General features: G+C 40.9%; 59 protein-coding genes and 1 other RNA gene (2 of these 60 only partly in view). 50 read left to right on the top strand and 10 right to left on the bottom strand.

The annotated features are described in order from the left end of the window. The 7 genes in view from ACIQCE_RS07530 to ACIQCE_RS07560 are tightly spaced (at most 35 nt apart) and all read left to right on the top strand, a layout consistent with a single transcriptional unit that may run on beyond the window. Nucleotides 1-1090, top strand: partial view of an EpsG family protein gene (locus ACIQCE_RS07530; RefSeq protein ID WP_400494249.1) — the 3' portion only. It extends 14 nt beyond the left edge of the window; 1090 of the gene's 1104 nt are visible here — the last part of the coding sequence; its start codon lies beyond the left edge, outside the window; its stop codon occupies nt 1088-1090. A 26-nt stretch (nt 1091-1116) separates the two neighbouring features. Continuing rightward, entirely contained in the window at nt 1117-2139 is a 1023-nt protein-coding gene (locus ACIQCE_RS07535) for a glycosyltransferase family 2 protein (RefSeq protein WP_400494250.1), read from the top strand. 15 nt (nt 2140-2154) lie between these two features. After that, nucleotides 2155-3186: a polysaccharide pyruvyl transferase family protein gene (locus ACIQCE_RS07540; RefSeq protein WP_400494251.1), complete on the top strand. Its 1032-nt coding sequence runs from the start codon at nt 2155-2157 to the stop codon at nt 3184-3186. 28 nt (nt 3187-3214) lie between these two features. Continuing rightward, nucleotides 3215-4744, top strand: coding sequence for an MATE family efflux transporter (locus tag ACIQCE_RS07545; RefSeq protein ID WP_400494252.1), 1530 nt, complete (start codon nt 3215-3217; stop codon nt 4742-4744). A gap of 20 nt (nt 4745-4764) precedes the next feature. Beyond that, nucleotides 4765-5358 carry a sugar transferase gene (locus ACIQCE_RS07550; RefSeq protein ID WP_400494253.1) on the top strand — a complete coding sequence of 198 codons (594 nt, stop codon included), beginning with the start codon at nt 4765-4767 and terminating at the stop codon, nt 5356-5358. Further along, the gene (locus ACIQCE_RS07555; protein WP_400494254.1) at nt 5321-6010 is read left to right on the top strand and encodes an acetyltransferase; all 690 of its coding nucleotides are present in this window, start codon (nt 5321-5323) and stop codon (nt 6008-6010) included. Before ACIQCE_RS07550 ends, ACIQCE_RS07555 begins: the two co-directional genes overlap by 38 nt. 35 nt (nt 6011-6045) lie before the next feature. Beyond that, nucleotides 6046-7191: a DegT/DnrJ/EryC1/StrS family aminotransferase gene (locus tag ACIQCE_RS07560; RefSeq protein WP_400494487.1), complete on the top strand. Its 1146-nt coding sequence runs from the start codon at nt 6046-6048 to the stop codon at nt 7189-7191. Between the two features lie 165 nt (nt 7192-7356). On the opposite strand, the gene yvfG is transcribed toward ACIQCE_RS07560, so the two are convergent. Beyond that, entirely contained in the window at nt 7357-7578 is a 222-nt protein-coding gene (gene yvfG, locus ACIQCE_RS07565) for a protein YvfG (protein WP_353854531.1), read from the bottom strand. Between the two features lie 70 nt (nt 7579-7648). Here yvfG and rpoN point away from each other — a divergent pair, with 70 nt between their 5' ends. Both rpoN and ACIQCE_RS07575 read left to right on the top strand, forming a co-directional pair. Further along, the gene (gene rpoN, locus ACIQCE_RS07570; protein WP_400494255.1) at nt 7649-8947 is read left to right on the top strand and encodes an RNA polymerase factor sigma-54; all 1299 of its coding nucleotides are present in this window, start codon (nt 7649-7651) and stop codon (nt 8945-8947) included. Between the two features lie 156 nt (nt 8948-9103). Next, complete coding sequence (locus tag ACIQCE_RS07575) at nt 9104-9826, top strand: FadR/GntR family transcriptional regulator (protein WP_400494256.1); 723 nt, start codon at nt 9104-9106, stop codon at nt 9824-9826. A gap of 40 nt (nt 9827-9866) precedes the next feature. Here the strand turns inward: ACIQCE_RS07575 and ACIQCE_RS07580 are convergent, their stop codons facing one another. After that, nucleotides 9867-11312 carry a sigma-54 interaction domain-containing protein gene (locus ACIQCE_RS07580; protein ID WP_400494257.1) on the bottom strand — a complete coding sequence of 482 codons (1446 nt, stop codon included), beginning with the start codon at nt 11310-11312 and terminating at the stop codon, nt 9867-9869. Nucleotides 11313-11499: 187 nt separating this feature from the next. Here ACIQCE_RS07580 and ACIQCE_RS07585 point away from each other — a divergent pair, with 187 nt between their 5' ends. From ACIQCE_RS07585 to ACIQCE_RS07645, 13 genes are all read left to right on the top strand, one after another. Next, complete coding sequence (locus tag ACIQCE_RS07585; RefSeq protein ID WP_400494258.1) at nt 11500-12702, top strand: ornithine--oxo-acid transaminase; 1203 nt, start codon at nt 11500-11502, stop codon at nt 12700-12702. A 69-nt stretch (nt 12703-12771) separates the two neighbouring features. Further along, nucleotides 12772-14214, top strand: a complete 1443-nt coding sequence (locus ACIQCE_RS07590; RefSeq protein ID WP_400494259.1) for an amino acid permease — start codon at nt 12772-12774, stop codon at nt 14212-14214. A 291-nt stretch (nt 14215-14505) separates the two neighbouring features. Beyond that, nucleotides 14506-15543, top strand: a complete 1038-nt coding sequence (locus ACIQCE_RS07595; protein ID WP_400494260.1) for a sugar-binding transcriptional regulator — start codon at nt 14506-14508, stop codon at nt 15541-15543. A gap of 33 nt (nt 15544-15576) precedes the next feature. Continuing rightward, nucleotides 15577-16584 carry a type I glyceraldehyde-3-phosphate dehydrogenase gene (gene gap / locus ACIQCE_RS07600; RefSeq protein ID WP_353854537.1) on the top strand — a complete coding sequence of 336 codons (1008 nt, stop codon included), beginning with the start codon at nt 15577-15579 and terminating at the stop codon, nt 16582-16584. Nucleotides 16585-16797: 213 nt separating this feature from the next. Further along, entirely contained in the window at nt 16798-17982 is a 1185-nt protein-coding gene (locus tag ACIQCE_RS07605; RefSeq protein ID WP_353854538.1) for a phosphoglycerate kinase, read from the top strand. Nucleotides 17983-18012: 30 nt separating this feature from the next. Next, entirely contained in the window at nt 18013-18774 is a 762-nt protein-coding gene (tpiA, locus tag ACIQCE_RS07610; protein WP_353854539.1) for a triose-phosphate isomerase, read from the top strand. Then, nucleotides 18767-20302 carry a 2,3-bisphosphoglycerate-independent phosphoglycerate mutase gene (gene gpmI / locus ACIQCE_RS07615; protein ID WP_400494261.1) on the top strand — a complete coding sequence of 512 codons (1536 nt, stop codon included), beginning with the start codon at nt 18767-18769 and terminating at the stop codon, nt 20300-20302. The genes tpiA and gpmI overlap by 8 nt, the downstream gene beginning before the upstream one ends. 29 nt (nt 20303-20331) lie before the next feature. After that, nucleotides 20332-21624, top strand: a complete 1293-nt coding sequence (gene eno, locus ACIQCE_RS07620) for a phosphopyruvate hydratase (protein WP_353854541.1) — start codon at nt 20332-20334, stop codon at nt 21622-21624. Between the two features lie 276 nt (nt 21625-21900). Continuing rightward, nucleotides 21901-22170 (top strand): hypothetical protein, encoded by a 270-nt coding sequence (locus ACIQCE_RS07625; RefSeq protein WP_400494263.1) that lies wholly within the window; start codon nt 21901-21903, stop codon nt 22168-22170. 72 nt (nt 22171-22242) lie between these two features. Next, nucleotides 22243-23010, top strand: a complete 768-nt coding sequence (locus ACIQCE_RS07630) for an ATP-binding cassette domain-containing protein (RefSeq protein WP_400494264.1) — start codon at nt 22243-22245, stop codon at nt 23008-23010. Continuing rightward, nucleotides 22982-24379, top strand: coding sequence for a hypothetical protein (locus ACIQCE_RS07635; RefSeq protein WP_400494265.1), 1398 nt, complete (start codon nt 22982-22984; stop codon nt 24377-24379). Before ACIQCE_RS07630 ends, ACIQCE_RS07635 begins: the two co-directional genes overlap by 29 nt. Further along, on the top strand, nt 24376-24741 hold the full coding sequence (locus tag ACIQCE_RS07640; protein ID WP_400494266.1) for a hypothetical protein: 366 nt from the start codon (nt 24376-24378) through the stop codon (nt 24739-24741). The genes ACIQCE_RS07635 and ACIQCE_RS07640 overlap by 4 nt, the downstream gene beginning before the upstream one ends. Then, on the top strand, nt 24742-25017 hold the full coding sequence (locus ACIQCE_RS07645) for a hypothetical protein (RefSeq protein ID WP_353854546.1): 276 nt from the start codon (nt 24742-24744) through the stop codon (nt 25015-25017). Between the two features lie 32 nt (nt 25018-25049). Here the strand turns inward: ACIQCE_RS07645 and ACIQCE_RS07650 are convergent, their stop codons facing one another. Then, the gene (locus tag ACIQCE_RS07650) at nt 25050-25505 is read right to left on the bottom strand and encodes a GNAT family N-acetyltransferase (RefSeq protein WP_400494267.1); all 456 of its coding nucleotides are present in this window, start codon (nt 25503-25505) and stop codon (nt 25050-25052) included. A gap of 221 nt (nt 25506-25726) precedes the next feature. On the opposite strand from ACIQCE_RS07650, the gene ACIQCE_RS07655 reads away from it, so the two are divergent. Further along, on the top strand, nt 25727-26359 hold the full coding sequence (locus tag ACIQCE_RS07655; RefSeq protein ID WP_400494268.1) for a MarC family protein: 633 nt from the start codon (nt 25727-25729) through the stop codon (nt 26357-26359). A 50-nt stretch (nt 26360-26409) separates the two neighbouring features. On the opposite strand, the gene ACIQCE_RS07660 is transcribed toward ACIQCE_RS07655, so the two are convergent. After that, nucleotides 26410-26946, bottom strand: coding sequence for a GbsR/MarR family transcriptional regulator (locus ACIQCE_RS07660; RefSeq protein WP_353856684.1), 537 nt, complete (start codon nt 26944-26946; stop codon nt 26410-26412). A gap of 269 nt (nt 26947-27215) precedes the next feature. Here ACIQCE_RS07660 and ACIQCE_RS07665 point away from each other — a divergent pair, with 269 nt between their 5' ends. From ACIQCE_RS07665 to ACIQCE_RS07680, 4 genes are read left to right on the top strand one after another with little or no spacing between them, the layout of a single operon-like run. Next, a complete protein-coding gene (locus ACIQCE_RS07665; protein ID WP_400494269.1) occupies nt 27216-28361 on the top strand; it encodes a betaine/proline/choline family ABC transporter ATP-binding protein in 1146 nt (381 codons plus the stop codon). A gap of 14 nt (nt 28362-28375) precedes the next feature. Beyond that, the gene (locus tag ACIQCE_RS07670) at nt 28376-29029 is read left to right on the top strand and encodes an ABC transporter permease (RefSeq protein ID WP_400494270.1); all 654 of its coding nucleotides are present in this window, start codon (nt 28376-28378) and stop codon (nt 29027-29029) included. A gap of 13 nt (nt 29030-29042) precedes the next feature. Next, nucleotides 29043-29960, top strand: coding sequence for an osmoprotectant ABC transporter substrate-binding protein (locus tag ACIQCE_RS07675; protein WP_400494271.1), 918 nt, complete (start codon nt 29043-29045; stop codon nt 29958-29960). A gap of 21 nt (nt 29961-29981) precedes the next feature. Continuing rightward, nucleotides 29982-30671 carry an ABC transporter permease gene (locus tag ACIQCE_RS07680; RefSeq protein ID WP_400494272.1) on the top strand — a complete coding sequence of 230 codons (690 nt, stop codon included), beginning with the start codon at nt 29982-29984 and terminating at the stop codon, nt 30669-30671. An 86-nt stretch (nt 30672-30757) separates the two neighbouring features. Here ACIQCE_RS07680 and catR read toward each other — a convergent pair whose 3' ends face one another. The 3 genes from catR to ACIQCE_RS07695 all read right to left on the bottom strand — a co-directional run bounded on the left by catR (nt 30758) and on the right by ACIQCE_RS07695 (nt 32084). Further along, entirely contained in the window at nt 30758-31078 is a 321-nt protein-coding gene (catR, locus tag ACIQCE_RS07685) for a catDE operon transcriptional regulator CatR (RefSeq protein WP_400494273.1), read from the bottom strand. An 80-nt stretch (nt 31079-31158) separates the two neighbouring features. Then, nucleotides 31159-31551 carry a helix-turn-helix domain-containing protein gene (locus tag ACIQCE_RS07690; protein WP_400494274.1) on the bottom strand — a complete coding sequence of 131 codons (393 nt, stop codon included), beginning with the start codon at nt 31549-31551 and terminating at the stop codon, nt 31159-31161. 128 nt (nt 31552-31679) lie between these two features. Continuing rightward, the gene (locus ACIQCE_RS07695; protein WP_353854553.1) at nt 31680-32084 is read right to left on the bottom strand and encodes a helix-turn-helix domain-containing protein; all 405 of its coding nucleotides are present in this window, start codon (nt 32082-32084) and stop codon (nt 31680-31682) included. A 155-nt stretch (nt 32085-32239) separates the two neighbouring features. Here ACIQCE_RS07695 and ACIQCE_RS07700 point away from each other — a divergent pair, with 155 nt between their 5' ends. From ACIQCE_RS07700 to ACIQCE_RS07785, 18 genes are all read left to right on the top strand, one after another. Continuing rightward, nucleotides 32240-32482 (top strand): helix-turn-helix domain-containing protein, encoded by a 243-nt coding sequence (locus ACIQCE_RS07700; protein WP_400494275.1) that lies wholly within the window; start codon nt 32240-32242, stop codon nt 32480-32482. Between the two features lie 29 nt (nt 32483-32511). Further along, nucleotides 32512-32802 (top strand): AbrB/MazE/SpoVT family DNA-binding domain-containing protein, encoded by a 291-nt coding sequence (locus ACIQCE_RS07705; protein ID WP_353854554.1) that lies wholly within the window; start codon nt 32512-32514, stop codon nt 32800-32802. Nucleotides 32803-32989: 187 nt separating this feature from the next. Continuing rightward, entirely contained in the window at nt 32990-33223 is a 234-nt protein-coding gene (gene secG / locus ACIQCE_RS07710; protein ID WP_353854555.1) for a preprotein translocase subunit SecG, read from the top strand. 123 nt (nt 33224-33346) lie between these two features. Continuing rightward, a complete protein-coding gene (locus tag ACIQCE_RS07715) occupies nt 33347-34093 on the top strand; it encodes an alpha/beta hydrolase (RefSeq protein ID WP_353854556.1) in 747 nt (248 codons plus the stop codon). Nucleotides 34094-34112: 19 nt separating this feature from the next. Further along, nucleotides 34113-36431: a ribonuclease R gene (gene rnr, locus ACIQCE_RS07720; protein ID WP_400494276.1), complete on the top strand. Its 2319-nt coding sequence runs from the start codon at nt 34113-34115 to the stop codon at nt 36429-36431. Between the two features lie 142 nt (nt 36432-36573). Further along, the gene (smpB, locus tag ACIQCE_RS07725; RefSeq protein WP_353854558.1) at nt 36574-37044 is read left to right on the top strand and encodes an SsrA-binding protein SmpB; all 471 of its coding nucleotides are present in this window, start codon (nt 36574-36576) and stop codon (nt 37042-37044) included. A 179-nt stretch (nt 37045-37223) separates the two neighbouring features. Then, nucleotides 37224-37587, top strand: a transfer-messenger RNA (tmRNA) gene (gene ssrA, locus ACIQCE_RS07730). A 388-nt stretch (nt 37588-37975) separates the two neighbouring features. Beyond that, complete coding sequence (locus ACIQCE_RS07735; RefSeq protein ID WP_400494277.1) at nt 37976-39577, top strand: histidine kinase N-terminal 7TM domain-containing diguanylate cyclase; 1602 nt, start codon at nt 37976-37978, stop codon at nt 39575-39577. Between the two features lie 253 nt (nt 39578-39830). After that, nucleotides 39831-40295 (top strand): DUF6376 family protein, encoded by a 465-nt coding sequence (locus tag ACIQCE_RS07740; protein WP_400494279.1) that lies wholly within the window; start codon nt 39831-39833, stop codon nt 40293-40295. A gap of 166 nt (nt 40296-40461) precedes the next feature. Next, a complete protein-coding gene (locus ACIQCE_RS07745) occupies nt 40462-40767 on the top strand; it encodes a metal-sensing transcriptional repressor (protein WP_400494280.1) in 306 nt (101 codons plus the stop codon). Between the two features lie 83 nt (nt 40768-40850). Continuing rightward, the gene (gene copZ, locus ACIQCE_RS07750) at nt 40851-41057 is read left to right on the top strand and encodes a copper chaperone CopZ (protein ID WP_400494281.1); all 207 of its coding nucleotides are present in this window, start codon (nt 40851-40853) and stop codon (nt 41055-41057) included. An 84-nt stretch (nt 41058-41141) separates the two neighbouring features. Beyond that, nucleotides 41142-43571 (top strand): heavy metal translocating P-type ATPase, encoded by a 2430-nt coding sequence (locus tag ACIQCE_RS07755; RefSeq protein ID WP_400494282.1) that lies wholly within the window; start codon nt 41142-41144, stop codon nt 43569-43571. Continuing rightward, nucleotides 43568-43702: a hypothetical protein gene (locus ACIQCE_RS07760; protein WP_400494283.1), complete on the top strand. Its 135-nt coding sequence runs from the start codon at nt 43568-43570 to the stop codon at nt 43700-43702. Before ACIQCE_RS07755 ends, ACIQCE_RS07760 begins: the two co-directional genes overlap by 4 nt. Before the next feature lie 183 nt (nt 43703-43885). Beyond that, nucleotides 43886-45163 carry a cation:dicarboxylate symporter family transporter gene (locus ACIQCE_RS07765; protein WP_400494284.1) on the top strand — a complete coding sequence of 426 codons (1278 nt, stop codon included), beginning with the start codon at nt 43886-43888 and terminating at the stop codon, nt 45161-45163. A 17-nt stretch (nt 45164-45180) separates the two neighbouring features. Then, nucleotides 45181-46626 (top strand): aspartate ammonia-lyase, encoded by a 1446-nt coding sequence (gene aspA / locus ACIQCE_RS07770; protein ID WP_400494285.1) that lies wholly within the window; start codon nt 45181-45183, stop codon nt 46624-46626. Nucleotides 46627-46744: 118 nt separating this feature from the next. Beyond that, nucleotides 46745-48061, top strand: coding sequence for a sensor histidine kinase (locus tag ACIQCE_RS07775; RefSeq protein ID WP_400494286.1), 1317 nt, complete (start codon nt 46745-46747; stop codon nt 48059-48061). Then, nucleotides 48058-48990 carry a response regulator gene (locus ACIQCE_RS07780; RefSeq protein WP_400494287.1) on the top strand — a complete coding sequence of 311 codons (933 nt, stop codon included), beginning with the start codon at nt 48058-48060 and terminating at the stop codon, nt 48988-48990. Before ACIQCE_RS07775 ends, ACIQCE_RS07780 begins: the two co-directional genes overlap by 4 nt. After that, complete coding sequence (locus ACIQCE_RS07785) at nt 48941-49219, top strand: hypothetical protein (protein WP_400494288.1); 279 nt, start codon at nt 48941-48943, stop codon at nt 49217-49219. The genes ACIQCE_RS07780 and ACIQCE_RS07785 overlap by 50 nt, the downstream gene beginning before the upstream one ends. An 86-nt stretch (nt 49220-49305) precedes the next feature. Here the strand turns inward: ACIQCE_RS07785 and ACIQCE_RS07790 are convergent, their stop codons facing one another. From ACIQCE_RS07790 to ACIQCE_RS07800, 3 genes are read right to left on the bottom strand one after another with little or no spacing between them, the layout of a single operon-like run. Next, nucleotides 49306-50244 carry a metal ABC transporter solute-binding protein, Zn/Mn family gene (locus ACIQCE_RS07790; RefSeq protein WP_400494289.1) on the bottom strand — a complete coding sequence of 313 codons (939 nt, stop codon included), beginning with the start codon at nt 50242-50244 and terminating at the stop codon, nt 49306-49308. A 13-nt stretch (nt 50245-50257) separates the two neighbouring features. Continuing rightward, the gene (locus ACIQCE_RS07795; protein WP_400494290.1) at nt 50258-51130 is read right to left on the bottom strand and encodes a metal ABC transporter permease; all 873 of its coding nucleotides are present in this window, start codon (nt 51128-51130) and stop codon (nt 50258-50260) included. Next, complete coding sequence (locus ACIQCE_RS07800) at nt 51130-51873, bottom strand: metal ABC transporter ATP-binding protein (RefSeq protein ID WP_400494291.1); 744 nt, start codon at nt 51871-51873, stop codon at nt 51130-51132. The genes ACIQCE_RS07795 and ACIQCE_RS07800 overlap by 1 nt, the downstream gene beginning before the upstream one ends. Nucleotides 51874-52262: 389 nt before the next feature. Between ACIQCE_RS07800 and ACIQCE_RS07805 the strand changes: the two genes are divergently transcribed. The 5 genes from ACIQCE_RS07805 to ACIQCE_RS07825 all read left to right on the top strand — a co-directional run. Continuing rightward, the gene (locus ACIQCE_RS07805; RefSeq protein ID WP_400494292.1) at nt 52263-54353 is read left to right on the top strand and encodes a heavy metal translocating P-type ATPase; all 2091 of its coding nucleotides are present in this window, start codon (nt 52263-52265) and stop codon (nt 54351-54353) included. Nucleotides 54354-54495: 142 nt separating this feature from the next. After that, nucleotides 54496-55179 (top strand): DsbA family protein, encoded by a 684-nt coding sequence (locus ACIQCE_RS07810; RefSeq protein ID WP_400494488.1) that lies wholly within the window; start codon nt 54496-54498, stop codon nt 55177-55179. Beyond that, nucleotides 55176-55589, top strand: coding sequence for a disulfide oxidoreductase (locus tag ACIQCE_RS07815; protein ID WP_400494293.1), 414 nt, complete (start codon nt 55176-55178; stop codon nt 55587-55589). Before ACIQCE_RS07810 ends, ACIQCE_RS07815 begins: the two co-directional genes overlap by 4 nt. Nucleotides 55590-55741: 152 nt before the next feature. Next, the gene (locus tag ACIQCE_RS07820; RefSeq protein ID WP_400494294.1) at nt 55742-56353 is read left to right on the top strand and encodes a trimeric intracellular cation channel family protein; all 612 of its coding nucleotides are present in this window, start codon (nt 55742-55744) and stop codon (nt 56351-56353) included. 712 nt (nt 56354-57065) lie between these two features. Next, nucleotides 57066-57671: the start of a Na+/H+ antiporter gene (locus ACIQCE_RS07825; RefSeq protein WP_400494295.1), read on the top strand. It continues 1410 nt past the right edge of the window; 606 of the gene's 2016 nt are visible here — the first part of the coding sequence; it begins with the start codon at nt 57066-57068; its stop codon lies beyond the right edge, outside the window.

A 57671-nucleotide genomic window follows, 5' to 3' on the forward strand; every position in this document is an offset into this window, starting at 1 on the left:
GGTCAATATGATCATGGTGTATGTATGGTCGAGTTTTGCCGCATATTATGGCAGGCGTGATGATACGATTCAAAGCGGGTGGCGACCTAACAAGCTTCTGGTGTTCTTTCCATTTTTATTTCTTTGCATTGTAGCAGGTATTCGGTACAAAGTGGGAACTGATTTTGTAACCTATGGACAGATGTACGAGTTCTCGGTCAATTATGAAAAGCCATGGCATATATTTGGTTTTGGAGTCGACAAGGCCGCAACCGACCCAGGGTTTACGCTCATGTTATGGGTATTAAATCAAATCTCTCATCATCCGCAAATCATGTATGTCACGGTAGGGATGATTACCTATTTTTTTGTTATCAAAACGCTATACCATTATGGCAGGCCTTTTGAGCTTAGTATGCTACTTTTTCTCGGAACCTTTCATTATTATGCCTCGTTTAATGGGATGCGGCAGTATATGGTCGCTTCCGTTCTTTTTTATGCGATAAAATTTGTGATCAATGGTCAGTGGACATTGTATTTCCCGCTCGTTCTTTTTTGTTCATTGTTTCATTCGTCCGCACTGATTATGATTCCTGTTTATTTTATCGTGAGAACAAAGGCGTGGTCATGGATGATGCTTGTTCTCTGTATGGTTTTCTTAGGTTTAACGGCTCTTTATGATCGATTCGTCTCGTTGTTTGTTGTGATGCTGCAAGGAAGCGCTTATGGTCATTATGAAGAATGGCTGACAACGAATACCAATGGAATGAATGTGACGAAAATCGGCGTGCTGATCCTGCCGCTGCTGCTTGCTTTTTTTTATCGAAAAAGACTTCGTGAGCTAACACTAGACAGTGATTATATTGTAAATTTTTGTTTGCTTGGCTTTTTATTTGGCATCCTTGCAACGAAAGATGTGATTTATGCAAGGTTTCATATTTATTTTGGGCTGTATCAGCTCATTTTACTGCCATATTTCACACGTATTTTTGAGCGGCGTACCAATCTCTTTATGTATGTAGGCATTGCCGTCTGTTATATTTTGTACAGCATGATGCTGATGCCATTTGACTCTTCTGTTTTACCGTTTAGGACAATCTTTTCAAAGTAGATTTGAAGAAAGGAGGACAAGTCGTCATGCCAGCCATCAGTTTATTGGTCGCAGTCTACAATACGAGTCAATATGTAGAGAAATGCCTTCAATCTATTGCAGAGCAAAGTTTTTCGGATATAGAAGTCATTCTTGTAAATGATGGATCGACGGATCACTCTGGGGAAATGATTGAAGCGTTTGCTGAGCGGGATGCTCGTTTTCGGGTGATTCATCAGTCTAATCAAGGGTTAGGGGCTGTGAGAAATCGAGGCATTGAAGAAGCAAAAGGAACGTATATTGCCTTTATTGATTCAGATGATACACTTGCACCTCATTATTGTGAGGCTTTCTATCAGAAAGCTGAAATGACAGGGGCAGATCTTGTCGTGAGTGAATACTATATTCAGTTTGAACAGTCGAGACGAACACTTTCTACCGATCTCTTACAATATCAAACAGAAAAGAAGACGAATTTAATGGATGCATTATTACATGGAAAGATCACAGGATTCTCATGGAATAAGCTGTATCGGCGTGATTTTATGCAAAAACACAACATCCGTTTTCCGCTACGGGATGAGCTTGAGCATATAGAAGATCAGTATGTCACGCTCCGCTGCTTTTATTTATCAAATGTCATTGCCTTTGTTCATGCACCTCTTTATTATTACCGGGTACATCTGTCGTCGATTGTACAGCGATATCAAAAGCAATATTTTCAACATGGACGAACGTTTTATGATGTGCAGCGTTTGTTTTTGAAGACGTATGAAGATTTAGCACCATATGAGAAGGCCTTGGATTTCTTTATTGTCAATCATACGCTGCATTGTATGCTCAATGAATGGAAAAGCCAAAATTCCCTCTCTTTTCAGCAACGGCTGGACCATATTCGGGAAATGGTCACAAATGAGTCGTTTCAGCATGCGGTCAAACAAGTGGAAACATCAAAGCTCACCATGCGGAAGCGAATGATTCTGTTTTTTGCGAAGTATCAATGGGTCTATCCGCTTTCTGCCGCAATGTCAATCTATCAAAAATGGATTGAATATCAAACGAGGAAATAAGGGGTGATCATATTCATGCTTCAACAATTAAAGGCACACGTAGCAGAGTGGCTGTTGTTAAAAGTGAAATATCCATGTGAGTATATGCTGAGTCGCCGCGAGCTTCCAGAGTTGAGCAAGCAGAAGAAAATCATTCTCACGCTACTGCCGGCACATGATAATCTAGGTGATCACGCCATTGCCTATGCCAGCTATCGTTTTTTTAAGGAGCATTTTCCTACATATCAAATCGTTGAAGTGGGCACGAGAGAGATTTATCGTCTAGCGCGTCCACTGAAACATGCGAAACATCCAGATGACCTTGTCTGTATCATCGGCGGAGGCAATATGGGGGATTTATACCGCTATGAGGAATGGATAAGGCAATTTATGATGAAAATCTTTCATTCATACCCCTTGATCCAACTGCCCGCTACCGTTCATTTTACAGCAACGAAGAAAGGGGAAAAGGCGGAACGTCGTGCCATTCAAACGTATGCACATCACCCGAGACTGCTCTTGATGGCAAGAGATCAAACCACATATCAATGGATGCAGCGTCATTTTCCTGAAAAAGATGTGTGGAAACAACCTGATATGGTGCTATCTTTAGACGAATCGTCAAAAAAACACAAAAGAGAAGGGATTTTACTTTGTTTACGAGAGGATAAGGAGGCCTATCTTCCCCCTCACAAGCGAAGTCAATTACAGCAAAGTGTAAAAAAGGAGTATGAAAAAGTCGCTCTTTTTACAACGACGATTGGAAAACGAGTAGATCGAACAACACGCTTAGAAGAATTATCATCACTATGGAACCAATTAAGGCAAACGCAAGTGGTCGTGACGGATCGTTTACATGGCATGATATTTTGTGCAATTACGAATACGCCATGTGTTGTCCTAAGATCTTTTGACCATAAGGTGATGGAAGGATATGAATGGGTGTCACACCTCCCGTTTCTCACGCTTTTAAAAGAACCGAATGATGCAAATGTAAAACAGGCCATTACCCATTATATGAATACACACGATCACCACAAGAGGAAAAAGGGAGAGGAAGCGGGATGACTGTCCTAAAACGCTGTGTAAAAAGACAATGAACCGCGCGTTTCTTTACAACCTAAGCGCCAACTTCACCACGTTTGTCCTGATGATGATTATATCGGTTTGCTTGACCCCTTATATTGTTCATACTCTTGGAGTAGAAGCTTTTGGTTTGATCCATCTCACGCAAAACATGATGAACTATTTATCGGTCATTACCGCTTCATTGAGTGCCGTCGTCGTTCGTTTTTTCTCTGTTGCTGCACTTAAAGGGGAAATGGAGAAGGCACAGAGCTATCTCGCTTCTTATTTCGTCAGCTCTGTATTGTTATCAATTATTTTATTCATACCTTGTCTTTTATTGTCTAAGCATCTGATTAAATGGCTCCATGTTCCCCTTCCTCTCGCACATGAGACTCAGATCGCCTTTATCTTAGGGGGTCTTTTATTTATGCTCAATTTCGTCATGTCAGGCATTGGGGCTGCGCCATTTTATGCCAATAAGCTATATGTATCAAGTGCTGGACAGACCGTTCAGATGTTTTGCAGGGCGCTGAGCATTGTCCTTTTGTTTACTTTCACAACGCCAAACATTTGGCATATTCCTTTCGCCGCCATCATTGGGAGTTTAGCGGCTATGGGTTTTGGCATCTACTATTTTAAGAAACTCATTCCTTGGTTTTCATTTAAATGGCGATATGTCTCTCTTTCTTCTAGTCTCGCCCTTGTCAGGTCAGGGGTATGGCATTCATTTGAGCAAATGGGGATTTTGTTGTTTTTGCAAATTGATTTATTGATGACCAACTTGCTGATTGGTGCTGAAGCGACCGGAAAGTATGCTGCCATTTTACAATTCCCGTTATTATTGCGAACGCTGGCAGGTACACTAGCTGTCGTCTTTGCACCGACTATTACAAAATTTTACTCGAATCAGGATGAAGAGGGACTCATTCAGTATGCCGCAAACGCCATCAAATGGAGCGGTTTATTTGTTGCTTTCCCAGCAGCACTTCTAGGAGGACTAGCTGGTCCACTAATGTTTCTCTGGCTTGGACCGGTCTTTGAAGAACTAAAATGGTTGCTGATGATTCATGCTGCTTATTTGTGTATGACGCTCATATTTTTGCCACTGACATACGTGCCGGCTGCTTTTAACCGCTTTAAAATTCCAGCCGTTGTCACGCTTATATTAGGGGCTGCCAATGTTCTGCTCGCTTATGGACTCACTCATATGCTCAAGCTCGGCTTATATGGCATTGCATCAGCGGGTGCACTTGTCTTAATGATCAAAAATATCGTGTTTCTACCGCTTTATACATCAAAGATAACGAAACAGAAATGCTGGATTTTTTACAAACATATAATTGTCCCGTTTAGTGGCGCTTTGTTTATATGGAGCATATGTGTTGGTATTCAAATGATCTATCAAGTGACCTCGTGGTGGGAGCTGTTTTGCATTGGGGGAATCTGTTTCATTCTCTACATGGGCTACTTGTATCAATTTGCAGGAACAAAACAAGAGCGGGTGCATCTAGTGTGTAAAGTCAAACAAGCAGTCGCTAATCGAGTTGTCTCCCGCTAGAGTGAAAAGGAGATTCAATCATGAAAAGAATGATCGATGTTGTCGTGGCGCTTATCCTGCTCATAGCAGGCAGCTTTCTTTTTCTTCTTATCTATGGACTCATCAGGTGGAGAATTGGCGCCCCTGTGATTTTTCGCCAAGAAAGACCTGGTCTATATGAGCGGCCGTTTATGCTGTATAAATTCCGTACAATGACAGATGACCGGGATGAAAACGGAGAACTGCTTGCAGATCACCTTCGATTAACGAAAACAGGGTCACTTATTCGAAAGCTCAGTCTTGATGAACTACCACAGCTAATCAATGTGCTCAAAGGGGATATCAGTCTTGTGGGACCAAGGCCACTTTTGATGGAGTATCTGCCGATGTATACAGAGGAGCAAGCAAGACGGCATCTTGTTATGCCAGGTATGACAGGATGGGCACAGGTGAACGGGAGAAATCACATCTCTTGGGAGGAGAAATTTGCATATGACATCTGGTACGTCGAACATCAATCCTTTTGGCTGGATTTGAAAATTTTATGGATGACCATGCTGAAAGTCATCAAAACAGAGGGGGTGCAGCAGCCTCATCATGCAACAGCTAAAAAATTTAAAGGCACAGACACATAATCCACAAAAGATCGTTTTAATTGGTGCTGGTGGGCATAGTAAAGTCATTCAGGATCTCATTTTGTCACACTCTGACCACACATTGGTTGCCATATTAGATGATCAATATGAAGGTACTATTACAAGGAATGACATCCTCTATGGACCAGTTTCAATCAGTCAGCAACTGAGAGAGGATATGCCTGAAGCCAAATGGCTAATTGCCATTGGACAGAATGAGACGAGACAGAAGGTAGCTGAACGTCTCACACTTGAAAAAAAGAATTATGCAACGCTTATTCATCCGGCGGCGACCATTAGTCCATCAGCCATGATTGAACGAGGAACGGTCATTATGGCAAAGGCTGTTGTTCAAGCAGATGCGAAGGTTGGTGAACACACCATTATCAACACGGGGGCTGTCGTGGAACATGACTGCTCGCTCTCATCTTTTGTTCACCTTTCACCTGGAGCCATACTAACCGGCCATGTTTCGGTATGCGAGGGAGCCCATATCGGTGCAGGTGCTGTTGTGATACCTGGAAAATCAATTGGACGTTGGAGTGTCATTGGAGCAGGAGCGGCAGTGACCAGCGATATACAGGATGATATGACCGCAGTAGGAGTTCCAGCTATTGTGATAAAAGATCGTTGGAAAGGTGAGATATCGTGAATGAATGGGACCGTATCTATTTATCCCCTCCCCATATGAGCGGAAAGGAATATATGAAAGTGAAGGAAGCTTTTCAAAGCAATTGGATTGCGCCGCTAGGACCATTTGTCAATGAGTTTGAGCATGTTGTAGCAGGCTATGCGGGGGTCAAAGCAGGAGCGGCCCTGTCTTCAGGAACAGCGGCGATTCATCTGGCTTTAAAACTAACCGGTGTACAAAAGGGTGATGTTGTTTTTTGTTCATCGTTAACTTTTGTTGCGAGTGCGAACCCCATTTTATATGAACAGGCGGTGCCGGTTTTTATAGATTCTGAAAAGGATACGTGGAATATGTGTCCACTAGCCTTAGAGAAAGCCTTAATTGAAGCAAAACGGCTGGGGAAAAAACCTCGTGCAGTCATTGTTGTTCATTTATATGGACAAAGTGCCAAAATGGATGAAATTGTGACCCTTTGTGAAGCATATGATGTTCCGATCATTGAAGATGCTGCTGAGTCACTAGGCTCGACGTATAAAGGACGAAAAAGCGGCTCAATAGGCATGTTTGGGGTATATTCTTTTAATGGAAATAAAATCATTTCGACCTCAGGAGGCGGAATGCTTGTGAGTGACGATGAAGAGGCTATTGATCGATGCCGCTTTCTTGCTTCACAAGCAAGAGAACCCGCTATGCACTATGAGCACGAAGAAATGGGCCACAACTACCGAATGAGCAATCTATTAGCAGGTGTTGGAGTTGCTCAAATGGAGGTATTGGACGAGCGTGTTAAAGAAAAACGCCGTATCTTCGGACGATACAAAGGAGCTTTATCCACAATGGAAGGAATTCATTTCATGCCAGAGTATCAAGAAACCAAATCCAACCGCTGGCTGACCACGATAACCATCGATCCTGCTCTTCATATTTGTCCTATGGAGATCATAGAAGCTTTAGAAAAAGAACATATTGAAGCAAGACGAGTGTGGAAGCCGCTGCACCGTCAGCCTCTCTTCCGGGATTGTCTATTCTATACAACCGCTCCAGAGGTGCCTGAATCAGAATTATTATTCCAAACAGGTCTCTGTCTGCCTTCAGGGACAAGCATGACAGAATCACAACAGGAGCGCATCATTGACATGTTGCGTTACTTTTTGCAAAAAAATCAATCTCATAACAGTAGCTTTCCTTCCTTGCACCTGTAAGGTTGTTCAATTAGCGTTCACGCCTATTTGGCACAATCTTTACTTTTATCATTTATACAGTGGGGCAATCTGGACTCTTGATGATGCAAAAATCAAGGCTGGGTCAGCACTCTTCATGCATGACAAACACCCTTTGCTATCATGACAAAGGGTGCTTTTTTCAATTCATCTCGCATTCATGTCTCTTTTCACCTGTTGATAGGCTTCATCAAGGTTTTGAATCCGTTTCAATACGACGGCATTTTTGGTCAATTGATCTTGTACAAGTGTTGATACAACAGAACGGTAGTAAGCATTCATCGCATGAATCTTGTCCTCATGCTGATTCATTGCAATATGTTGTTTCAAGTTGTCAATAAAGTATGGAACGGAAAAAAGTTCAGACATGGAAATCACTCCTCTTTCGTATATACGGTCCATCCATCTTCATGTAAAATGATAAGAGGGAGGGGAGACAATGAGCCTTAAACTGCAACAAGAACAGGTATTAAAGCAGGTGCTGACACAAGAACTCATGCAGGCCATTACACTGCTTCAATTGAATCGTGAAGAGCTGAACGAGTACATTGATCAGCTATCACTTGAGAACCCTCTAATTGAGCGTAAAGACACGGACAACTATCAACCAGTTTATCATAAAAGATCACAAGAACGAATGATAGAGCCGTATAGGACGCATCAAAAAGAAAGTCTGCAAATGTATTTAAAAAGACAGTCACTTGATCTGAAATTGAGTGAAAAGAAGCAAAAAATCTTTCAATTTATGATTCATTCCATTGATTCAAATGGTTATTTGAATGAACCGATTGACGTCATGGCAGATGTATTAGAAGTTTCGGCTGAAGAAGTGGAAGCTGTTCTTCACCAGCTTCAATCTTTAGAGCCTGCCGGTATCGGTGCAAGATCACTTCAAGAATGTATCCTTCTTCAACTGAGAAGAAAGCAACAACGCTGGTGTGAAGCGGAGCATGTCATTGAAGAGCATTTCTTTCTCTTTGCAAGAAAGGCTTGGAAGGAGATTGCGGCAAAAACAGGTTTTTCAATGCAAACACTCCAAGCCATTCAAGATGAGGTTGCGTTACTTGAACCAAGACCAGGTCTCCATTTTTCTGATGAAGAACAGCATATTTATATAGAGCCTGATGTGTACATCTCTGTTGTTCAGGATCAAATTACATTTGAGCTGAATCAGCGTGCCTTTCCTGATATTGAACTGAACGAAGGGTACCTAGCCATGATTCAAGATAAAAAGCGGCATGATGCATATGCTTATTTAAAGGAAAAGTACCAGCAGTACAATTGGCTTGTTCAAGCACTCAAACAGCGGAAACAAACCATGTCAAATGTCGTTCGTGAGATTATCTCACATCAGACCGATTTTTTCCTGACAGGAAAACATAAAATGAAACCGCTTACTATGAAGCGAATAGCGGACATATTGCATGTTCATGAGTCGACAGTCAGCCGAACGGTAAAAGGGAAGATGGTTCAAACCCCTTATGGTTTAATGGACATGAAACAATTTTTCCAGACAAAACTTGAAGGACATACATTGGAAGAGGCCTCCAGCTACACAGTAAAGACACATATCGCAGAGCTTATTCAAACTGAAAACAAGAAAAAGCCGTACTCCGATCAGCAGATGATGACCCTGCTCCAGAAAACCTTTGGCATCCATGTATCACGCAGAACAATTGCAAAATATCGAGAACAAATGAATATCCCGTCATCAATGATGCGAAAACGCTATGATTAAAAAGAAGCATGCGCCAGAAAAGAGGTCGTGCTTCTTTTTTTCATGAAATAAGTGGTCTGAAGCGGATATGTGAAAGTCTGATCAGAACTTTTGGGTTAAAGTATATTGTAGGGCATGAGCCAAAAATGATAGACAACAGTGATGAGGTGTAACCAATTGAAATATAAACAAATAAAAACGAAGAAAATATATGAAGAAATTGCGGATGCAATCGCAGAGTCCATTCGTACAGGTGATCTTCTTCCAGGAGAAAAATTAGATTCGGTTCAAGCGCTCTCTGAAAGCTTTCGAGTCAGTCGTTCCGCAGTAAGAGAAGCGTTATCCGCGCTGAAAGCGATCGGATTAATCGAGATGAAACAAGGGGAAGGCACTTATGTGAAGCGGTTCGATCCTGATCAACTCACATTTTGTGTATCTCCAGCGTTTCTTATGAAGCAAAAAGATGTGGCGCAGCTTCTTGAAGTCAGGTCAATGATTGAAACGGGTGTCGTCAAAAAGGCGGCCTTACTTCGGACTGATGATGATCTTGATCGCTTGCGTGAGGCGCTTGAACAAATGAAACAGGCAGAAGTGCAACAAGAAATTGGTGAGGAGGCTGATCTCGCTTTTCATCTTGCCTTAGCTAGAGCCTCTCAGAATGATCTGCTAAAAGCATTAATGAATCAGGTCTCGACACTCTTAGTTGAAGCAATGCGAGAAACGAGAAAAGTTGTGTTGTTTTCGCAGCAAGTCTCGATTCGGCAGCTTTACAAAGATCACGAAAAAATATACCGAGCTGTCATTGCCAAGCAGCCAGATGAAGCTGAAAAAGCGATGATGACACATTTGGAAAATGTAGAAAGACTGCTGAGTGATGTTCTGCAAGAGCCGATAGGGTAAACAAGATACACAATAAGCTGTACCGTAAAAGGGCACAGCTCTATTTTTGACGAGTAATATTTAATTTTTTCATTCGATATTGCAGACTTTGCCTGCTCATGCCCAATATCCTTGCAGTCTGTGAAATATTGTCGTTCATTTTCTCTAAGTAATGGACGATGTACTGTTTTTCAAATCGCTCCATTTGGGTTTGAAAGTCAGCCGTATGTTCCGAGCTTGTATAAACAAAGGTGTCTGCAGCCGCTGTTTGAAGCGGAGGATTCGTTGTTATGTGGGCGACAGGACGATTTTCCCCCTGCTTGCATCGAAAGTGATAGGGGAGGTGATGCAAACTTAAGTATGCTTCGTCCATCATCATATTCATCCCAGCTTCGATCACATGCTCCAGCTCTCTTACATTGCCTGGCCAATGATAAGTTTGAAAAAGAGCGAGTACCTCATCGTCAGCTGCCTTCACATTCATTTGAAACAGCTCATTATACTTTTGAATAAAATGCCTGACAAACGTTGGAATGTCTTCTTTTCGTTCAGAAAGTGGCGGAATAAATAAGGTAACGATCCCTAATCGATAAAATAAATCCTTTCTCAATCGTCCGCCTGCGATCGCATCCACAGGGTCTTCATTCATATTAGCAATGACCCTGACATCAATGGTCACTTCGTTTGTGCTACCTAGTCGCCTTACACTTTTTTCTTGCAACACACGTAATAGTTTCGCTTGAAGAACAGGGTTTAATGAATTGATTTCATCTAAAAGCAGTGTACCTCCCTGTGCCTGTTCGAATAGACCTGGCTGATCAGTGGCACCAGTAAAAGCACCCCTTTGGGTACCAAATAAGAGGCTTTCAATCAAGTTATCAGGCAGTGCGGCACAATTTTGGGTAATAAATGGTCCAGAGGAGCGGCTACTGCCATTATGAATGCTTTGGGCAAATAATTCTTTCCCCGTTCCTGTTTCACCAACAATCAGCACATAGGAAGAGGTGCGAGTGGCTCGTTTTGCATGCTCAATGACTTCTTGAAACGCAGGATTTTCCCCAATAATTGAATCAAATGTAAAGCGTGTATTGCCTTTTTTCTTCATATTGTGTTGAATGAGCCGTTCTAATTTTGTTACATCATTAGAGATTTCGACCGCTCCTTGGATGACACCATCTCGAACAAGCGGATATGTATGATTGATGGTCGTGATTTCTTTTCCGTTGTAATTATGATACGTCTGTTTTGCGTGGACGGTTTGTTTGCCTGTTCGAAGTGCTTGTACAAGCGTGCTGTGCGTCTCGTCTTGAAAAACGAAGAAATCTAATACATTCTTATGGAGAACATCAGAGCGCTTTAATGATTCAATTTCCATCATTTTTTTATTATAAACAATGGTATTGCCGTTCTCGTCAATGGCATGGACACCGACATCAATTAAATCGAGCATTTTTTTATACAGATCAATTTCATTTTCCAGCTTTGCTAACTGATTTTCTTTTGCCATGGGATCACCTCCAAACCATACGTTTATTGTACATGAAAAATTTTGCGGTTTGCTATAAAAAATTGGCACATGCAAAATAAATTTGCATGTGGGTGGCAATTTACATCTTGCCATGGAGGGATGAAAAAGTTGGCACAATCCTTGCATAACATATGAGTGAAGACTTTGTAGAAGGAGGATAAAACATATGACACAAACAAATAAGTTGATTCAACAAACAGAACAATATGGTGCTACTAACTATCATCCATTGCCAATTGTGATTTCAGAAGCAGAGGGTGTTTGGGTCATTGATCCTGAAGGGAATCGATATATGGATATGCTTAGTGCATATTCCGCTGTGAACCAAGGGCATCGCCACCCGAAAATCATAGATGCATTAAAAAAACAAGCAGATCGAGTGACACTCACATCGAGAGCTTTCCATAATGATCAGCTCGGTCCATGGTATGAAAAAATTTGTCAGCTTACGAACAAAGAAATGGCACTGCCAATGAATACAGGAGCAGAAGCTGTTGAAACAGCTGTCAAGGCAGCAAGACGCTGGGGTTATGACATCAAGGGAATCGAAGAGAATTGTGCTGAAATCATCGCTTGTGTGGGGAACTTTCATGGGCGTACGATGACAGCCGTTTCACTTTCCTCTGAAGCAGAATATCAAAGAGGATTCGGTCCAATGCTTCCAGGGATTAAGCTTGTTCCTTATGGAGATATTGACGCATTGCGTGAAGCCATTACTCCGAATACAGCAGCTTTTCTCATTGAGCCAATACAGGGTGAAGCGGGGATCGTGATGCCGCCAGAAGGTTTTTTGAAAGAAGCGAAGGCTCTATGTGAGGAGCAGCATGTCTTATTTATTGCTGATGAAATCCAAGTGGGGTTAGCGCGAACAGGGAGAATGTTTGCGTGTGACTGGGAAGAGATAGAGCCAGATATGCTGATTCTCGGAAAGGCATTAGGCGGCGGTGTATTTCCTATCTCATGTGTGGTGGCAAATCGCGATATTTTAGGCGTGTTTAATCCTGGGTCTCACGGTTCTACATTTGGAGGGAACCCGCTTGCCTGTGCGGTATCGATGGCTGCACTGGATGTCATATTAGAGGAGAAGCTTGCAGAGCGGTCATTTGAGCTTGGTCAATATTTTCAAGACAAACTGTCACATCTTCAAAGTTCTGTGATAAAGGAAGTACGCGGACGTGGATTGTTTATTGGAATGGAGCTGACAGAAGCCGCTAGACCATATTGTGAAAAGCTCAAACAAGCAGGACTGTTATGTAAAGAAACACATGATACAGTGATTCGTTTTGCACCGCCGCTTACCATTTCAAAAAAAGAATTAGATTGGGCGCTTGGCAAAATTGAAGCATTGTTTCAAGCAGAGGCTTTGTAAAGGGAGATGACCTGTTATTCTCCCTTTTTCTTAAAGGATATGGCGAATTTTGTCAAAAAATGATTAACGATGAGAATAGAAGACGGAAAGTGGGGAAATGGATTGAAGCCAGAACAGCATAATGAACTTGAGCGTTCCATGAAAAGCAGACATCTATTTATGATTGCATTAGGCGGTGTCATCGGAACAGGTCTTTTTCTTGGGTCAGGATTGATTATTCATCAGGCAGGACCAGGAGGAGCAATTCTTTCTTATATCATTGGCGGCCTTTTGATGTATTTGGTGATGCTCTGTCTCGGTGAACTAGCGGTCGCAATGCCAACAGCAGGTTCATTTCAAGAGTATGCTACCAAGTATATTGGACCGTCTACAGGCTTTATGATTGGATGGCTCTATTGGTTTAGCTGGGCGTGTACGATTGGATTAGAGTTTACTTCAGCAGGTATTTTACTACAAAGGTGGTTTCCTGATATTCCTGTTTGGTTTTGGTGTCTTGCGTTTAGTGTGATTTTATTTGCCATCAATGCGGTATCAGTGAGGAGCTTTGCTGAAACGGAGTTTTGGTTTTCAGCCATCAAAGTTGGCGCCATCTTATTGTTCATTATTGTTGGAATTGGCGCAATTTTTGGAATGATTCATTTGAAAGGCGGAGAACCCGCTCCTCTATTTCATCATTTGACAGATCATGGCGGTCTTTTTCCTAACGGAGTTTTTGCTATTTTATTAACTATGGTGACTGTTAACTTCTCTTTTCAGGGAACAGAACTAGTAGGAATCGCAGCAGGGGAGAGCGAAAGCCCAGAGAAAACACTGCCAAGATCCATTCGGAATATTGTTTGGAGAACGATGCTCTTTTTCGTCTTATCAATTGCGGTTCTCGCCGCACTTCTCCCTTGGCAGACAGCAGGATCAATTGATAGTCCGTTTGTGGTGGTGTTAGACAAAGTGGGCATACCTTATGCCGCAGATATCATGAATTTCATTATCATCACCGCCGTCTTGTCTGTAGCGAACTCTGGTTTATATGCGTCATCTCGAATGCTGTGGGCGCTTTCTAAAGATGGAAAAGGTCCTGCCTTTACGAAAAAATTGTCCAAGCGTAAAATTCCCATCAATGCCCTATTGGTGACAATGGGTGTTTCAGCTCTATCACTGCTCACAAGTGTAGTGGCGCCAAAAACTGTTTATGTGTGGCTTATTTCCATTTCAGGAATGGTCCTTGTGGTCGTGTGGATGTCCATCTGTTTGTCCCAGTATTTCTTTAGAAGGCGATTCATAAAAGAAGGAGGAGATGTGAAGAATCTCGTCTTCCGTACACCGCTGTATCCATTTGTTCCATTGACAGGCTTTATCTCTTTTGGGATTGTTCTTATCAGTTTATTTTTTATTGAGGATCAGCGAATCGGTCTGTATTGCGGGATTCCGTTCATGGCAGCTTGCTACATCATTTATTATGTCAAAATCAAACCGAAGCAACTGGCTGAAGAACAAGACATCATCTCTAAAATATGAGCAGGCTGATTCATTCAGCCTGCACTTTTTCAATGCGTTTTCATGATCTTATATAAAAGAAAAATATTTTTTGAAAAAGGAACACATTGCCAGAACCTTGAAGACAAGTAAGCAGACGGTGAAAATGTGTCTGTTTTTTTGTTTAGATGTATTTGTAAGAGTTGAAAATACAAGATGTTCCTGTTAAAATGATGAAAGAAAGCAGGGATTGATTTTTTTTGGCTGTGGCGGGACGTTTTTTGTCACAGTGGGACTTTTTTTGTCCAACGTGAAAAGAAAGGGTCGTTAGCCATGAATCATTTATTGGAAGCTCAAAAAAAATTATTGCCAGATCTTCTTGCTGTTATGCAAAAACGCTATGACATTCTGCAGTACATCAGGTTAGCTGAACCAATTGGGCGGAGAAGCCTTGCAACGAGTCTTGGTATCAGTGAGCGCATCTTAAGAGCAGAAGTTCAATTCTTAAAAGAACAAAACCTATTAGATGTCAAAACAAGCGGTATGATGCTGACAAGTGAAGGTCATGCTTTGCTAGAAATGCTAGAAGAAATGATGAAAGATGTTTTAGGTTTAACCTTTTTGGAAAATGCACTAAAGAGAAAGTTAGGCCTAGAAGAAGTGATCATCGTTTCTGGCGACAGTGACGAATCCCCATGGGTGAAGCAAGAAATGGGAAGAGCCGCTGTGCAATGTATGAAAAAAAGGTTTACTGGAAATAATATCGTCGCCGTCACTGGCGGGACGACGATGGAAGCCGTTGCCGAGATGATGACCCCTGATGCTAAAAATCGTGACATGATGTTTGTCCCTGCACGAGGTGGTCTTGGAGAGAATGTAAAAAATCAGGCAAACACCATTTGTGCCCACATGGCAGAAAAAGCTTCCGGTACTTATAAGCTACTATTTGTTCCAGGACAGCTATCAGAAGGTGCTTACTCTTCTATTATTGAAGAGCCGTCAGTCAAAGAAGTGCTTCAAACGATTAAATCATCTACGATGCTGATTCATGGGATCGGTGAAGCAAAAACAATGGCAATGAGACGAAACACACCAGTTGAAGATTTAAAAAAGATTGATGAGCATGATGCAGTGACAGAAGCCTTTGGCTATTACTTTAATCGTGATGGTGAGGTTGTACACAAAGTTCACTCCGTAGGCATGCAGTTAGATGACTTAGAAAGCATTCCACACATCATTGCCGTTGCAGGTGGATCATCAAAGGCAGGAGCCATTGAAGCTTATTTCAAGAAACCCCGCCGAACGGTTCTTGTTACAGATGAAGGAGCCGCAAAAGAGTTATTAAGGGAGTCAATTGATCCCTCAATATAAAAATTTTTGTTACTTATAAAAGGAGGAAACATCATGGCAGTAAAAGTCGGTATTAACGGATTTGGACGTATTGGACGTAACGTATTTCGTGCAGCATTAAACAATCCTGAAGTTGAGGTAGTAGCAGTTAACGACCTAACAGACGCTAACATGCTAGCACACCTTTTACAATATGACTCTGTTCACGGAAAACTAGATGCAGAGGTTTCTGTAGACGGTACAAACTTAGTAGTGAACGGCAAAACAATTGAAGTATCAGCTGAACGCGATCCTGCAAAATTAAGCTGGGGTAAACAAGGCGTAGAAATCGTTGTTGAATCTACTGGATTCTTCACAAAACGTGCAGACGCTGCAAAACACTTAGAAGCTGGCGCTAAAAAAGTCATCATCTCTGCACCTGCTAACGAAGAAGATATCACAATCGTTATGGGTGTAAACGAAGACAAATACGATGCAGCTAGACACGATGTCATTTCTAATGCGTCTTGTACGACAAACTGTCTCGCTCCATTTGCAAAAGTACTTAACGATAAATTTGGTATCAAACGCGGTATGATGACAACTGTTCACTCATACACAAATGACCAACAGATTCTTGACCTTCCGCATAAAGACTATCGTCGTGCTCGTGCAGCGGCAGAAAACATCATCCCAACTTCTACAGGTGCTGCAAAAGCAGTTTCACTTGTATTGCCTGAATTAAAAGGCAAATTAAACGGTGGCGCAATGCGTGTACCAACACCTAACGTTTCTTTAGTTGACCTTGTTGCTGAATTAAACCAAGATGTAACAGTTGAAGACGTAAATGCAGCACTGAAAGAAGCGGCTGAAGGAGAACTTAAAGGAATCCTTGGCTACAGTGAAGAGCCATTAGTGTCTAGTGACTACAATGGTAATGCGAACTCTTCTACAATTGATGCTCTTTCTACAATGGTGATGGAAGGCAGCATGGTGAAAGTGATCTCTTGGTATGACAATGAGAGTGGATATTCTCACCGCGTAGTAGATCTTGCAGCTTACATTGCAAAACAAGGACTTTAATTTCTCGGACTGAAGGAACTCACTTGGTTCTTTCCTGGAGACACGATATAATGAAGACGGACAAGGGAAGGGGAAGCATCCCTTTCCCTTTTTCTCTGTTTTGATCTGTTCTGCACGATTTCTCGTTTTGATGAGGGCGAAATGGGAAAAGGATAAAAAGAGATTAGTCCAAAGCGTAAGGAAACCAGAATAAAGGAGGATCTCCTGACGAGCATGAATAAGAAATCAGTAAAAGACATTGACGTAAAAGGTAAAGTTGTTTTCTGCCGCGTAGACTTTAACGTGCCAATGAAGGACGGAGAAGTCACGGATGATACTCGAATCCGCGCTGCATTACCAACAATTAAGTATTTAACAGGACAAGGCGCAAAAGTACTACTAGCTAGTCATTTGGGTCGTCCGAAGGGTCAAGTAACTGAAGAGCTTCGTCTGACACCTGTTGCAAAGCGTCTGCAAGAACTTCTTGGACAAGAAGTAAAAAAAGCAGATGAAGCATATGGCGACGAAGTAAAAAAGCAGATCTCTGACTTAAAAGAAGGAGACGTGCTAGTACTTGAAAATGTTCGTTTCTATCCTGGTGAAGAAAAGAACGATCCTGAATTATCAAAAGCGTTTGCTGATTTAGCGGATGTGTATGTCAATGATGCTTTTGGTGCTGCACACCGTGCACATGCATCGACAGCTGGTATTGCAGCATATCTTCCGGCTGTTGCGGGCTTTCTCATGCAAAAAGAGCTTGAGGTTTTAGGAAAAGCTATTTCTACCCCTGATCGTCCATTTACAGCCATTATCGGCGGCGCAAAAGTAAAGGATAAAATCGGTGTGATCGAAAGTCTTCTTGATAAAGTGGACAACCTCATCATCGGCGGCGGACTTGCTTATACATTTGTCAAAGCACTCGGCTACGAAGTTGGGAAATCTTTATTAGAAGAAGACAAAGTAGATCTTGCGAAATCCTTTATGGACCGCGCAAAAGAAAAAGGCGTGAACTTTCTCATTCCGAAAGATGTTCTGGTAGCCGACGATTTTTCAAATGATGCAAATACAAGCATTGTGCCAATCTCTGAAATCCCAAGTGATTTAGAAGCACTTGATATTGGAACAGAGACAAGAGACATGTATGCAGATGTCATTAAAAAGAGCAAACTCGTTGTCTGGAACGGGCCGATGGGTGTATTTGAAATTGATGCATTTGCCGAAGGAACGAAAGCAATCGCAGAAGCACTGGCAGAAGCGAAAGATACATATTCTGTCATTGGCGGTGGAGACTCAGCAGCAGCAGTTGAAAAATTTGGTCTTGCCGATAAAATGGACCATATTTCAACAGGCGGCGGTGCTTCACTTGAATTCATGGAAGGCAAAGAACTTCCAGGTGTTACTGCATTAAACGATAAATAAGACCAAAACTGCTATAAGGAAGTGTCAATCATGAGAAAACCAATTATAGCTGGGAACTGGAAAATGAACAAAACGCTTGGCGAAGCTGTGAGCTTCGTTGAAGAAGTGAAGTCATCTATTCCATCTCCTGACAAAGTGGAATCTATTGTCTGTGCACCAGCGCTTTTCCTTGAAAAGCTAAACAGCCTTTCAAACGGAACAAATCTAAAAATTGGTGCACAAAATATGCACTTTGAAGAAAACGGTGCGTTCACTGGTGAAATCAGCCCTGCTGCTCTAAAAGATCTTGGCATCGGCTATTCTGTCATTGGACATTCAGAGCGCCGCGAATACTTCGCTGAAACAGATGAAACAGTGAACAAAAAGGCACATGCAGCATTCAAGCATGGTATCGTTCCTATTATTTGTGTAGGTGAAACGCTTGAAGAACGTGAAGCGGGTAAAACGAATGAGCTTGTTGCTGACCAAGTGAAAAAAGCACTAGCTGGTTTAACTGAGCAGCAAGTGGCTACATCCGTTATTGCATATGAACCAATCTGGGCTATCGGTACAGGTAAATCTTCTACAGCGAAAGATGCAAATGATGTTTGTGCGCACATTCGCCAAACCGTCGCAAGCGAATTTGGTCAAGAAGCGGCAAACAGCCTTCGCATTCAATATGGCGGAAGTGTGAAGCCGTCGAATATTAAAGAATATATGGCACAATCCGATATTGACGGTGCTTTGGTTGGTGGCGCAAGCCTAGAACCTCAGTCTTTCGTTCAGTTATTGGAGGAAGGTCAATATGAGTAAAAAACCAGTTGCATTAATCATCTTAGATGGATTCGGTTTAAGAAGCGAAACCGTAGGTAACGCTGTTGCGCAAGCAAAAAAACCGAATTTTGACCGCTACTGGAATGAATTCCCGCATCAAACCTTAACGGCATCAGGTGAGGCAGTCGGCCTGCCAGAAGGTCAAATGGGTAACTCTGAAGTTGGACATTTGAACATTGGCGCAGGGCGCATTGTGTATCAAAGCTTAACAAGAGTGAATGTGGCTATCCGTGATGGGGAATTTGAGAAAAACGAAACGTTCCTAGACGCAATGAATGATGCCAAGCAAAATGACAAAGCCCTTCATTTGTTTGGTCTTTTGTCAGATGGTGGTGTACACAGCCATATCCAGCATCTATTTGCATTGTTGAAACTAGCGAAAAAAGAGGGCTTAACAAAAGTATACATTCATGGTTTCTTGGACGGACGTGATGTTGGTCAGAAGACTGCGAAAAAATACTTAAAGCAACTTGAAGAACAAATCAAGGAAATTGGTGTCGGTGAAGTCGCTACGCTTTCTGGGCGCTACTACTCAATGGACCGTGACAAACGCTGGGATCGTGTGGAAAAAGCGTATCGTGCGATGGCGTATGGTGAAGGTCCAAGTTATCAAAACATCTATGATGTCATTGATGACTCGTATGAGAATGGAATCTATGATGAATTTGTGATACCATCTGTCATTACAAGAGAAAATGGTGAGCCTGTTGCGAAAGTAAACGATGGAGACTCTGTGATTTTCTATAATTTCAGACCAGACCGTGCGATCCAAATTTCAAACACTTTCACAAATGAAGATTTCCGCTCATTTGACCGCGGAGAAGCACATCCGAAGCATTTACACTTCGTCTGCTTTACACACTTTAGTGAAACGGTCAATGGCTATGTGGCTTTCAAACCAGTGAACTTGGATAACACAGTTGGAGAAGTCATTTCTCAAAATGGATTGAAACAATTGCGTATTGCTGAAACAGAGAAATATCCTCATGTCACTTTCTTTATGAGCGGGGGACGTGAAGAAGCATTTCCTGGAGAAGATCGCATCCTGATCAATTCACCTAAGGTAGCCACCTATGACTTAAAGCCGGAAATGAGCGCATACGAAGTGAAGGATGCACTTGTTAAAGACATCAATGCCGATAAGCATGATGCGATCATTCTGAACTTTGCTAACCCAGATATGGTTGGTCATTCAGGTATGCTTGAACCAACGATTAAAGCAATTGAAGCAGTGGATGAGTGCTTAGGAGAAGTAGTCGACGCTATCCTAGCGAAAGGTGGACATGCCATCATCACGGCAGACCATGGTAACGCAGACGTGCTGATTACCGAAGAAGGGAAGCCGCATACTGCACATACAACAAACCCTGTCCCAGTGATCGTGACGAAAAAAGGCGTGACTCTAAGAGAAGGCGGCATTTTAGCAGATCTGTCTCCAACACTTTTAGACTTACTCGGTCTTGAAAAGCCAAAAGAAATGACAGGAACATCATTGATTCAAAAATAACAAATTGATTCAAAAGGAGAGAAATAAACATGCCATACATTGTTGACGTATATGCACGCGAAGTATTAGACTCTCGCGGGAACCCAACAGTTGAAGTAGAAGTATACACAGAATCTGGCGGCTTTGGTCGTGCATTAGTTCCAAGTGGTGCCTCTACTGGTGAATATGAAGCTGTAGAACTACGTGACGGAGACAAAGACCGTTACCTTGGAAAAGGTGTTCTAACCGCTGTAAATAATGTAAATGAAATCATCGCACCAGAGCTTTTAGGCTTTGATGTAACAGAACAAGTGGCGATCGACAAATTGTTAATCGAGCTTGATGGAACAGAAAACAAAGGGAAATTAGGCGCAAACGCTATCCTTGGCGTATCCATCGCTGTAGCACGTGCGGCTGCTGATTTCTTACAGATTCCACTTTACCAATACCTTGGTGGATTCAATTCCAAAACGCTTCCAGTTCCAATGATGAACATCGTAAATGGAGGGGAGCATGCGGATAATAACGTAGACATTCAAGAATTTATGATTATGCCTGTAGGTGCTCCAAACTTCCGTGAAGCACTTCGCATGGGCGCACAAATCTTCCATAGTTTAAAGTCTGTATTAAGTGCTAAAGGTTTAAACACAGCTGTAGGTGACGAAGGTGGATTTGCCCCAAACCTTGGTTCAAACGAAGAAGCTCTTCAAACCATTGTAGAAGCGATCGAAAAAGCTGGCTTCAAACCAGGTGAAGAAGTGAAACTTGCAATGGATGCTGCATCTTCTGAATTCTATAACAAAGAAGATGGTAAATATCATTTATCAGGCGAAGGTGTTGTAAAAACATCTGCTGAAATGGTTGATTGGTATGAAGAATTGGTATCGAAATACCCAATCATCTCTATTGAAGATGGTCTTGATGAAAATGACTGGGAAGGTCACAAACTATTAACTGAGCGACTTGGCAGCAAAATTCAGTTAGTAGGAGACGACTTATTCGTTACAAATACGAAGAAACTATCTGAAGGTATTCAAAATGGTGTCGGTAACTCAATCCTTATCAAAGTAAACCAAATCGGTACATTAACTGAAACGTTTGATGCAATCGAAATGGCAAAACGTGCAGGATACACAGCAGTGATCTCTCACCGCTCTGGTGAAACAGAAGACAGCACAATTGCGGACATCGCCGTTGCAACAAACGCTGGACAAATCAAAACAGGTGCTCCGTCTCGTACGGACCGTGTGGCGAAATACAACCAATTACTTCGCATCGAAGATCAATTGGCTGAAACTGCACAATACCACGGCATTGAGACTTTCTACAACTTGAATAAGTAATGCTATGACACTGGGACTAGCTCTTTGATAGAGTGGGTCGCAGTGTTTTTTTTATTTCTATACGATTGACCTAGCTGACATGAGAATATTTCGGTTTTGCTTCGTTTGCCATATCCTTTTTTTGTCAAATCTAATGCTTCTGTCAGGTGAGAAGCCGAATGCACGCCAATTTATAAGAAATAAATCATGAAAACATTTCTAAAAATATGATCATAAATAAACTTCTGTTAACTGTATAAAGATGGTATCGTTTTACATAAATTAGGGGGTGATGAGATGGTGAATCCTTTTAGTCTTCGTTTTCCAGTAGGCGTGTATATGTATATACTCCAACTGTTGGCGAACTATAATGAAAGGAAAGAGCGCATTCTATCTTCTAAGAATGTACAGAAAAACTCATTTTGGATTTATATCCTAGTGGCCATTTTGGGAATCGTGTCTGTTGCAACACTGATTTGGGCATGTAAAACGTTTGGAAAAGGCGCTAAATTTTTAGGTGAATTCAAGTTTTTAGGCATGTACATTAAAATCAAATGTGGTTACTAACAAGTGAATGTAACAGATGACCATACTGTGAGGTTTGGTCATTTGTTATGAATGAAACAAATGGAGGATACGATGCTGACATTACAATTAACACAAAAAACATATAGCCGTACCTTCACGCTCAATGACATTCAATTGGATGTGGAGAAAGGGCGCATTACCCTTCTTTTAGGTCATAATGGTGCAGGGAAGACGACGATCATCCAAACAATGTTTGGGCTGACGCCGTTTGTGGGGCACGTCTTATTGGATGGAGAACGTATGAACTTCCAATCATCGGCTCATATTGCTTCTTTTAAAGAGCATGTTTCCTATATTCCTGACGATCACGCCTTGTTCGATTATTTAACACCGAGAGAATACTTTCATTTACTCCAGATGCCGAGTGATCAAGGAGTAAAACGAGAGGAAATGTTCATCGATCTTTTTGAGCTTAGCGCCTATATGGACCAGCCAATTGCACAATTATCTCATGGCAATCAAAAGAAAACACAAATCATCTCACAGCTCCTTCGGCCATGTGATTATTATGTGTTTGACGAGCCAACGAACGGACTTGATCCAGATATGATGATTATATTAAAAAAGGTGCTCATGAAATTACGAGATCAAGGTGCAGGCATCCTCATTTCGACACATCATTTGAGCTTCGGGGAGACGCTTTTTGATCAACTCATGATTTTAAGGAATGGCGAATTGATGCTTGATATGACCCGTCAAGAAACGAGTGAGACGTTTCCTCATCAGTCGCTTGAAGATATATATAAAGAAGTGAATCGAGACTACTATATGCAGGTGGAGAGGTTGCTCAATGATTTGGACACAACGCGTTCTTCATAAAATAGAGTGGGGCATGCTGACAACGAAACTAAAGCAAATCGGAAGGAAATATCCTTTACAGCTTCTCGCAGCAGCCATTGGTTTATTGCTGATGTATTCAATGTATGTGGTCATGAGTTTGCGTTTTTTCATGCAAACAGGGGAAATTGACCCAAGTGCTTTATATTTCCAGTTTGTGAAAATGACGCTTTTATTATTGAGTGTAGGAATTGTTTTTTCTCGCAATAAAATGAAGCGTAAGGAATATCAATTCTTTTTTTTGAACAGTGCGATTCGTAGTATGTCATTTGTTGTTTGTGTTTATTTTTTTCCGATTCTGTTTTGTTTCATCATTCTTGGTCTGCTTTTTTTACCGATTTTATTAGGGCTGATCATTAGTGAGGTACCGCTTTCAATGTATTGGCTCACTGTAGTAAGTGTAACTTGCTGTGTATTGAGTATGTACACGCTTGCTTCATGGATGACCATTCGGGTTGGCATGAGTCGCTTGATATCGAAAACAAAAGAACATTTGCTACTGCATACGATCGGATTTGTTGGATTGATTGCTTTGCTGATTGTCCTCTTTCAAAAAGCAATCGAGGTGATTCCAACGCTGCCTTTCGTCTATCTCATGTTTCTTTTGCTCACTTTTTGCTCGGGCTGGTTATGGCTGCATGGTCTGTCAGACAGCTATGTGAATCGAACGTTTTTACAGCTAAAAGTAGAGGTGAAACAATGTTCATATCGGAAAATCAGAACAGATTCCGCATTTTTGTCTCATCTTCGGCAAGAGTTTGCTTATTTTTGCCGATCTGCTGTCTTTAAAGAACAAGGCATTCTATTTTTGTTCCTCGTTTTTTTCACGTTTGCATTACAATTTGTTTTTACCCCAACAGAAGCTGGGTGGCTATACGCCTTTATCATTCAGTTTGCACTAAAGGAAATATTCATTATGCTTCCTCTGATGATTGGCAGGGAGTATCATATGAATCGTCAAGCGATTTTTATGTTAAATGCTTCAAAGGGCGCTTATTTATTGGCAAGGATCTTCTTTTATTACGGAATCAATCTGCTGACATACTTTGTCTATATTGGGCTTGTTTATTTGTTGATAGGCATTGAAAGTGAGGGACAGGGACTGTCGAGTTTGTCCATTTTATTGATCACTGTCATGGCTGCATGTATTGGATTTGTTGTGAACATTAACGAGTTTAATAAAGTGTTTGTAATCCTTACAATGATTGCTGTGTTCAGCTTCATTGATATGCTTTTACTAGAGTGGCTTTCAGCGAAAATTCACTTGCTTGTATTAGCGTATGTCTTTGGTTCACTCGCTTTGATCAGTTGTATGTATGCTGTTTTGTTAAAGAGGCCTGTTCTAAGATGAAGGACCTTCTTATCAGTTTGGTAGTAGTTGTGCTCATTCATGAACTGGGTCATATACTGATGGTGATGGTGTTTAACAAAGTCGAAAAAAGACCGCTTTTCGATTATTTCGTGTCGGTGGATTGGAAACACGTGTCAATTGTACATGAGAAATTTGCCCGACCGAGCTTTAATTTTTTTGTGGCGCTTGCCGGTCCGGTGCTGCCCGTTATCTGCTCCAGTGTGCTTTTTTCTATTTGGAAGCACTCGTTTTGTCATCTATTGATGTTCTTTTCTTTACTGAACACCGTGATGCTACATCCAGCACTTCCAGATGGGAGAAATATAACTGACAGTTTAAATGAGATGAAAGGAGAGAAGTAGATGATCAGAGTATTTCATTCTTTTTCTAGTGGTTTAACTTTAGCGATGCTATATGTTTTCGCTGTGTTTATGACACCGGTATTATTGCTTCTATTGGAGGTGAATCATGTTGAATCAAGTCCATCTTTATTTGGAATGCCTTTTTATATCATGAAGATTGAGAATGATCAATTTAGCTCAGAAGCGACGCTATTTGGATGTTTGATCTGCTTTATGGCTGGCGTGCTTCTCTATTTCTTGATTCAGTATGTAATTCATTTGGTAAAGCGTAGATAAAAGAAAAAGCAGACACAAGTGCATCAGTCTGTTTAAAGTGATAGCGAAAGCCGTATCATATCGAGGCAGCGTATTCCGTTTTCATATATCGGTTCATCATAATGTTTAAGAAAGAAGTCTCGCTCGATGGACGTCATACGAAAACCGCACTTTTGATAAATTGCAAGCTGAGCAATACTAGAGTTGCCTGTGCCGATTTCAATAGACTGTGCACCGGTCTTTTTGACTTCAGAAATGGCATGATTGACGAGCTGTTTCCCGATCCCTCTTCCTTGCCAAGCCTCCTTTACAGCGATATTCATGATTTCAACGATATCCTTTGAAGTGGGTGAAAGGACGTAGACACCAATAATATCCTGTTCATGAATAGCGACATAACAAGAACCTGACTGTACGTATGCAAACACCCTTTCTTGAGAAGGATCAGCCAATAGCAAGAGATCCATTGGCACAACGATGTGACGAGATAGCGGTTCAATTTTCACCAATTCATTTCATCCTCTCTTTTCTTTATTATATCCTTGTTTTACACCCCAATCATATGAATCCTGCCCCCACTTTGATGGGGATGATAGTGATTGTTTTTTCAAAATCTATTCCCCCTTTTATCAAACCTCTATTCATATCGGATATGTTCTTTCGAGACTTCACATGTGAAGGGAATATTCAGGTCATATTAGCAGACACTATGGAAAAAGGAGGGTGCCTGTTGATTTCCTTTATGATTCATGTTGTTGTCTCATTGTTTGCTGTGTCGAACCCGATTGGAAACGTTCCTCTTTTCATTACGTTGACAGAAGGCTATACAGATAAAGAGCGCTCCCAGACGGCAAAAAAAGCCATTGTAGTGTCTTTTATCATTTTGTTTGCTTTTCTTCTGGCTGGCAGGTTGATCTTCAAGTTATTTGGGATTGATATTCATGCACTTCGCATAGCTGGAGGTATTTTTATTTTTGGTATCGCTTACAATTTGTTGAATGCAAAAGAGTCACATGTACAAAACCTTCATTCGGATGAAAATGAAGAAAGTAAAGAAAAGGCAGATATCTCCGTTACCCCTCTTGCAATCCCCATCATTGCCGGTCCAGGAACAATCGCCACTGTGATGAGTTTAACACCAGGAAGCAAGGTAGCGCTTCATATGTTTGCAATTCTCATTGGGATTGTCATCGTTCTTGCTATGACCTATTATGCATTTCATTATTCAAGTCACATCATGCAAAAATTGGGAAAAACAGAGATGAATGTGATTACACGCTTGATGGGTTTGATTCTTGCTGTGGTAGCAGTAGAGATGATTGGTGCAGGCTTAAAAGGCATGTTCCCAATGTTCATATCATAATGATATATAAAAAGCTGTTTTTTTTACATTATGTAAAATAAACAGCTTTTTTAAGGTTTTGGGACATGCTTGAAGACTTCTTCACTTTCAAAGAATTCAATTAAACGGCTAATCCATTCATAATAATCAAGACTTTCCTTGATTTCTAAAAGAAGTACATTGATTTTATCCTCTGTTTCTTTCGTTAAGTCGTCCTGTTCCAGCAGCTCCAGTAATTCCTTGCGCATTTTTTTATGTGCTTTGCGATTTTTGCTGACAACACGTGACCAATTGGCTGAAAACAATGAAATAAACGTCTGGTAATGATCTTGTTCAACATCATACATATCCTTACGTATTCCTTTTTCATAAACCTTTTCGGCAATATTTAAATCGAGCATTTCTCGAACGACTTGACTCATTCTTGTTTTGCTCATGCCCGTCGCCTCTGATAGCTCACCAAGCGTCATTGGTTTGCGGTTCATGTGAATGATGCCAAGCACTCTACCCACTGTAGCAGAAAGACCAAAGGCATTCATGTTCTCGGCGGCTTTTTCAATATAATGATCTTGTGCTTTTTGAATGGCACCTAACGCTTGCTTGTCCACTCTTGTCTTCATCCCTTCACGAATGACAATTTGTAACACAATATATCATATACTTGTTTGATGATGAAAACAATAAATATTGAGTATTTGGTAGTAATTTGGAGGAAATAGGAGAGATACCTACATTTCAAGCTATTAACTAAAAATTTTAAATAAATGTTATACAATACAAACATATCATAAACTTTTTATTTTATAAAGTTTGCACTATAATAAATAAGGTGTAAATTTTCTGAAAATATATACATGACTTATTGGAGGTGTCTCATTTGCTGAAACTAGAGAATGTATCTAAGACGTATAAAGGCGGAAAAAAAGCTGTCAAACATATTGATTTAGAAATAGCAAAAGGAGAATTTATTTGTTTTATTGGACCGAGTGGCTGTGGTAAGACCACAACAATGAAGATGATTAACCGACTCATTGAGCCTTCCTCAGGGAACATTTTGATTGAGGGAGAAAACATTATGAAGAAAGACCCGGTCCAATTAAGAAGAGAAATCGGCTATGTTATTCAGCAAATTGGACTTTTCCCCCATATGACCATTGCACAAAATATTTCACTTGTTCCGAAGTTACTAAAATGGCCCGAAGAGAAACGAAAAGAACGGGCAAGAGAACTGCTCAAGCTAGTCAACATGGGGCCAGAATATTTAGAGCGTTACCCGCATGAACTAAGTGGAGGACAGCAACAACGAATTGGTGTTCTTCGAGCACTTGCAGCAGAACCCCCTCTTATCCTCATGGATGAACCATTTGGTGCACTTGATCCAATTACAAGAGACTCATTGCAAGAAGAATTTAAGAAACTACAAAAAACGTTAAACAAAACCATTGTATTTGTCACACATGACATGGACGAAGCGATCAAGCTGGCAGACAGGATTGTAATCTTAAAAGATGGAGAGATTGTCCAAGTAGGCACGCCAGATGATATTTTGCGCAACCCAGTGAATGAGTTTGTAGAAGAGTTTATTGGGAAAGAACGTCTTCTCCAATCAAATCCAAACATGGAACGTGTGGAACAAATGATGAATACGTCTCCAGTCACCATTACAGTCGAAAAAACGCTGACTGATGCCATTTTCATCATGAGGGAAAAGCGCGTGGATTCTTTGCTCGTTGTGGATGAAGATCATGTGCTGAAAGGCTATATTGATATTGAAACGATTGATGCGAACCGCAGGAAAGCAGCCTTTGTCGGCGATATTTTAAACACAGAGTTTTATTCTGTACAAGAAGGTGCACTCCTAAGAGATACAGTCCGAAAGATTTTAATACGCGGCATTAAATATGTACCGGTTGTGGATAAACAAGGGCATTTAAAAGGGATTGTGACACGTGCAAGTCTTGTTGATGTTGTGTACGACTCCATTTGGGGAGAAGATACACCGGCTGTCAATGAAGTGAACTAAGGGGAGGTGTACACATGAATAAAATCATCGACTTTCTTGAGAAAAATGGTGGAGAACTACTGACAAAAATGTGGGAGCATTTATATATTTCTTTAATTGCCGTTGCGTTAGGCATTGTCGTAGCGGTTCCTTTAGGCGTACTCCTCACACGTATGAAAAAAGGGGCAGGTTTTGTCATTGGTGTTGTGAATATCTTTCAAACGCTCCCTAGTTTAGCGATTCTTGCATTTTTCATTCCGATTTTGGGGGTTGGGAAAATTCCTGCAATCGTTGCATTATTCTTTTATTCGGTTTTGCCCATTTTGAGGAATACGTATGCCGGCGTTCAAGGTGTAAACAAGAACTTACTTGAATCTGGTAAAGGGATCGGTATGACGACATGGGAACAAATTCGTCTCGTTGAACTTCCGCTTGCTGTGCCAATCATTATGGCGGGTGTACGGATTTCGACGATTTATTTAATCGGCTGGACAACACTTGCCGCTTTTATTGGCGGAGGCGGTCTTGGTGACTATATTCTCATTGGACTCCAGCTTTATCAGCCTGAATACATTATTGCTGGTGCCGTTCCAGTTACCATTTTAGCAGTAATGATTGATTTGACATTGATGAAGCTTGAGAAGAAGGTAACACCAAAAGGTTTAAAAGGATTGAAGGAAGTTTCATAAGGAGTTGGCGAACATGAAGAATCGACAATTAAAATGGATCAGTGCACTGCTTGCCGGATGCTTGTTATTCATAAGTGGCTGTTCACTTCCTGGACTAGCCGGCTCCTCAGGCAACACGCTACGAATTGGAGCACAAAACTTTACTGAATCAGAAATTATGGCTTATATGGTTGGGGATATTATTGAGCATTACACAGGTAAAAAGACAACGATCGTGAAAAACTTAGGATCCAACACTGTACAGCAGAAGGCGATGGAAAATGGGGATATCGACATTTCTGCCACAAGGTATACAGGTACGGATTTGACAAGTACGCTGGGAATGGATGCGGAGAAGGACCCGAAGCGTGCGATGGATATTGTGCAAAAGGAATTCAAAACACGCTACGATTACAAATGGTTTGATTCCTATGGATTTGATAATACGTATGCCTTTGCCGTGACGCAAAAGACGGCAAAGGAAAACCATTTAGAAACGGTCTCTGACTTGAAAAAGAATGAGAAGAATTACCGTTTCGGTGTCGATAATATTTGGCTCAAGAAGAAAGGCGACGGCTATGAAGGATTTATGAACACATATGACATCAAATTTGGGAGCACGTTTCCGATGCAAATTGGTTTAGTCTATGATGCATTGAAAAATGAGAAAATGGATATCGTGCTTGCCTATTCAACAGATGGACGGATCAAAGCCTATGATTTAAAAATTCTAAAAGACGATAAACGCTTTTTCCCTCCATATGATGCATCACCAGTTGTTCCAGAGAAGATTTTAAAAGAGAACCCAGGACTAGACAAAGTGATCAATAGATTGATTGGAAAAATTGATACTGAACAAATGCAAGAGCTCAACTATCAAGTCGATGGGGAACTTCAGGAACCAGCGACCGTTGCGAAGAATTTCTTGAAAAAACACAACTACTTTCAGTAAGGATGGGAGGTGTCAGGGCTTATGGACACACTGCAACAGTTATGGACGTATTATCAGCAAAACGGTTCATATGTGTTAGAAGAATTTTATCGGCATTTTCTCATGTCTGCGTATGGGGTGTTGTTTGCGGCGATCATTGGTATCCCAGTTGGTATATTCGTGGCGCATTATCGCAAGCTGAGTAATTGGATTTTCGCCATTACAAATGTCATTCAAACCATCCCAGCTTTAGCAATGCTTTCTGTGTTGATGCTTGTATTAGGATTAGGGGCAAATACAGTGATTTTATCATTATTTCTGTATTCGCTTTTGCCAATCATCCGAAACACCTATACAGGCATAGTTAGTATTGAGCACGCCTATTTAGAATCAGGAAAGGCAATGGGCATGACGAAATGGCAAGTGCTGAGAATGGTTGAACTACCGCTTGCTTTATCGGTTATTATGGCTGGTTTAAGAACCGCCCTTGTCATCGCAATCGGCATTACAGCGATTGGAACATTTGTCGGTGCTGGTGGACTTGGTGATATCATCATCAGAGGAGCAAACGCCACAAACGGTACAGCCATCATTTTAGCAGGTGCTATTCCAACTGCGCTCATGGCCATTATTGCAGACCTTGTCATGGGCTGGCTTGAACGCTATTTAAGCCCAACAAACAAGAAAAAAGAAAGCAAAGCCTTACCAGAAGAAAACATCACCTCTGCTTAATGCGGCAAGTGAATAGACGAAGACTCCCTTACAGGCGGTAAGGGAGTTTGTTTTATGAAGATGTGGCGGCTTGAATCAGGAGAGATTTATGATTCAAGTGTCATCCATTTAGAAGACCACTTTGAAATTTCCTCAAAAACAGGAGCAAGCGATCGACCCATATCAGTTAAAGAATATTCAATACGTACAGGTGTTTCAGCAAAAACCTCCCGTTTCACAATGCCTACTGCTTCCAACTCTTTTAACCTCTCAGATAATACTCTTCCGCTTAAATTCGTCAGAGCGGCCTCAATTTCACTAAAGCGCTGCTGACCTGAGAGAAGCTGAAAAACAATCAGTGCAACCCAGCGTTTACTCAATAACTCGACTGCTTTTTCAAATCGTGGGCACATGTCAGATTGATTCATCTTTCTTCACTCCAATCTGAAGCCATTATACCGTAATTTTGTGAATCATTAGCGCGTAAGGCTTGTCAACTATGAAAACATCAGCGGCTGTTTAACATAAATAACAGATAGCGGTTCAAATCCTCGATTTCTTTCTTAGAAAGAGTTGACCATATGTCTCCATCAAATAATTCGAGATGTCCAAGCTCATATTGCTCTGCTGCTTCCTTCATTTTCGACAAAGCCGCAGGCTCCTCTTTCACCAGATGAGCAGGAGTAGATTCCTCAATATAACCTGCAGCTTGCATCATTTCTTCATATGGTACCTTTAAAGCACCTGCTAGTTTCTTAATGGTAGTAGGCTTCGGAATACCTCGTTTCCCGTTTTCAATACGAGAAATGCCAGCGGCGCTAACCTCTGAATACATCGCTAATTGATTCACTGATAGTTTCTGTTCCTCACGTAATGCTCTTAAATATGCACCGAAGTTCATCAACTCAAAACCTCACATAGCTAAATTAGTTAATTCTATTTTAACTGATTTGTTGACTATTGGCAACAAAGAGGTCATGAAAATATTGACATTAGTTAATGGTGGATGTATCTTTAATTTATGCCCCGCTATTTGTTCGTCTTTTTCTGGTTGATGAGCGTGAGAAAGTATTGATTCAGTTGGCTGATGTCTTGTGTGGTTAGCTTTTCCCACTGGTCTCCATCAAAAAGCGGCAGATGTTCTACATCCTGATTAAGCGCAATTTGATAGATTTTCAAAATGGACTCATAATTAGGTTTCATTTCATGAACTTTTTCCTGTTCAATATGACCGGCAAGCAGCATTAAATCCTCATAAGGCACCTTCAAGGCGTGTGCTAATTTTTTAATTGTTAAAGGCTTCGGCACACCGCGCTTTCCATTTTCAATACGAGAAATGCCAGCAGCGCTTACACCTGAATACATGGCGAGTTGATTGACAGACATCTTTCTATTTTCTCTTAAAATGCGTAATTGTTCACCAAAATTATTCATGTATATCGAACCTCACATTTCAGTATATAACTTATTTTAGTATGATCATTGACCAAAGGAAATAGCAGGGGTGCAAAAGTGTTGACATAAGTAAATGATGCTGTTTGATGTGAGAAGTCAAAATTGTTTACATATTGATCCTATAGGAGGTTGTAATGGTGGTCGAAAAGATTCAGATTAGGCGATCTTTTGTCATGCAGTATATGATCGAAAACGATATGTCTTTAAATCAGCTTGCTGAAGAAATTGGCATCTCCCCTGCCACATTAAGTAGAGTATTGAATGGTCATCGAAAACCAGGACAGCTTGTCATTGGTAAAATGATTCATTACTTTGATAAAAAGTTTGAAGATCTATTTTACTATGAAGATGTTGACAAAAGTCAACGAATGAAATGATAACTTAGTAGATAAGGAGGCGACGTCCATTGAAAAGGACTGGAATAGTAAGGCGAATTGATTCTCTTGGCAGAATTGTTCTGCCTTCAGAAATGAGAAAAGTACTAAATATTAAAGAAGAGCAACTGTTAGAAATATTCATAGAAGGTGAAACCATCATGTTGAAAAAGTATGATGCTGATAAAAGCTGCCTGTTGACAGGTCAAGTAACGAAACAGAACAAAAGCTATGGAAATGGCAATGTCATACTAAGTCCTGAAGGAGCTGAACGCTTGTTAGTAGAATTAAAACAGCTATTAAAAAAAGAAGCAAGTCGTTAAAAATTGTTTTTTATGCAAAAAAATGTATACAAAAACGCTGCATGTCAACCTATCAAATGGAAATTGAATCAAAATAACAAATAAAGTCGACAATATATAGAAAATCTTTATTTTGATGTGTCGTGACATGAACCTCGTTTTCATGTAAAATGAAGTTATGTGTACCAGTTTGACTGGAGGTGGTTTTATGCACACATTTGTAATCACATTACTCGTAATTGTCAGTATCGCACTTATCATCGTTGTGTTATTACAATCAAGTAAAAGTGCTGGACTGTCGGGCGCTATTTCAGGTGGAGCCGAGCAGCTTTTCGGTAAGCAAAAAGCGAGAGGTCTTGACCTGATCCTTCACCGAATCACTGTTATTTTGTCAGTGCTTTTCTTCATCTTAACACTTGCATTGGCATATTTAGGCGTGTAAGAAGCGAGTAACAGAAGGTCTGATCTTTTCAGACCTTTTTTTATTATCTACACTCTTTTGTGTTTGTTTCATACATACAAGTGGAAAATATACACTATATCATAAAGGAAAGGAAGTCACATCATGAGAGTTGTTACACCGAAACCATTTACATTTAAAGGTGGAGAAAAGGCGGTGCTTCTTCTTCACGGTTTTACTGGGAATACAGCAGATGTTAGAATGCTTGGCCGTTATTTGAACGAAAGAGGGTATACATGTCATGCACCCCAGTACAAAGGGCATGGCGTACCGCCAGAGGAGCTTGTTCATACGGGCCCTGCAGATTGGTGGAAAGATGTAGAAGAAGGGTACCAATTTCTAAAAGATGAGGGACATGAGGAGATTGCTGTTTGCGGTCTGTCTCTTGGAGGAGTTTTTTCATTGAAATTAGGTTACACTGTACCTGTAAAGGGAATTGTACCTATGTGTGCACCTATGTACATAAAAAGTGAAGAAGTCATGTATCAGGGTGTACTAGATTATGCCCGTAATTATAAAAAATTCGAGGGGAAGTCAGCGCAACAAATTGAGCAAGAGATGGAAGAGTTCAAGAAAACACCAATGGATACGCTGAAGGCTCTACAAGAGCTGATTGCAGATGTAAGAGACAATGTTGACATGATTTATTCACCTACTTTTGTTGTTCAAGCACGTCACGATCATATGATTAATACAGACAGTGCAAATATTATTTATAACGAAGTAGAGACGGATCAAAAATATTTGAAATGGTATGAAGAATCGGGTCATGTCATCACGCTTGATAAAGAGCGGGAGAAGGTTCATCAGGATGTGTATGCGTTCTTAGAATCACTCGATTGGTCAATTTAACGTTATAGGGGGTTAGAGTGTGCAAAAAGAAGAATTTATGGATGAATTACTCGCTTTTATGAAAGAAGAGGCGTACAAACCGTTAACTGTACAAGAATTAGAAGTCATGATGGAAATTACAAATGCTGATGATTATAAAGAGCTCATCAAAGCGCTTGTGACACTAGAAGATAAGGGACTCATCGTACGGACCCGCAGTGATCGCTATGGCGTTCCGGAAAAAATGAATTTGGTCAAAGGGAAATTATCCGCTCATGCGAAAGGATTTGCTTTTGTGACACCTGAAGAGTTTGGTCAGGATGATATTTTTATTCCGCCAACCGAGCTTGGAACAGCAATGAATGGTGATACCGTCATGGTTCGTGTCAGCCATAAATCAAATGGAACCAAAAAAGAAGGTACAGTGATTCGTATTCTAGAGCGTAATATTCAGACGGTCGTCGGTACTTATACAGAAACGAAGAGCTTTGGATTTGTTATTCCAGATGATAAGAAGATCACACACGATATCTTTATCCCGAAATCCGCCAAAAATGGAGCAGTAGAAGGGCATAAAGTGGTTGTGACGCTTACAAGCTACCCAGAAGGTAGAAGGAGTGCAGAGGGCGAAATTACTGAAATTTTAGGTCATAAAAATGACCCAGGCATTGATATTTTGTCTATCATTCATAAACATGGTCTGCCAGGAGAATTTCCAGAGGAAGCTTTAAAACAGGCAGCAGACACACCGGAAACGATTGATGAAAAAGACCTAGAAGGCAGACGGGATTTACGAAACGAAACGATTGTGACAATTGACGGCGCGGACGCAAAAGACCTAGATGATGCAGTCACTGTGCAAAAGCTTGATGATGGTAAATATAAGCTAGGCGTACACATTGCGGACGTATCACATTATGTGACGGAGAATTCCCCAATTGATCAAGAAGCTTACGAGCGCGGGACAAGTGTATATCTTGTAGACCGCGTCATTCCGATGATTCCGCATCGCTTATCAAATGGCATTTGTTCTTTAAACCCAAAGGTGGATCGACTCACACTCTCTTGTGAAATGGTCATTGATCGAAATGGGAAAGTCGTTAAACATGAGATTTTCCAAAGTGTCATCAAAACGACAGAGAGAATGACGTATTCAGATGTGAATAAGATTTTAGTGGATCAAGACGAAGAGCTCATGAACAAATACGAATCGCTTGTTCCTATGTTTCAAGAGATGGAGAAGCTTGCCGAAATCCTTCGAGATAAACGTATGGAACGTGGAGCTGTTGATTTTGATTTCAAGGAAGCTAAGGTGCTTGTTGATGATGAAGGTGTGGCAAAAGATGTCATTATTCGGGAGCGTTCAGTAGCGGAGAAACTCATTGAAGAATTCATGCTTGTGGCAAACGAAACCGTTGCAGAGCATTTTCACTGGATGAATGTACCGTTTATTTACCGAATTCACGAAGAGCCAAATCCTGAGAAGCTTCAGCGCTTTTTAGAGTTTGTGACGACATTTGGCTACATTGTGAAAGGAACTTCAACGAATATTCACCCGCGTGCACTCCAAAGTGTACTGGATGCGGTTCGAGATCAACCAGAAGAGGTCGTCATTCAAACGGTGATGCTTCGCTCTATGAAGCAGGCAAAGTATGACCCAGAGAGCATCGGACATTTTGGTTTATCAACCGAGTTCTATACCCATTTTACATCACCGATTCGTCGTTACCCTGATTTAATTGTGCATAGACTAATCAGAACCTATTTAATTGAGAAAAAGACAGATGAAGCGACCCTTGAAAAATGGGAACAACTGCTTCCGGAAATCGCAGATCATGCTTCAACGATGGAGCGCCGGTCAGTTGATGCAGAGCGTGAAACAGACGATCTGAAAAAGGCAGAATTTATGCTTGATAAAATCGGTGAAGAGTTTGATGGCATGATTAGTTCAGTCACCAACTTCGGACTATTTGTGGAATTGCCGAATACGATAGAAGGTCTGGTGCATGTCAGCTATATGACCGATGACTATTATCGTTTTGATGAACAGCATTTCGCCATGATCGGTGAACGTACAGGAAATGTATACCGGATCGGTGACGAAATCACCGTCAAAGTCGTTGATGTCAATAAAGATGAGCACTCCATTGATTTTGAAATTGTCGGTATGAAGGGCACTCGTCGTAAGTCGCCGAAAGATTTCAAGTTTAAAAAACGGACAGATCCACCAAGTAAAAAAGCCCGTGCAGGTCAAAAACCGTCTGGGGATAAGAAAAAAGAGAATGACGATAAGGGCGGCGACTGGTTCAGCAGAAGAAAAAAGAAGAAAAAGAAAAATCGTCTTAAAAAGAAAAAATAACAGGTCAAAAAAGCAAGTAGAGTGTCAGGCTCTATTTGTTTTTTGACCAAATCGCGTGAGCGTTGTCGAGAACTGGATTGTTTGATAAAATAATCCGTACCTTTTGCGAACGTGATTGTGTGATAAGGAGGGTATATGCCAAATGCCAAAGGGAGAGGGAAAGGTCGTTTCCCAAAATAAAAAGGCCAACCATGACTATTTTATAGAAGAAACGTATGAGGCAGGTCTTGTGTTACAAGGAACTGAGATTAAATCAATTCGTGCAGGAAAAGTGAATTTAAAAGATTCCTTCGCCAAAATCGAACGAGGAGAAGTATTTCTTCACAATATGCACATCAGTCCGTATGAGCAGGGGAACCGCTATAATCATGACCCGCTTAGAACGAGAAAGTTACTGCTTCACCGCAAGCAAATCAGCAAACTGATTGGTGCTACTAAGGAAGAGGGCTACTCACTTGTACCGATTAAACTCTACTTAAAAAATGGTTTTGCAAAAGTCCTCATTGGAATCGGTAAAGGAAAAAAGAAATACGATAAACGTGAAGATTTGAAGAAAAAGGACGCAAAACGAGAAATCGAACGTGCCTTCCGTGATCGTCAAAAGCAATTCTAGTCATGAGGCAGATGACTTGCTGAGATGATGAAAACTATGCTAAAATAGTTGTTAAATAGACAATCATTATTGCTTATTTTACAAAAACAACCAGTTGTTTCGAGTGATAGGATTGTTATAATAGTTATATACGGAAGCAGTTAAGCTCAATGTTTCCTTCCCGTATATCCCTTTTACAAGGGGACGTTACGGATTCGACAGGGGTAGTTCGAGCTTGAGCTGCGAGCCGAGAGGCGATCTCGTTAACACGCACTTAAATGTAACTGGCAAAACTAAAAGTTTTAACCAAAACTTAGCATTAGCTGCCTAATAAGCGCAGCGAGCTCTTCCTGACATTGCCTATGTGTCTGTGAGGAGCCCAATTCAGTAGGCTACGCTTACGTTTCCGTCTGAGAACGTAAGAAGAGATCCATCAGACTAGCTCTCCAAGCGCCCGTCAGCAGGCATGCGGATGAGTGAACATGTAAATATGCTGACTACGCTCGTAGACGCTTAAGTAATCGATGTCTCTGGACGTGGGTTCGACTCCCACCGTCTCCATACATAAGAAAAGGTGCTGATCAACGGCATCTTTTTATTTTAAATTTTTTTGCGTTATCCGAGAAGACTTTAAAAATCGGATGAACAAGGACAAACCACAATAATGGCTATGATGAGTAAAGATTGATTTGATATGAATTGAATGGAAAGGTCATTTCCTTTTTGTACCCTCTTGATCTATATCCTCATTTTACAAATTCATCCTGTATCATGAATGCTTTGTTTAAAATGAAATCAAAGTATGTAAAAGCGGCTTGTCATTTATGACGAATGCACCTCTGCCAACAGCAAAAAATCTCCAATCAATTCAAAATCGCATCTTCCCATTTGGGATGTCGTCATATATAGTTATATTAGACTGGTTCTAAATAACTGCAATTGGGGCGTTTACATGGATTCAATTGTTTTGCATTTTATTGTGATCATGAGTGGTTCTGGGATTCTGTCCGTTATATTAGGAATATTTGCTTTTGCAAATCGCCATCGATATATTGGCTGTCAATTGTTTATGTTCATGTCTTTCGCAACTGCGATCTATATTTTTGGTCATACGTTTGAATTATTGGGGCGTACTCCAGAAGAAATCATGTTCTGGATTTGTTTTCAATACATAGGGCTTCCGTTTATTGCACCTTTTAGCTTAATGATTGTGCTACAATTTACGGGCTTCCATCAATTCTTAACGAAGCGCCACATGCTACTCATCTTACTGATTCCATTTCTCACAACCATTATGGTGTTCACCAACTCTCTTCACTCTCTCTTTTATCGAAGCATCACGACGAATTCAGTAGACGGATTTTTATTGGCTGATTTTACGATTGGCTATTGGTATATCATTCATGGGGTATATGCGTTTGGCTGTTCGATGCTGGCTATATTTATTTTGCTTTGGTTTTTACGTGTGACGAAAAAAGAATACTTGAAGCAGATCATGATTTTGCTTCTTGGGATGTTCTTACCAATCTTGACTTCTTTTATCTATTTATTAGGCGCAACGCCTTTTCATATTGATCCAGTACCTGTGGTGATGTTTTTAACAAATGCACTATATTTGTGGGCAATTATGTCATTTCAGCTATTTAAGCTCTCTCCTATTGCGATGGAGCGTGTGTTTGAGCATATGTCCGAAGGGGTCTTGATTTTAGATCGTTATCGTACGCTAATTGATTATAATCCTGCAGCCGCAGCCATCATTCCAGACCTTTCTAAGAAAGGAATTGGACATAAAATCGATGATATTTTTTCAGCATTGAGGAAAGATCATGCTTTTATTCAGTGGCTTCGTTCCCCGCAGGATCATACGCAATATGATTTGATGTGGGAAAAAGAGCAACCCTTTTATTATCATCTGACAGCTTCCTCTTTATTTAATAGAAGAGGTGAGGTAGAAGGCAGGCAAATCGTGATCAGTGATGTGACAAAGCAGCGTTTGCTTCAGAAAGAGCTAGAACAGCGAGCATACATGGATGGATTGACAAATATCTTCAACCGTTCTTCTTTCATTGAACGAACGCATATTGTATTAAAAGAAGATGCTAATGATACAGCGATTTTGCTGTTTGATATTGATTTCTTTAAGCAAATTAATGATACACACGGACATCATATAGGGGATGAAGCACTACGGCATATCGTGTCAGTTTGTCAGCAGCATTTAGGGAATGAAGATTTGTTTGGCCGATATGGCGGGGAAGAATTTGCAATTTGTCTGCCGCATTGTCATTTTCAGGAGGCTTGTCACATGGCCGAGCGAATCAGGCATTCATTTGAGGAGAACCTCTTGCATGTTGATGGAAAAAAGGTACGAGTAACGGCCAGCTTTGGGATCGCTCATACTGCTTATGGCCCAGATTCATTAGAAACGCTGTTGTTTGAGGCGGATCAAGCCCTGTATATGTCAAAACGACAAGGGCGTAATAGGATCTATGCATCAACTGGTGGAAACTACATGCTTTATGGTGAAAATCATTCTCCACCAGCTTCTCGTTGACTGTTGTCTTCACTTCGGATATGATAGACATAACATTTGAACGGTTTCCTGAAGGGGAGTAGCTTTTACGGTTTGGTCGTCATTACAGAAACATACAGTGTTTCTCGGCCTTTCCGGCATGAACATGTTAGCCAGACCTTTGCCTATCACACATGAGGCAAAGGTCTGGCTTTTTCTAGCCTTTTTGTATCCATGTGTGGCGGGGGAGAGCGGACAAATGAACTCTTTTAAAACAACATAATGTTGTGAAAGGATGATCGACTTGAAAAAATATGTGGTGGCTCTCCTGTTTTCCGGCACGCTTGTCTTAAGTGGATGCTCAGGTTTACTTGAGCAAGTCAACGATACAACGACTTATGTGACAGAAGCAAATGACTTTGTCTCTGAAATTCAACAGTTTACAGAACAGTTTCCAAAGCTTGCTGAAGAGGCTGTACAAGATGCTGCCAAAAAAGCAGCCCTTACGCAGCAGCTTGAATCATTGAAGACCGAAATCCAATCCTTTAACGAATTAACAGCACCAAAAGTAGCAGAAGAGCTGCATGCGCAAATCATTGAAAAGAATAAGCTGCTATCAAAAGAGATCCAAACCTATTTACAGCAATTGAAAGAGGACAATGTGGATCTCGCGATCATCCTAGAGGAACAACAAGGGTTAATTCAACATCTCCAGCAATCCGTCAGTTTACTTCAGAATATCGAACAATTAACAAACTAGTACAGTCTCGTCACCAAGATTGAAAACTTGCTCATTGGCTTGAATAAATTTTTCCCGCAAAATATCCATGATCGAATCCTCACATCATCAGCATATCTTTGCCTTTTTAGGTAGAGGTATGCTTTAATTTAGATAAAAGAAAGTCATATAGAAAAAAGGTGATCACATGACAGAGCAGGAAGAAAGATATATTACAACACCGAGAGCCCAGAAGGAAAAGGATCAATTAATGAATCGCCTGAAACGAATCGAGGGACAAGTTCGAGGGATTCAACAAATGATTGCGACGGAACGTTATTGTATAGATGTCGTAAATCAAATCTCCGCTGTCAATGCTGCGTTAAAGAAGGTGAGTCTTCAATTGATGGAAAAACATGCACATCACTGCGTATCCGATGCGATTAAGAGCGGGAATGGGGATGAGGCGATAAAAGAGTTGATGAACGTCTTTACGAAACTGACCAAATCATAAAAAGCCAAAAACCTTTTATCTTTACATTAATACCCTACTGGGGTATAGTAATTATAGAGAATGAATGATGGAGGCGATGAAATATGGTACAAGCAACACTTCATGTACAGGGCATGTCTTGCGGACATTGCGTGAAAGCAATCGAAGGAAATGTAGGAGAATTAGCAGGTGTAGAATCAGTTAAAGTACATCTAGACAAAGGGCAGGTTGATGTTTCATTTCATTCAGATCAAGTGACACTACATCAAATTTCTGATGTAATTGAAGAACAAGGATATGACGTTGTATAAATGAGATACGTGCTGCAAGTGACAGCACGTATTTTTTCCCGAAAGGATATACCCCTATGGTGTATATGTGAAGAGGTGAGATGAATGAAAAAGGAAGTTGACTTTCAAATTATAGGAATGACCTGTGCTGCCTGTGCGAGACGCATTGAAAAAGGTCTGAACAAATTGGACGGTGTACATGATGTCAATGTAAACTTGGCACTGGAAACGTCTCATATTGTATATGATGCAGAGAGTATATCACCAGATGATCTGAAACAGAAAATACAATCTCTTGGCTACAATGTGGCGATCAAAGAAGCAGAATTTGATATAGAGGGAATGACCTGTGCAGCGTGTGCGAACCGGATTGAGAAAAAAATAAACGGGATGGCTGGCGTTGATCATGTGTCTGTTAATTTCGCACTTGAGAAACTTCAGGTGGCTTATCATCCGGAACAAACCTCAACGAGCGAAATAAAAGAAGCGGTACAATCAATCGGTTATTCGTTCATTGAACCAAATTTTGCACAAGAAAAGGAGAAAAATCATCGCCAAGCTACTATTGAAAAACAGACAGCACGCTTTCTGTTTTCAATGATATTATCGCTGCCTCTCCTTTGGGCAATGATCAGCCATTTTTCTTTTACGTCCTTTATTTTGGTACCAGAAGCATTCATAAATCCATGGGTTCAACTTGCACTGGCTACCCCAGTTCAATTCATTGTGGGCTGGCCCTTTTATGTAGGCGCATATAAAGCATTAAAGAATCAAAGTGCCAATATGGATGTGCTCGTTGCACTAGGGACATCTGCAGCTTTTTTCTATAGCTTGTATGAGAGCATTCGGTCTGCCTTTCAAGGAACACATCAAGCGGCTCTATATTATGAAACAAGTGCTGTGCTGATTACCTTGATCGTGTTGGGAAAACTAATGGAAGCAAGAGCAAAAGGGAAATCCTCAGAAGCGATTCAAAAGCTCATGGGCTTACAAGCGAAAGAAGCTGTCATTGAACGTAGCGGTAAGCAGATTACAGTTCCCATTTCAGAGGTAAAAGTGGATGATGTTGTCTATGTGAAGCCAGGTGAAAAAGTACCGGTAGATGGAAAAATCATTGAAGGGACAACGGCATTAGATGAGTCAATGATTACAGGAGAAAGCTTGCCAGTCGACAAAACAATAGGAGATACAGTCATTGGCGCTACAATGAATAAAAATGGTTTTATCAAAGTGAAAGCGACGAAAGTGGGCAAAGAGACCGCTCTTTCACAAATTATCCGAGTGGTGGAACACGCACAGGGCTCCAAAGCGCCGATTCAAAGAATGGCAGATCATATTTCGGGTATATTTGTTCCGGTTGTTGTAGGAATCGCTGTTTTGACCTTTCTCATTTGGTTTTTCTTCGTTGATCCATGGAATTTGACCGCAGCACTTGAAACGTTTATAGCGGTCATTGTTATTGCTTGTCCATGTGCGCTAGGACTTGCCACACCTACTTCTATTATGGCAGGCAGTGGGCGGGCAGCTGAATCTGGCATTCTTTTTAAAGGCGGAGAGCATTTAGAAGTGACACAAACACTGGATACGATTGTATTAGATAAAACAGGAACAGTGACGAAAGGTGAACCGAGTGTAACAGATGTATTAGCATATGCAAATTGGACGGAAGACACTCTGCTCCAACTAGTAGGGTCGGCAGAACAGCAATCTGAGCATCCACTTGCGCGAGCCATCGCTGATAGGATGAAGGAACGTAGCCTTCAAGCTGTGCATGTTGATTCGTTTCAAGCAGATCCGGGTTATGGGGTCGAAGCACATGTCGATGGGCATCGTCTCTTCATCGGTACACGGAAGCTATTAAAGAAACACCACATCAAATACGAAGAAGGAGAAGCATCATTAACAGCCCTTGAGAAGCAAGGGAAAACAGCCATTCTCACAGCAATTGACGGCCAGTTGGCTGGCATTGTGGCCGTTGCAGATACAATCAAAGCAACTTCAAATCAAGCAATTGCTAGACTGAAGGATCAAGGACTTCAAGTTGTGATGATGACAGGGGATAACAAACGCACAGCTGAGGCCATTGCGAAACAGGCAGGCATTGATGATGTGATTGCTGAAGTCCTTCCAGAAGAAAAGGCTGCTCATATTGCAGTACTTCAAGAACAAGGAAAGAAAGTCGCGATGGTCGGAGACGGCATCAATGATGCACCTGCTCTAGCGACAGCAAATATTGGGATGGCCATTGGAACTGGTACAGACGTTGCAATGGAAGCAGCGGATATCACGTTCATGACGGGAGATCTCCATGCCATTGCAGATGCGATTGAATATAGTAAAAAGACAATGCGGAACATCAAACAAAATCTATTTTGGGCACTAGCCTATAATTGTATCGGTATTCCAGTGGCAGCATTTGGGTTTCTTGCACCATGGCTAGCAGGAGCAGCAATGGCGTTTAGTTCGGTTTCAGTTGTCCTGAATTCGCTGAGACTTCAACGAATTAAGACTGTAAGAGAGGGAGTAGCGTTATGAAGTTGAATGTAAAGTGGAAGTGGACACTCAGCGCACTTGTATATGTTGCTTTGGTGTTGGTCAGTCATTTTATGTATGCTGAACTCTCTTATCATCATGACGTGCCAACTGAACAAATGCAAGATCACTAAAAGAAAGGCTCTGCAAAAAAAGCGGAGTCTTTTTTGAACAATTTTGTGAAAGAACCCACCTTTTTAAAGATTTTTCATAAAAAATTCATTTAGTTTTGTTCCTTTTTGTCGTTTTTTGTAGGTTCATCGTTAAGATTCGATTAAGTAACAAAGAAAGCGTTATCAAAAAAAGGGGGTTCACGTATGAAAAAGTTAGGGTTAGCTTCTCAAATACTCATTGCACTTGTACTGGGTGTTGTCGTAGGAGCGCTTTTTTATCAAAATGAAACGGTTATTAATATTTTAACGCCGGTTGGCGATATATTCATCCATTTAATTAAAATGATTGTCCTTCCAATTGTCATTGCCGCATTGATTGTAGCAGTAGCAGGTGTAGGGGATATGAAAACCATTGGAAGACTCGGAGGAAAAACCATCCTTTACTTCGAGATCGTGACGACGATTGCATTAGCAGTAGGACTGCTTGCAGCAAACGTCTTCCATCCTGGTACTGGAATTGACATGAGTAACATGGAAAAAGGCGATATCTCTAAATACGAAGAGACATCAAAGGCTTCAGCAGAAAAAGCCACTTTATCTGAAACACTTGTGCACCTTGTGCCAACGAACGTTTTCCAATCGATCGCAGAAGGTGATCTATTACCAACGATCTTCTTTACTGTCTTATTCGGATTAGGTATTGCCGCAGTAGGAGATAAAGGGAAACCAGTGCTAGGATTTTTCGAAGGTATACTCGAAGCCATGTTCTGGGTCACTAATAAAGTGATGAAGTTCGCACCATTTGGTGTATTCGCACTCATTAGTGTAACAGTAATTAAGTTCGGGGTCGGAGCACTGCTCCCGCTAGGTAAACTTGTCCTTGTCGTTTACGGAACAATGGCATTCTTTGTCATTGTGGTACTCGGCATGATTGCAAAAATGGCTGGAACGAATATCTTTATCTTATTCAGAGTTTTAAAAGAAGAAATCATTCTTGCATTCTCAACAGCAAGTTCAGAAGCTGTACTACCTAGATTAATGGATAAAATGGAGAAATTCGGCTGTCCGAAAGCGATCACATCGTTCGTTATTCCGACAGGTTATACCTTTAACTTAGATGGCAGTGCCATTTATCAATCAATTGCCGCCATATTTGTTGCACAAATGTATGGCATGCCACTTTCCCTTTATGAGCAAATTACGTTATTATTAATCTTAATGCTGACATCCAAAGGAATGGCTGGTGTACCTGGTGCTTCAATCGTTGTTGTCATCACAACACTTGGCGCTATGGGACTTCCACTTGAAGGTCTTGCCTTCATCGTAGGAATTGACCGCTTGCTTGACATGGTTCGTACAACAGTCAACGTTTTTGGTAACTCACTAGCCGCTATCGTGATGTCTAAGTGGGAAAAAGTATTTGATCAAGAGAAATCGAAGAAGTATATTGAACAATTAAAGCATCAAACAAAAGCAGCGTAAAAAGGAGATCTTTTCAAATGACGAAGCTACAGGACAAGCAAGTTCGAATCGAACGAGACTTTCTAGGTGAAAAGGAAGTAGACATTCATGCATATTATGGAATTCAAACATTACGTGCAGTTGAAAACTTTCCAATTACTGGCTACCGTATTCATGAGGAACTCATCAAAGCATTAGGGATTGTCAAAAAGGCAGCCGCACTTGCAAATATGGATACACATCGACTTTATTCTGGTCTTGGAGAAAAAATTGTACAAGCAGCAGATGAGGTCATTGAGGGAAAATGGAATAACCAATTTATTGTCGATCCAATTCAAGGCGGGGCTGGCACTTCAATGAATATGAATGCCAATGAAGTCATTGCAAACAGAGCGCTCGAACTATTAGGGAAGGAAAAGGGCGCTTATACTGAGCTAAGTCCAAACACTCATGTGAACATGTCACAGTCTACAAACGACGTGTTCCCAACAGCGATTCATATTTCTACATTAAATATGATTGAAAAGCTGCTTTATACGATGGAAAACATGCATCAAGTCCTGACGGAAAAAGCGCAGGAATTTGACCATGTCATTAAAATGGGGCGTACACATCTTCAGGATGCTGTTCCGATTAGGCTTGGTCAAGAATTTAGTGCTTATGCAAAAGTACTCGCTCGTGATATGAAGCGCATTAAGCAATCCAGACAGCATCTATATGAAGTGAATATGGGTGCAACTGCAGTTGGTACAGGGCTCAATGCAGACCCGAAATATATTCGCAAAGTTGTTGGCTATTTGTCTGACATTAGCGGATTACCATTAGTTGGAGCAGAAGACTTAGTCGATGCTACGCAAAATACGGATGCTTATACAGAAGTATCTGCTGCCTTAAAGGTATGTATGATGAATATGTCGAAAATGGCAAACGATATTCGTTTGATGGCTTCAGGTCCAAGAGCAGGCTTTGGTGAGCTACACTTGCCGCCTAGACAGCCAGGTTCCTCTATCATGCCAGGGAAAGTAAACCCGGTTATGCCAGAGGTGATGAACCAGGTTGCTTTTCAAGTGATCGGTAATGATCACACCATTTGCCTTGCATCAGAGGCTGGTCAGCTTGAGCTTAACGTAATGGAACCAGTGCTTATTTTCAACTTGCTTCAATCTCTCAGCATGATGAAAAATGTATTTGAATCCTTCGTTGACAATTGCTTGCGTGACTTAAAAGCAGATGAAGCGAGATTAAAAGAATATGTAGAAAAGAGTGCCGGTGTCATGACGGCGGTCAATCCGCATATTGGTTACGAAGCCGCTGCACGAATTGCAAGAGAAGCGATCCTTACAGGCGCATCTGTACGTGAGCTTTGTCTGCAAAATGATGTTTTAACAGAGGAAGAGCTTGATGTGATCTTAAATCCTTTTGAAATGACCAAACCAGGTATTGCTGGCGCATCACTTTTAGAAAAGGATCGTTTAGAAGATTAAACTACATCATGATAAACGCACACCGACATGAAGTTCCGGTGTGCGTTTTTTCATGGACTGTTTGTTTTTCTTAAGCTCACATAGTATACTATCGTCAATTATTAGGGATGTGACTGGGTTGAATCTATTGAAAAAATGGCTGAATACCGAGCCTTATTTAATCGTGATGTTGATTGTACTTACACCGATTGGCGGCGAGCTGAAATTTTACCCATTTGAAGATAGTTTTCGGGTCAGCTTTGGAACCGTTGTCTTTTTCTTTATTTTGCTTCAAATGAAAAAATTCCCAGCATGGGCGAGCGGTATCATTGCGGGGATATCTGTTTTTGTCTTTCGAGTGCTGCTTGATATAGCGGTCACAGGTCATTTGCTGATTGAAGAGTCTGTCTCATTAAGATTCCCTTCCTTTTTATATTATGTGACCTATGGTACGCTTTTTCACTTATTGCAGGTCCGTCGCTTTCGTGCCAAGCCTTGGATCATTGGTGCGACGGGGATTATCATGGAGTTATGTGCGAGCGTGGTCGAAATGATTGCACTTCGAGGTACGTTGGATGAAATTCTGACGGTCCGGACGCTATTTCAACTATTTGTTTTGGCGATTTTCAGAAGCTTTTTCGTATTGGCTTGCTATACGATGATTCGGTTATATGAAGAACAGGCGAGAGAGCGCCAGATGATGAAGGAAAAAGAACATTTGCTCATGCTGCTGTCGAACCTTTATACGGAATCTACATACTTTCATAAAACACTAGCACATGCTGAGCATATTACGGCAACATCTTATCAATTATATCAATCACTGCATCATGCAAAGGATGCCGAATCATTAGACTTGAAAAAGCTCGGAAAAACAGCACTTCAAATTGCGGGAGAGGTTCATGAAATCAAAAAAGATAATCAGCGGATTTTTTCCGCCTTATCGAAACTGATTCATGAGGAGAAGTTTCAGGAATATGCAAGTCCTGCCCATATTGCAGGACTTGTGATCCGCATACATGAAAATTATGCAGAATCTCTTAAAAAACACATTGTATTTCATTATGATGAAAAAGGGCAACATCCACCGTATCATGTGTTTACGATTCTATCTTTGTTAAACAACATTGTGTCCAATGCAGTGGAAGCCATTTCAGTGGCTGGAGAGGTGTCGCTGTCTATTTCGCTGAAAGGAAAAGATGTGATGTTTCAAATCAGTGATAATGGACATGGAATTAAAGAACGAAATCATCACGTTATTTTTAAACCGGGTTTCACTTTAAAATATGACCAAGCGGGTAATCCGTCGAGCGGAATAGGGCTTTCCTATGTGAAGGATACAGTTGAGAAGCTGGGGGGAAGTATTCAGATGAAGAGTATCCCAAATGAAAAAACAATCTTCACCTTGACAATACCAGTTGATCAAATCAGTAGAAAAGAGGGGGTTGGGAGATGAGATTTTTTATTGTCGATGATGATGAAGCTGTTCGTTCTTCGCTTGCTCAGCTCATTGAAGATGAAGAGCTTGGGATTGTGGCTGGCGAAGCGGAGGATGGTGCAGAATTAACAGCCAGCTACTTAAATGATTTACACATTGATATATTATGTATTGATCTTCTAATGCCGGAAAGAGATGGACTTGAAACGATTCGAGCAATAAAAGATGAGTTCCGCGGTAAATACTTAATGCTGTCACAGGTAGAAACAAAGGAATTGATTGGACAGGCATATACGCTTGGAGTCGAATACTATGTGACGAAGCCGATGAATCGTGTCGAAGTATTAAGTGTGCTCCATTTAATGATCGAACGTCTGCATTTAGAGCACTCCATTGAGAATATTCAACATTCGCTCAATTCTGTGATGCAGTTCCAGCAGCGTGGACAGACGAAAACAAAACAAAGGGGAAAAAGTCTTGCAGAGGCGGGCCAGTTCTTGCTTGCGGAGCTTGGGATTGTGGGAGAGAAGGGGTCAAAGGATTTATTGGATATGATTCTATTTACAGATCAGTATCTAGGATTACATGTCGATCAGCACGACTCCTTTCCCTCTTTAAAGGTCATTTTCACCGGGGTCACGGAGGAAAAATTAAATGAACCGTATACAGCAACTGATATTGCAAGAGAGGCGAAGGCTGCTGAGCAGCGTGTGAGACGAGCGATTAACCAATCACTAAAGCATATCGCATCACTTGGGTTAACGGATTTTTCACATCCAACCTTTGAAAACTATGCGTCTAAATTTTTCGATTTCACCATTGTACGGAAAAAAATGAGTGAATTGACAAAAGAGACAAGCGGAAGAGAAGAACACACCCGAATCAATGTGAAGAAATTTGTGCAAGTGCTATATTACGAAGCCAAACGAATTTGTATGGAAGATTAAAACAAGACGTGCGCTCCTCCTTTTCTTACAAATTTGCAGACGAATCGAAACCAAATGGAAAATCAAAGTACGCAAGGAGCAAGCCATTTATGAAATGGTAGGATGGGTCAGGCATGCTTGGGGTATCAGAGCCGGTTTGCTCCTCTTGCTGACGGTTCTCATCAAAGCACTAGAACGAGCGGAATCATTGATGCAACTGACATATGTGTGGGATGGTGTTAATCGTTGATTTTTTCATTAGTGGACGATAAAAGATCGACAAAACATGTCATACGAAAGAAAAAAGACAGGGGAATTCACTCCACCTGTCTTTTGTCATGATGTCAATCCTTTGTAAATGGTGTCAATATTCCATTTCATCATTTTGTAATAGCTGTCTCCATCTTCGCCTTGTTTTCCAATTGAGTCGGTGAATACTTTTCCTTTAATCGGAACCCCGGTTTCCTCAGAAAGGCTCTCAAGGCTGCGCCTATCTACACTTGTTTCAAGAAATAGAGCGGGTACACGATGGTCTTTGACGAAATGAATGATTCGTTTCATTTGACCAGGTGTTCCTTCGCTTTCTGTATTGATCTCCCAAATGTAACCGGCAGTCAGACCATACGCATCTGCAAAATACTTAAATGCACCCTCACTTGTCACAAGCAATTTTCGGTCATCTGGTAGCTGACTATATTTCTCTTTTGCTTCATCATGAAGCGCTTGGAGCTTCTTGATATAGGCTGCCGCATTTTTTTTGTAGTCTTCTTTATGGGCTGGGTCCGCTTTTATGAGTGCATCTCGGGCATTCTTGGCATATATGATGCCATTTTCGACATTCAGCCATGCATGAGGGTCTTGCTGACTTTCCAGTCCTTCTGAAGATAAATGCTTCACTGTGACGCCCTTGCTCAGTTCTGCTACTGGTGCATCACCTCCATCCTTTCCGCTGGATTCGAGAAGCTTTTGAAACCAGCCGTTCCCTGTTTCGAGGTTTAAGCCATTATATAGAACAAGGTCTGCATCCGCCGTATGCTGAACATCCTTTGGCAGTGGATCGAATTCATGTGGGTCAGTACCGATTGGCACTATGCTGTGAATAGAGACATGCTGCCTGCCTACTTCTTTCACTATGTCATAAAGAATGGAGTAGGTCGTCACAACTTTTAATTTGCCATCATCTTTGCCGGAATGATGATTCTTTGTCGAACAACCCGTGATCACTATAAGGGCAAGTAATACTGCTGTCAAACGGATTGCAAATACCTTCTTCATATATGTCCTCCTTTTACATAGACGCTTCCTTTTTCAACTGCGTTCGTTTTCGTTTCGATTTTAATGATCTCCATAAAATTCCCTGCTTTGGTGAAAAGATAAATGCACAGCCAAACAAAATGGTGGACACCAAAACAATGGATGCGCCAGATGACAAGTTATACGTAAAGCTAAGCCCAAGTCCTACTACAGCAGAAATAGTCCCGAAAAAGGCAGATAAATAAATCATAATCCATAATCGATCGGTTAGAAGGTAAGCAGTGGCTGCTGGTGTGATGAGCATGGCCACAACAAGAATGATTCCGACAGTTTGCAGTGAAGCAACCGTCACAAGCGTCAATAATGTCATGAGAAAGTAATGAATCATCCGATTCGGTAAACCATAGACGGATGAAATCACCGGATCAAAAGAACTAATGAGCAGTTCTTTGTAGAACATGATGACTGCTAACAAAATAAAGATGCCAATTCCAAGGGTAATCCACATATCAGATGACCGAACAGCTAGTACGTTTCCAAACAAGATATGATATAAATCGCTAGAGCTTTTCAAAAACGTAATTAAAATGATCCCGATTGAAAAAAAAGAGGTGAATACAATGCCAATGGCGGAATCATTTTTAATGCGGCTGTTTTGACTGACATATCCAATGCCAATGGCGGTTAACACACCAGTTAAGACGGCTCCGAAAAAGAAGTTAATTCCGAGCATATAGGAGATGGCGACACCAGGCAGAACGGCATGAGAAATGGCATCTCCCATCAGGGCCATGCCGCGTAAAATGATAAAGCAGCCGATGACGCCGCAAATGATGCCCACCATGACGGATGTAAATAATGCCTTTTGTAAAAACGCATATTCAAACAGTCCAGTTAAAAAATCCATTACACGTCTCCTCCTGCTGTTTTTAAGAATGGAAGTTGCGTTTCATACGCCTTCAGCATGACCTCTGGACGAAGGATGTCGTGTACGTGTCCCGCTTTAATCAATTTTTGATTTAAAAGAACGAGGTGGCTGAAATAATCATCGGCCTTGCTTAAATCATGGTGTACGACAAGAATTGTTTTCCCCTCATCACGTAATTCCTTCAAAATGCGAATCATCGTTTCTTCACTTGCCATATCAATCCCTACAAAGGGTTCATCTAAACAAAAGAGTTGTGCGTTTTGAGCAAGCGCTCTTGCCAGAAAAACTCGTTGTTGCTGTCCACCGGATAATTCGCCAATTTGTCTTTTGGCAAAGTCCTGCATCCCGACTTTTTCTAAGCAATGGTATGCATAGGCTCGGTCTTCTTTTTTAGGTCGTTTCATGAGTCCGAGCTTTGGATATGTTCCAAGCAGGACTGTATCAAGTACATGAATAGGGAAAGTCCAGTCTAGGTCGTTTCTCTGTGGAACATATGCGATTTGTTTTCTGACTTGTTTAAAGGGTTGGTCAAAAAAATGAATATCCCCTTGATCTTTTTCAATTAAATCCAAACATGCCTTGAGTAAAGTCGATTTACCAGCACCATTTGGACCAATGATCCCTGTCATCGTTCCCTCCTGAATGGAAAGAGAGACGTTTTCTAATGCATCCTGTCCGTGATATGAGACATATAGACGGTCGATTGTTAAAGCATTTGACATCTCTTGCGGCTCCTTTCAATCATCATTGCGTTTCTTCAATATATGCCCGAATTAAATAATTTTGACTAAAGGATGAAATGATTCTCTTACGCCATTTTTTTTTCCTTAGGCAAACTTTTATTTTATTCTAAGCGTATCTCCTTGTTTTGTAAAGAGATATGAATGATCTTTCTCATATTATGTAGGGAGAAAAGGGGATGAGCATGGATGTCATTAAAAAGGGCAGTAATAAACCATTCATTTGCCGATAAATGATTGACAACATGCGACAATACCTCATATAATAGGGGTAATTCAATATATGAATATGTGCTCATATATAATATTTAAAGAAGTTGTTAAGTTTAATTGAATCAGGGGAAGCTACTTATATAGAAAAAGGTGAGAACATGAAGATAACGAAGCAAGAATACGTATTAAACGGTCTTGATTGCGGAAACTGTGCGCGAAAAATTGAAACAGGTGTCAGCAAATTAGATGGTATTCAAACATGTTCAATTAATTTTGCGACAGGTACTTTAACAGTGACACATGGCGATACACAAGAAACGATGTCAGAACGTATTGAAAAAACGGTTCAATCTATTGAACCTCATGTGAGTGTTTCACCGAAAGAAGCAGGACACCAGCATGATCATGGAACAAAGCATTTAAAGTCCATCGTGTGTAAATTAATCGGTGGTGCTGTCATTGGAATAACTGCCTATCTTATACCAGAAGACGGGTGGCTACAGTTTGTCATGTTTTTGGCTGCGTACTTATTAGTTGGTGGTGACGTGGTCTTTAAAGCTTTGAAGAATATCGTACGCGGTCAAGTATTTGATGAAAACTTCTTAATGACCATTGCAACTGTTGGGGCTTTTATCATTCAGCAATACCCAGAGGCACTTGCTGTCATGTTGTTTTACCAAATCGGTGAGCTTTTCCAAGGAGCGGCTGTCAATCGATCAAGACGTTCCATTAGTGAATTAATGAAGATTCGTCCAGAATATGCGAACCTCAAAGTGGAAAATGAGACGATAAAAGTGAAGCCGGAAGAAGTATCGGTTGGTGATCGTATCATTGTGAAACCGGGTGAAAAAATTCCGCTAGACGGGTTGGTGATGGAAGGCTTTTCTCTCGTTGATACCTCTGCATTAACAGGTGAATCGGTTCCAAGAGATGTGGAAGCAGGGAAAGAAGTCCTTGCTGGATTTGTGAATCAAAATGGTATTCTTGAGATTGAAGTGCAAAAAGAGTTGAGCGAATCGGCTGTGACGAAGATTCTAGATTTGGTCGAAAATGCAAGTAGCCGAAAGGCACAAACTGAAAACTTCATCACAAAGTTTGCGAAATATTATACACCGGCTGTTGTTGTGCTCGCATTGTTGCTTGCCTTTGTACCGCCTCTTATGATTCCGTCAGCACAATTGTCTGAATGGGTTTATCGTGCACTTGTCTTTCTTGTGATCTCTTGTCCTTGTGCTCTTGTCGTATCCATCCCATTAGGATTTTTTGGAGGTATCGGGGCAGCATCGAAACGAGGAATACTAGTAAAAGGTAGTAACTATCTGGAAGCACTTCACTCTGTTCGTTATGCAGTGTTTGACAAAACAGGCACACTCACAAAAGGAAACTTCACAGTGACACATATTGCAGCACATGAGAAGTGGTCTGAAGAGGAGCTCTTGGCTTTTGCGGCTCTAGCAGAAGCACATTCTTCCCATCCGATTGCGGAGTCGATCAAAGCTGCTTACGGTTCATCTCTTGATGAGAGCCGCATAGATGCCTATGAGGACATTGCGGGTCATGGAATTAAAGCCATCATCAGTGGTGTCCATGTATTAGCCGGAAATGATCGCCTGATGGAACGAGAAGGCATTGCTTTTGAGAAAGAAAAACGAAACGGAACCGTTGTTTATTTGGCGGTTGACGGAAAGTTTGCTGGATCTATTTTGATTTCTGATGAATTAAAGGATGATGCGATAGAGACTGTTTCTGCATTGAAGCAGTTAGGCATAAAAACGATTATGCTCACCGGTGATTCAAACCAAGTAGGGACTGCGGTGGCCCAGCAAATTGGGATTGACGAAGTACACACAGAACTACTGCCTCAGGATAAAGTGGCGAAAATTGAAGAAATTGATCAGCAAAAAGCACCTCATGAAACATTACTATTTGTCGGTGACGGCATTAATGATACCCCAGTTTTAGCGAGAGCAGATATTGGGATTGCCATGGGTGGACTCGGGTCAGATGCAGCTGTGGAAGCGGCTGACATCGTCATTATGACGGACCAACCATCAAAGGTTGTTGAAGCGATCGGTGTTGCTAAAAGAACTAGAGCCATTGTTTGGCAAAATATTGCATTTGCTCTTGGCGTCAAAGGGGTCTTCTTATTGCTTGGCGCATTTGGTATTGCAACCATGTGGGAAGCCGTTTTTTCTGATGTTGGTGTGACTGTACTGGCAGTTTTAAATGCCATGAGGGTCATGAAATAAAATTGTAAGGAAAAATTCAAGATACCGTCTTTTATAATAGAGACCCTCTTGTTAAAATAGAAGAAGTTGGATAATGGCATATTCCCAAGCTGTTATCCTTTTTCCGCTTCTAAGGAATGAAAAAGATAAGGTAGGTGCTTTTGTGAGTAAAAAAAATCAATCTTCATCCATTAAGTTTGCCGTTATATTAACCATCATCGCAGCCCTTCTCATTGGCATTTTTGTTATCATTGGCAACAATAATAGTCAGCAAGCACAAACAGTTGACAGTAAACCTTCAATTGAAGGGCAGCCTATCATGGGAGACAAAAATGCAACCGTACAAATCGTCGAGTTTGGGGACTACAAATGCCCATCATGTAAAGCATTTGAAAAGGACATTTTCCCAAAACTGAAAGCAGACTACATAGATAATGGCGATGTGTCATTTTCATTTATTAACTTTCCTTTACCTGTTCATGGAAAAGGCACTGTATTAGCTGCACTTGCATCAGAGGAAGTGTGGAAAGAGGATCCAGATAACTTCTGGAAGTTTCACGAATCTGTATATGCTGCTCAACCAGATAGTGAAGCAGAATGGGTCACACCTGCTAAGCTGACAGAATTGGCCAAAAAGACGACAAAGATCAATACGGACAAGCTAAAAGAAAACTTATCGAAGAAAACGTATCAACCACAGTTGAATACAGATGATCAATTGGTGAATCAATTAAAAGTAAACGCAACACCAACGGTTTTCATTAACAATAAACAAGTCCAAAACTTTTATGATTATAATGAAATCAAAGAGTTAATTGAACAAGAGCTAAAAGGGAAAAAATCATGAAAAATAAGCTTGTTTTCTTATACAGCGCTTGGATCGTTTCTATTGTTGCGACGATGAGCAGTCTATATTTAAGTGAAGTGAAGAAGTTTATCCCGTGCGATCTGTGTTGGTTTCAGCGCATCTTCATGTACCCGCTCGTGCTTTTATTAGGAATGGCCACTTTCCGTGGGGATGTTAAAGTAAAATATTACGTCCTTCCTTTAGCTGTGATCGGTGCCTGCTTTTCCATCTATCATTATATGGAACAAAAGATACCAGGTTTTGCATCAATCAGACCTTGCCTGAGTGGTATTCCTTGTTCTTTTGATTATCTAAACTGGTTTGGTTTTATCACCATTCCTCTATTAGCACTCATTGCATTTATTCTTATCATCATCAGTATGCTGTTATTAAATGCAAAACAAGATTAAATCAACAAGCCTACTTTTTATTAGAGAAAGTAGGCTGATTTTTATTTTTGGAAAAAGATAAAATTAAAGAATATTTGTATTGCTTTTCAGGAGGTTCAGATATACATTAAGTGTGTAAGATGATCAGACAATGTTAAGGAGATAAGCGGAAAATGGCATGGGAAGTCTTAAGTATGATTGGGATTGTGGCATTTGCTATTAGTGGCGCTATTGTCGCAATGGAAGAAGAATACGATATGCTTGGTGTGTACATTTTAGGGATCGTCACTGCCTTTGGCGGGGGAGCGATTCGCAATTTATTAATAGGTCTACCGGTATCAGCTTTATGGTCACAGGGCAAGATGTTCTCCATTGCTCTTGTTTCGATTACGATTGTGTTTCTATTTCCAAAGCTGCTGTTAAAGCATTGGAGCAAATGGGGGAACTTCTCGGATGCGATCGGCTTAGCAGCCTTTACGATTCAAGGGGCGTTATTTGCAGTCCAAAGAGGGCTTCCACTTAGTGCAGTCATTGTGGCTGCTATTTTGACTGGAAGCGGCGGCGGTATTGTACGTGACCTATTAGCAGGACGTAAGCCGCTTATCCTGAAAGCAGAGATTTATGCAGTATGGGCAGCGCTTGGCGGCTTATTCGTTGGACTTGGTTTCGCCCAAGGTGAGCTGGGCCTTTATCTTCTGTTTCTCATCCTCGTTACATGCCGAGTTTGTTCCTATCTATTCAAATGGCGTCTTCCTGCTAGATCCTACTTTTTCAATAAAGGGTAAAACAAAAGAGGGCCGAGGCGTCCTCTTTTTTGTTTGAGCCTGTGAAAACACTGTATCAGATGTTTTTTTAAAACCAAGCCATCCATGTCATTTGTCAAACAACAGGAGTGCAGACAGTTCCACGCAATGTTCAAAATGAGTCCTTTTTCAAAACAGGTGTGTGGGTCATTTGTAAAGGCGTTGAATTTGATGCAGTCATCATTGCAAATAGGTGAAGAGAATTTTATAAAAATGGACATGATCGAAAGCTGTTTATGAGAGTCATGCATGAGTTCTATATATGCGTAAACGGTGAAAGGGGCCCATTTTTTGCCAAAATTCCAACATGATATTATCAATCATTTTATTAGAATAGTAACGCTAAGAGCTAATGAATGTTCAAATGCTCACATCTTAGTGTAGAATAAAAAGATCATACACCTGTCGATATATTGGCAGGGATCACAATCATAGTGTACGGCTTTTGAATCAAGTGGGCTGAAAATTGTGTTCAGCCTATTTGTGGTGTGACTGGATACTGAAGCAGTTTTGCGGAAACCTGTGAAGGGAAAACATATTTATTGTTGTTACAGAGGATTTTTATACGTGTGATCAGAATATCTTTTTTGAAGATATTTAAGTCATTCATATTAAAAAAATACCAAAGCGTTTAGATCAGTACAACCATGGGAATAGAGCCACTCCATTATGAAACACAGGAGGTTTTAAACTAGTGGAGATTTTTTTAGCGGTGCTTGTATTACTTGCACTCATTGCATCATCGAATATTATTAATCGTTTTGTACCCTTTATTCCAGTCCCGCTAATTCAAGTGGGTTTAGGAATTTTGGTCGCAGCTTTTCCTTCAGGTTTACATATTTCTTTAAATCCTGAGCTATTCTTCGTTTTATTTATTGCCCCGCTGTTATTTAATGACGGGAAGCGTACTCCAAGGGATGAGCTTTGGAAATTAAGAGCGCCCATTCTGCTTTTAGCACTTGGCTTAGTCTTTGCTACGGTCATTGTAGCAGGATATACCATTCATTGGATGATTCCAAGCATCCCACTACCCGCTGCATTTGCTCTAGCAGCCATTTTATCACCAACAGATGTGGTAGCCGTTAGCGCCTTATCCAGTCGTGTGAATATGCCAAAAGCCATTATGAGGCTGTTGGAGGGTGAGGGGCTGATGAATGATGCATCAGGACTTGTGGCCTTTAAATTTGCCATTGCAGCAACTGTGACCGGTGCTTTTTCAATTGCGCAGGCATCCTTTAGTTTTGTATTGATTGCCGCTGGCGGTTTATTGACTGGATTTATTTTATCCTTCTTTTTCATT

The organism is Bacillus sp. NPDC093026, assembly GCF_044754665.1.
GTDB lineage: Bacteria > Bacillota > Bacilli > Bacillales > Bacillaceae > Bacillus > Bacillus maqinnsis.

Bases quoted from the DNA above. Each gene is read 5' to 3' on its own strand.
- ACIQCE_RS07630 (WP_400494264.1), top strand. From the start codon at position 22,243: ATGCTGACATTACAATTAACACAAAAAACATATAGCCGTACCTTCACG.
- secG (WP_353854555.1), top strand. From the start codon at position 32,990: ATGCACACATTTGTAATCACATTACTCGTAATTGTCAGTATCGCACTT.
- gap (WP_353854537.1), top strand. From the start codon at position 15,577: ATGGCAGTAAAAGTCGGTATTAACGGATTTGGACGTATTGGACGTAAC.
- ACIQCE_RS07605 (WP_353854538.1), top strand. From the start codon at position 16,798: ATGAATAAGAAATCAGTAAAAGACATTGACGTAAAAGGTAAAGTTGTT.
- ACIQCE_RS07790 (WP_400494289.1), bottom strand. From the start codon at position 50,244: ATGAAGAAGGTATTTGCAATCCGTTTGACAGCAGTATTACTTGCCCTT.
- ACIQCE_RS07540 (WP_400494251.1), top strand. From the start codon at position 2,155: ATGCTTCAACAATTAAAGGCACACGTAGCAGAGTGGCTGTTGTTAAAA.
- ACIQCE_RS07690 (WP_400494274.1), bottom strand. From the start codon at position 31,551: ATGAACTTCGGTGCATATTTAAGAGCATTACGTGAGGAACAGAAACTA.
- ACIQCE_RS07740 (WP_400494279.1), top strand. From the start codon at position 39,831: ATGATCGACTTGAAAAAATATGTGGTGGCTCTCCTGTTTTCCGGCACG.
- ACIQCE_RS07700 (WP_400494275.1), top strand. From the start codon at position 32,240: ATGGTGGTCGAAAAGATTCAGATTAGGCGATCTTTTGTCATGCAGTAT.
- ACIQCE_RS07800 (WP_400494291.1), bottom strand. From the start codon at position 51,873: ATGTCAAATGCTTTAACAATCGACCGTCTATATGTCTCATATCACGGA.
- ACIQCE_RS07555 (WP_400494254.1), top strand. From the start codon at position 5,321: ATGCAACAGCTAAAAAATTTAAAGGCACAGACACATAATCCACAAAAG.
- ACIQCE_RS07765 (WP_400494284.1), top strand. From the start codon at position 43,886: ATGAAAAAGTTAGGGTTAGCTTCTCAAATACTCATTGCACTTGTACTG.
- ACIQCE_RS07735 (WP_400494277.1), top strand. From the start codon at position 37,976: ATGGATTCAATTGTTTTGCATTTTATTGTGATCATGAGTGGTTCTGGG.
- ACIQCE_RS07745 (WP_400494280.1), top strand. From the start codon at position 40,462: ATGACAGAGCAGGAAGAAAGATATATTACAACACCGAGAGCCCAGAAG.
- ACIQCE_RS07625 (WP_400494263.1), top strand. From the start codon at position 21,901: ATGGTGAATCCTTTTAGTCTTCGTTTTCCAGTAGGCGTGTATATGTAT.
- ACIQCE_RS07680 (WP_400494272.1), top strand. From the start codon at position 29,982: ATGGACACACTGCAACAGTTATGGACGTATTATCAGCAAAACGGTTCA.
- ACIQCE_RS07560 (WP_400494487.1), top strand. From the start codon at position 6,046: ATGAGCGGAAAGGAATATATGAAAGTGAAGGAAGCTTTTCAAAGCAAT.
- ACIQCE_RS07795 (WP_400494290.1), bottom strand. From the start codon at position 51,130: ATGGATTTTTTAACTGGACTGTTTGAATATGCGTTTTTACAAAAGGCA.
- ACIQCE_RS07670 (WP_400494270.1), top strand. From the start codon at position 28,376: ATGAATAAAATCATCGACTTTCTTGAGAAAAATGGTGGAGAACTACTG.
- ACIQCE_RS07695 (WP_353854553.1), bottom strand. From the start codon at position 32,084: ATGAATAATTTTGGTGAACAATTACGCATTTTAAGAGAAAATAGAAAG.
- eno (WP_353854541.1), top strand. From the start codon at position 20,332: ATGCCATACATTGTTGACGTATATGCACGCGAAGTATTAGACTCTCGC.
- ACIQCE_RS07715 (WP_353854556.1), top strand. From the start codon at position 33,347: ATGAGAGTTGTTACACCGAAACCATTTACATTTAAAGGTGGAGAAAAG.
- catR (WP_400494273.1), bottom strand. From the start codon at position 31,078: ATGAATCAATCTGACATGTGCCCACGATTTGAAAAAGCAGTCGAGTTA.
- tpiA (WP_353854539.1), top strand. From the start codon at position 18,013: ATGAGAAAACCAATTATAGCTGGGAACTGGAAAATGAACAAAACGCTT.
- ACIQCE_RS07820 (WP_400494294.1), top strand. From the start codon at position 55,742: ATGGCATGGGAAGTCTTAAGTATGATTGGGATTGTGGCATTTGCTATT.
- ACIQCE_RS07780 (WP_400494287.1), top strand. From the start codon at position 48,058: ATGAGATTTTTTATTGTCGATGATGATGAAGCTGTTCGTTCTTCGCTT.
- gpmI (WP_400494261.1), top strand. From the start codon at position 18,767: ATGAGTAAAAAACCAGTTGCATTAATCATCTTAGATGGATTCGGTTTA.
- copZ (WP_400494281.1), top strand. From the start codon at position 40,851: ATGGTACAAGCAACACTTCATGTACAGGGCATGTCTTGCGGACATTGC.
- ACIQCE_RS07545 (WP_400494252.1), top strand. From the start codon at position 3,215: ATGAACCGCGCGTTTCTTTACAACCTAAGCGCCAACTTCACCACGTTT.
- ACIQCE_RS07590 (WP_400494259.1), top strand. From the start codon at position 12,772: ATGAGAATAGAAGACGGAAAGTGGGGAAATGGATTGAAGCCAGAACAG.
- ACIQCE_RS07635 (WP_400494265.1), top strand. From the start codon at position 22,982: ATGATTTGGACACAACGCGTTCTTCATAAAATAGAGTGGGGCATGCTG.
- ACIQCE_RS07760 (WP_400494283.1), top strand. From the start codon at position 43,568: ATGAAGTTGAATGTAAAGTGGAAGTGGACACTCAGCGCACTTGTATAT.
- smpB (WP_353854558.1), top strand. From the start codon at position 36,574: ATGCCAAAGGGAGAGGGAAAGGTCGTTTCCCAAAATAAAAAGGCCAAC.
- ACIQCE_RS07640 (WP_400494266.1), top strand. From the start codon at position 24,376: ATGAAGGACCTTCTTATCAGTTTGGTAGTAGTTGTGCTCATTCATGAA.
- ACIQCE_RS07805 (WP_400494292.1), top strand. From the start codon at position 52,263: ATGAAGATAACGAAGCAAGAATACGTATTAAACGGTCTTGATTGCGGA.
- ACIQCE_RS07645 (WP_353854546.1), top strand. From the start codon at position 24,742: ATGATCAGAGTATTTCATTCTTTTTCTAGTGGTTTAACTTTAGCGATG.
- ACIQCE_RS07675 (WP_400494271.1), top strand. From the start codon at position 29,043: ATGAAGAATCGACAATTAAAATGGATCAGTGCACTGCTTGCCGGATGC.
- rpoN (WP_400494255.1), top strand. From the start codon at position 7,649: ATGAGCCTTAAACTGCAACAAGAACAGGTATTAAAGCAGGTGCTGACA.
- yvfG (WP_353854531.1), bottom strand. From the start codon at position 7,578: ATGTCTGAACTTTTTTCCGTTCCATACTTTATTGACAACTTGAAACAA.
- ACIQCE_RS07755 (WP_400494282.1), top strand. From the start codon at position 41,142: ATGAAAAAGGAAGTTGACTTTCAAATTATAGGAATGACCTGTGCTGCC.
- ACIQCE_RS07585 (WP_400494258.1), top strand. From the start codon at position 11,500: ATGACACAAACAAATAAGTTGATTCAACAAACAGAACAATATGGTGCT.
- ACIQCE_RS07815 (WP_400494293.1), top strand. From the start codon at position 55,176: ATGAAAAATAAGCTTGTTTTCTTATACAGCGCTTGGATCGTTTCTATT.
- aspA (WP_400494285.1), top strand. From the start codon at position 45,181: ATGACGAAGCTACAGGACAAGCAAGTTCGAATCGAACGAGACTTTCTA.
- ACIQCE_RS07550 (WP_400494253.1), top strand. From the start codon at position 4,765: ATGAAAAGAATGATCGATGTTGTCGTGGCGCTTATCCTGCTCATAGCA.
- ACIQCE_RS07595 (WP_400494260.1), top strand. From the start codon at position 14,506: ATGAATCATTTATTGGAAGCTCAAAAAAAATTATTGCCAGATCTTCTT.
- ACIQCE_RS07580 (WP_400494257.1), bottom strand. From the start codon at position 11,312: ATGGCAAAAGAAAATCAGTTAGCAAAGCTGGAAAATGAAATTGATCTG.
- ACIQCE_RS07535 (WP_400494250.1), top strand. From the start codon at position 1,117: ATGCCAGCCATCAGTTTATTGGTCGCAGTCTACAATACGAGTCAATAT.